Source organism: Bifidobacterium reuteri DSM 23975, from assembly GCF_000741695.1.
In the GTDB taxonomy this organism is placed as follows: domain Bacteria; phylum Actinomycetota; class Actinomycetes; order Actinomycetales; family Bifidobacteriaceae; genus Bifidobacterium; species Bifidobacterium reuteri.
The window spans coordinates 230685-280505 of the sequence record NZ_JGZK01000006.1; the positions used below are offsets into that span (position 1 = coordinate 230685).

The window sequence follows — 49821 nt, forward strand, 5'->3', positions numbered from 1 at the left end:
GGTGATCTCATTGTGATGCCATTTGCGGTTGATAGGCTCCTCATGCAGATACTCAAGGGTGTCGTGCATCCAGCCCATGTTCCATTTGAGCCCGAATCCGATGCCGCCTGCGCTGGTGGGGGCGGTGATGCCCGGCCACGCGGTGGACTCCTCGGCGATCATCATGATGCCGGGGTTGTTCTTGTATGCAGTGGCCGTGGCCTCCTTGAGGAAGTCGATGGCTTCGAGATTTTCGCGTCCGCCATAGATGTTCGGCCTCCACTGACCGGGTTCGCGGCTGTAGTCGAGGTAGAGCATCGAGCTGACGGCATCCACGCGGAGGGCGTCGATGTGCAGTTCCTCCAGCCAGAAGAGGGCGTTGGCCACGAGGAAGTTCCGCACTTCACGGCGGCCGAAGTTGAAGACATAGGTGCCCCAGTCGGGATGCTCGCCGCGCAACGGGTCCGGATCCTCATACAGCGGCGTGCCGTCGAAGCGGCCGAGCGCGAAACCGTCCTTCGGGAAGTGGGCGGGCACCCAGTCCATGATCACGCCGATACCGGCCTGATGGAACTTGTCCACCAGATAGCGGAAATCATCCGGGGAGCCGAGGCGGGAATCCACGGCGTAGTATCCGGTGACCTGGTATCCCCAGGAGCCGGAGAACGGATGCTGGGCGAGGGGCATGAACTCGACATGCGTGTATCCCTCTTGTTTGACGTAGTCTACGAGCTGCTTGGCCAGATCCCGGTATGTCAGTCCTTCCTTCCAGCTGGCGGCATGGACCTCGTAGATGGAGACCGGGCCGCTGGTCGGATCGGAGGCGCGACGCTTGGCCAGCCATGCATCATCGTTCCACTGATAATGCGAGTCGGTCACGATGGATGCCGTGTTCGGCGGAACCTCATGCTGACGCTCCATCGGATCGGCCTTCATCTCCCACTGATGGTTGGCGTTGAGAATCTGGAACTTGTAGCGTTCGCCTGCGCCGATGCCGGGAATGAAGAGCTCCCATACGCCGGAGGAACCCAGCTCACGCATGGCGTGAAGTCGTCCGTTCCAGCCGTTGAAGTCGCCGACCACGCGCACGGCATGCGCATTCGGCGCCCATACGGAGAATGAAGTGCCGACCAGCTGTTCGCCGACGACGCCCCGGGTATCGCCCATCGGGTCGTCATAGCGGAGCACATGGGCGCCCAGCGCCTCCCACAATCGTTCATGGCGACCTTCGCCGAACAGGTAGGTGTCCATGTCGCCGAGCGTGGGCAGATAGCGATAGGGGTCATCGTCGATGACGACCTCGCCGTTCTCCCATTCGGTGCGTATGCGGTAGTCGGGAACTGCCGGATGCTTGGCGTCTCCTGCTGCGGGTAGCGTCACCACGAATACGCCGTTGTGCTCGTGGTGCATGACGTAATCACCGTCCTGGGTGTTGATGGCGACGGTTTTGGCCGAGGGGCGCAGAACACGGATGGTCACGGTGTCGGCATGCTTGCCGATGCCGAGGTGCCCACCGAGAATCTCGTGCGGGTTGTAGAACTCGCCATTGCTCACGGCGTCGAGGTCGCTTTCGGCGACAGGCACGGTGATGGTATCTTCGTTGATCTTGGTTTCAGTATCCATGCCCCAAAGTCTACGTGTGTCAGCGCGTAAAACGCCGTATTAACGCGGCAAATGCGGCGAAATTCTGCTGTTGCTCGCGTGTCGTACATATTGTGAACGCTATCAGCGTCGCAGTCCATGCCAGATGGCACAATTATTCGAGTTTTTGTGTGTGAGCCGTCAGTTCTCGGAGGATTCATGTCTTATAAAGTCGGCGATATGGTCGTTTATCCACGTCATGGTGCAGCAAAAGTGGAGGCCATCACCGAGCGGACGGTCAAAGGTGTGACCCGTGAATACCTGCAGCTGTCCGTATTGTCTTCTGATGGCCTGGTCATCAATGTGCCGGTCGACAATGCGAAAAAGGTCGGTGTGCGCGACATCGTCTCCGCCTCCGAGGTGGCGAAGGTGTTTGAGATCCTGCGTACGCCGATCATCGAGAAAGAGATGAACTGGTCCCGCCGCTACAAGCTGAACGTCGAGAAGATCGCCACCGGTGATGTCAACAAAATCGCCGAAGTGGTGCGTGACCTTGCGCAGCGTGATGTGGACGAGCATGGTTTGTCCGCCGGCGAGAAGCGAATGCTGACCAAGGCTCGAGCCATCCTGACATCCGAAATCGCCCTTTCCGAAAAGATCGACGAACCGGAGGCGCAGCGTCTGCTCGATGTGAATCTGGGTTACGAGCCTGCACAACCCGGCGATGAGAAGCACCATACCGAGGAGCCTGAGGAGGCTGCTGCTGACACGCTCGCTCGGGTGGCTGCGGAAAAGAAGTCCAAGAAGAAGTAATGACAGCAGCGCCTTGGCCCGTTGATGGGGGCCGGGGCGTTCTGCATATATGAGGCGTTTTGCGTAAGCAAGGCGTTCTCTATAGGGCTCTGTCGGCTTCAGCCATGATGCGTGTGGACAACGATGATGACTGAGGCCACGTCGTGGCGATCGGAGAGATCATATGGATGATGGCATGCTGATAGGCCAAGGGTTCGACGCGCATCGCTTCGCAGTTGCCGGCTCCTCGCGTCCGCTGTGGCTGGCGGGGCTGTTCTGGCCTGTGCCTCAAGGTGTCGATCCCGCCCACTATGAAGGCATCGAAGGCGATTCCGATGGCGATGTCGCCGCCCATGCCCTGATTGATGCGTTGCTTTCCGCAAGTGGTCTTGGCGACATAGGCTCACTGTTCGGTGTGGGGGCAGCCGCTCATGGAGCCGGTATGCATGGTCGTGACATGCTTCACGAGACCGTGGCCTTCATGCGCGCACATGGGTATGAACCATGCTCCGCATCGGTGGCCATCATCGGCAATCGTCCGAAGGTCAGTACCCGTCGCATCGAAGCCGAGACAGTGCTGTCCGAAGCTGTCGGTTGCCGTGTCTCTGTGACTGCCACCACCACCGATCATATGGGCTTCACCGGCCGAGGTGAAGGCATTGCCGCCATCGCCAGCGCTCTGGTCAGATGCGCTGGCGATGAGGGATGATGCGACACCGTTTGCTCGCTGAGCGGGCTGTATAAGGGGTCAGTGTGCTTTGAGGGCGTATGCGGCCCTGGCGATGGCCCAGAACAGGGTGGAAAGCGTCACGATGATGAAGCTCGGTGGAGCGGGGAACATTGCCGAAAGCACCAGTCCAAGCCATATCGAGACCAGGCACAGCAGACTGGCGATGACCATCGCCTTGAACGGCGATCCCGCCAGGATGTTGGCCGTGGCCGCTGGTGTGATGACGAGCGCGAAGATCAGCAATGTACCCACGGCGGGCACGGCGATGGTGATGACACCAGCCATGATGGCCATGAACGCCACGTTCATCAGTCCGATCGGCACGCCTTTGGCCTGGGCCACCTGCTCGTCGAGCGAGCTGAACAGCAATGGTCGGTAGATGACAGCCAGCAGTATCAGCAGCAATGCGTCGAACACCATGAAACCGATGATCTGATCCTTGGTGATGGTCAGAATCGAACCGAAAAGGATGGATTGCATCTGCTGCGATGCGGAGCTGGACAGTCGGGCGAAGAACAGGCCGAGGCCGGTCGCGAACGCCAGTACCGTACCGGTGGCGATCTCACGCTCGGAGATGCGTTTGCCGAGTGCGCCGATGACGAGTGCGCCGCCTAAGGCGAACACGCCCATGCCCAACGAAACGGGCAGTCCGAACAGCACGGCGCCTGTGGCGCCCGGCAGACCGATGTGGGCGAGCGCATGGGCTGCGAATGTGGAGTGGCGTGCGATGGTGAAATACCCCATCACTCCTGCCGCCAGGGCGATGAACAGGCCGGCGACGAAGGCATTGGTCATGAATGGAGCCGTGAGCGTGCTCATCCAATCGGGGTCGAATGCGAAATTGATATCACCCATCACTTGCCGTCCTTTCCGGCAGCCGAAGCGTCGACTGCCGTTCGATCATGCAGGGAGCCGTGATCATGATGATGCATTTGCGCCACTTCGGTGGCCGTATGCATGTCCTGCATCTGGGTATCCGGCTCATCCGGTGTCGGGGTCACGAACATATCGCCCTGTGGTGTGGTCACTACCTGCACCTGCGTGCCGTACAGATGCGTGAGCAGGTCGGAGTCAAGCACCTTGCCCATATCCGCGTAATGCGGGTGTCCGTCGAGCAGGTAGACTGCGCCGGTCATGATCGGCAACAGCATGTTGAGATCGTGGGCCACCACCTGGATGGTCATGCCCAGTTCTTTGTTGAGGCGCGCGAGCACATGAACGGCGGCCCGCTGGCTGGCTAGGTCGAGATTGGCCAGCGGCTCGTCAAGCATGAGGAGCTGAGGGTCGCTCACCAGCGCTTGCGCTATGGCCACGCGCTGGCGAAGACCGCCTGACAATTCGGAAAGACGGTATTGCGCCTTGTCTGCGATGCCGGTGAATTCCATGGCCTGTCGGGCTTTGTCGCGTTCCTCCCGTGTCACCAGATGGATGCCGAATCGTGTGCCGGTCAGACCGAGCAGTACCGATTGTTCGGCGGTGAGATTGGAATCGACGTTGGAAACATAGCTTTGCGGTACGTATCCGATGCGTTTGTTTGCTTGGCCTGCCGGCTTGCCTAGTACAGTGACGCTGCCGTGGGACAGGGGAAGCAGCCCCAATTCCGCTTTCATCATGGTGGTTTTGCCGGCGCCGTTGGTGCCCACGATGGCTGTGACCGAACCGTAGGGGATGCTGAAGGTGCCGTGTTGCCAGATGACATGGTCGCCACGTGTGATGGCGGCGTCGTCAAAGACGATGCAGTCGGGGTTCTTGCTCATAGCCACTGATTGTGGCAAATGATGCTGACAATCGTTCTCAATTACTGCTTATTCGGGTCGGGTTGGGCGTCGTCGGCTGATGCATCAGCAGAGTTTGCACCATCCTTCGAGATGCCGCTGCCGCCAGCTGCGTCGGATGACGCCTTGCATTCGCGCAGATACGTCGGGGCGTCATCACCGGAATCATTCGATGATTCGCCGTCTGCGGAGGCTGCGCTGCCGTTTGAATCATCGCTGGATGATGTGCCGTTGGAATCGGATTCGGTGGTGTTGGCGCTCCCGGAGTCGGAGCTCGATGCGTCTTCGGAGGAGCCGCCGTCACCGGAGCCGTTTTCAGTGTCAGATTCGCAGCCATAGCTGGGGTCCACGGCGTCGATAATCGTATTGACGAGTTGGTTGATCCAGTCGTTCAGCGCGTTGACGTCCTCGGGCATCTGCTCGGAGATGTCCACCACCGGTACGTCTGCGCGGCCAGCGGTGCCGGTGATCATGTTCGTGGCGTCGCTGGATTCCTGTGTGTTGTTGACGAGCACGTCGGCTTTTCCGTCCTCGAGGAGCTTCTGGAACGATTGCAGGTCGGCTGGGGCGACTTCGCCGCCTGACGCGGTGGATTGCGTATAGCCTTTCGGTGTGATGTCCTCGAACCCCAGATCGGACATCAGGTAATACGCCACGGGTTCCGTCGCCGCGTAGGCGACCTTCTTCGTATGGTGTTTGGTGAAATCATCCACCCATTGCTCCAAGGATTGCTCCCCTTGCTTCCATGTCGCCAGCCGCTGTTCGAAATCCTTCTTCTTGCTTGGAAGGGCCTTGATATACGCCTCGGTGATCGCCTCGGCCATGCCGGTGCGCGCGTCTTTGGAGAACCATAGATGCGGGTTGTCGCCGTCCGTGGCTCCCACCACCGAAGCCGCGGATACTAGGTTCGAACCTTGTCCCAGAGATTTGGTCGCCCAGGAATCATATCCTGCGCCGTTGGCCACCACTACCTGCGCTTTGGACAACTTGGCCACGTCGGAGGTCTTCGGCTCGAAATCATGCGCATCGACGTTGGTGGAATTCACGATGGAGGTGACCTTCACGTCATCGCCGCCGAGCTCGGCGGCCAGCGAACCCCACTGGTTGATGGACGACACCACGGTGATCGGTCCTGTCGCCTGTTTGTCGATGTCGGTGGATGAATCGCCGGAACCGGGGGCCGCAGACGGTTGCGAACCGCATGCTGCTGCAGCCAACAGCATGACGGCGCTGATGCCTGCTGCCGCGTATCGCGTAAGTCGTGCGAATCGAGTCCCCATAACGCGCCTTCTTTTCGTGCGTGGACGATACATGTATGACTTGTTTCAACGATAGCCTATCGTTTCGATACAGTTCATTTATTCACCGAAATAATCGTGGAAGGGCTTCAGATGACTATGAGGATCGACGGCAAGAAGGTCGCTGGCGAAATCAAGGCCGATCTTTCGAAGCGTGTCGCGCGACTTGCGGCGCAGGGTGTGGTTCCCGGACTCGGCACCGTGCTGGTGGGGGAGGATCCCGGGTCGGTCAAATACGTGGCCGGCAAGCATGCGGATTGTCAGGAAATCGGTATCCGTTCGGTACGGAAGGACCTGCCGGCCGACGCCGATTTCGATCAGATAGCGGCAGCGGTCAGAGAGCTCAACGCAGACCCGGCGTGCAACGGTTTCATTGTTCAGCTTCCACTGCCCAAGGGCATTGATGAGAACGCCATCATCGACATGATCGATCCGGCCAAGGATGCGGACGGCATGCACCCGTACAACCTGGGTGAGCTTGTGCTGCATGTCCGCAGCGAAATCACCACGCCGTTGCCCTGCACGCCGCGAGGCGTCATCGAATTGCTGAAGGCCTATGACATCGACCTCAATGGCAAGGAGATATGCGTGCTGGGGCGAGGCATCACCATCGGGCGTACCATCGGACTGATGCTGACGCGCAATGCGGTGAACGCCACGGTGACGCTGTGCCATACCGGTACCAAGGACGTGGTCGACCACATGAGGCGTGCCGATGTGATTGTGGCGGCCATGGGACAGGCCGGTTTTGTGACTCCCGACAAGATAAAGGAGGGAGCGGTGCTGGTCGACGTCGGCGTCAGTCGCGTCTTCGACGAGGAAGCCGGTCGATACCGCATCAAGGGCGACGTGGACCCTGCATGCTATGAGAAGGCCTCCGCCTACACGCCCAACCCTGGTGGTGTGGGCCCCATGACCCGCGCGATGCTGCTCGCCAACGTGGTGGAAATGGCAGAGCGCTCCCTATAGCTGAGAAATGACCTTGTGCAGGCTGTGATGTTCTGTTGCCGGGAGCGCTCCAGGCCGCTCGGGCCAAGCTTTACGCCCGGCAACAGAACATCCCAACCTCACGGTCAACGCGCCCAATACTGCGACACGCTTGATACTATCGAGGATTTTTGGCTAGAGATGCCTGTACTCTGAACATTTGTATGTCTGTAAAGGCGTGCGAATAACTGAATATCGAGTAACTATCCATCCATTCTATGAGAAACCATTAATTACATGGCAGAGAACAACACTGAAGTCACCAAGGTCGCCATCAACGACATCGGCACCGAAGAGGACTTCATCAAGGCAGTCGATTCCACCATCAAGAACTTCGACGATGGTGATCTGGTCGAAGGTACCGTCGTCAAGATCGATCACGACGAGGTCCTCCTGGATATCGGCTACAAGACCGAGGGTGTGATTCCCTCCCGCGAACTTTCCATCAAGAAGGACGTTGATCCTGACGAAGTCGTCGAGGTCGGCGACCAGATTGAGGCCCTTGTCGTCACCAAGGAAGACAAGGAAGGCCGTCTGATTCTTTCTAAGAAGCGTGCTCAGTACGAGCGTGCCTGGGGCGACATCGAGAAGATCAAGGAAGCTGACGGCGTTGTTGAGGGCACCGTCATCGAAGCCGTCAAGGGCGGCCTCATCGTGGACATCGGTCTGCGTGGCTTCCTGCCGGCCTCCCTGGTCGAGATGCGTCGCGTCCGTGACCTGTCCCCGTACATCGGTCAGAAGATCAAGGCCAAGATCCTCGAGCTCGACAAGAACCGCAACAATGTGGTGCTCTCCCGTCGCCAGTACCTCGAGGAGACCCAGTCCGAAGTTCGCGAGACCTTCCTGTCCCAGCTCAAGAAGGGCCAGATCCGTGAGGGCGTGGTGTCCTCCATCGTCAACTTCGGCGCATTCGTCGATTTGGGCGGTGTTGACGGCCTGATCCACGTTTCCGAGCTGTCTTGGAAGCACATCGACCACCCGTCCGAAGTCGTCAAGGTCGGCGACAAGGTCACCGTCGAGGTGCTCGACGTCGATCTCGATCGTGAGCGTATCTCCCTGTCCCTCAAGGCCACTCAGGAAGACCCGTGGCAGCGCTTCGCACGCACCCACGTTCCTGGCCAGATCGTCAAGGGCAAGGTCACCAAGATCGTCCAGTTCGGTGTCTTCATTTCCGTCGAGGACGGCATCGAGGGCTTGGTGCACATCTCCGAGCTCGCCAACCGTCACGTCGAGAACCCGGAGACCGTGGTCAAGCCGGGCGAGACCGTGTTTGTCAAGGTGATCGACGTCGATCTCGATCGTCGCCGCATCTCCCTGTCCCTCAAGCAGGCCAACGACTCCGTCGACCCGGCTTCCGAGGACTTCGATCCGGCCATCTACGGCATGCCGGCCGAGTACGACGAGCAGGGCAACTACAAGTACCCTGAAGGCTTCGACCCGAACACCAACGAGTGGATCGCCGGTTACGAGAAGCAGCGCGAGGAATGGGAATCCCAGTATGCTGCCGCCCACGAGCTCTGGGAGGAGCACAAGGAGTTCGTGGCCAAGGAACTGGCCAACGCTGCCGAGTCCGCTGCCGCCGACGGTCAGGGCCAGAAGGAAGAGAAGCCGGTCGAGGAGACCTCCAACTACTCTTCCGCCGCTCCGGCCACCGGTACGCTCGCTGATTCCGACCAGCTCGCCGCCCTGCGCGACCAGCTGCTTGGCAAGTGAGTTCGCTTTACAGCAAGGCTGCTAGCGCCTAGCTCATAAGGAAGCCCGACCCATAGTGGTCGGGTTTTCTTGTATGTGCCCGCTCGCACGTCCCACACGTTTGGCTGCAGGAGCCTTCACACTTCTCATGCGCATGGATGTTTCACCGTGCATGGATTCTCCCATCGTGGCCCCGGAATAGTGCATCGCGTATTAGCATAGCGTCTATGAGAATAGGATTGACTGGTGGCATCGCGGCGGGCAAAAGCACCGTGGCCGCGAGGCTGAGCGAACTGGGTGCATTGCTTATCGACTACGATGCGCTGGCCCATGACGTGGTCAGACCAGGGGGAGTGGCATTGCCTCGTATCGAGGTGGAGTTCGGTTCGGCTGTTTTGAACGCGGACGGCACTTTGAACCGTTCCTGGATGGCTGACCATGTGTTCGGCAAGGATGCTCAGCCGGATGCCCGCGCTCGTCTGGACGCCATCGAGCATCCCCTGATTTATGCTGAAGCCTCGCTTGCCGAACAGCTGCACCCAGAGGCGCGAATTATCGTGCATGATGTGCCGTTGCTCGCAGAGGTGATCGACACCATTCCGTTCAGCTTCGACCACATCATCACCGTGGAAGCGCCGGTCTGTCTGCGCCTTGAACGTATGACCGAGGAACGAGGCATGAGCCTAGAACAGGCAGAGGCGCGCATCCGTCACCAGTCCAGTGAGGAAGAGCGACGTGCGATCGCGGACATCGTCATCGACTCCGTCCAGCCGATGGCAAGGATGATGGATCAGGTCAATGAGGTATATCAAGGTTTCCTTGCAGAATTGGATGGAGCGGCTGCATAGCCCCTTGTCGATCTTGACTGTCGGACGGTGTCGAATAGTCGCCGATGCGCATGCTTGCGTATGATATGGCCTCATGGGATTCAATATCGAGCGTGCCGACAGGCCTTTCGTCGTCAAATCACCCTACAAGCCCGCAGGCGATCAGCCCCAAGCCATCGAGGAATTGGCTGAGCGCATTGAAAACGGTGAGAACGACGTCGTGCTCATGGGCGCCACCGGTACCGGCAAGACCGCCACGACCGCATGGCTGATTGAGCGACTGCAACGCCCGACCCTTATCATCGAGCCGAACAAGACGCTCGCCGCCCAGCTATGCGCGGAGTTCCGTGAGCTTATGCCGGACAACGCAGTCAGCTATTTCGTCTCCTACTACGATTATTACCAGCCGGAAGCCTATATTCCCCAGACCGATACCTACATTGAAAAGGACTCCAACATCAATGATGATGTGGAACGCCTGCGTCATCAGGCCACTGCGAACCTGCTGACCCGCCGTGACTGCGTGGTGGTGGCCACGGTTTCCTGCATCTATGGCCTTGGTACGCCCGAGGAATATGCCGGGCGCATGCTGCTGCTCAAGGTCGGGCAGGAGATCAATCGCGATGATCTGCTGCGCAGATTCGTCGCCATGCAATACAAGCGTAACGACATTGCGTTCACGCGTGGCACCTTCCGTGTGCGAGGTGATACCGTCGAGATCATCCCTGTCTATGAGGAGCTGGCGGTCCGCATCGAATTCTTCGGCGATGAGATCGACCGCATCTCCACGCTGCACCCCCTGACCGGCGATGAGATAGCCGAAGAACAGGAAGTGCACATCTTCCCGGCATCCCACTATGTCGCAGGACCGGAACGCATGGAGCGTGCGCTGAAGACCATCCGTGAGGAACTGGATGAGCGTCTGGCCGAACTGCACAAGCAGGGCAAGGAACTGGAGGCGCAGCGTCTCAACATGCGCACTACGTATGACCTGGAAATGCTGACACAGGTGGGCGTCTGTTCGGGAGTAGAAAACTACTCAAGACATTTCGACGGGCGCGCCCCGGGCACGCCGCCGCATACCCTGCTGGATTTCTTCCCCGATGATTTCCTGCTGGTCATCGACGAATCCCATGTCACCGTCCCGCAGATTGGAGCGATGTACGAAGGGGATGCGTCACGTAAACGCACGCTGGTGGAACATGGGTTCCGCTTGCCTTCGGCCATGGACAACCGGCCTCTGAAATGGCCGGAATTCCTCGATCGCGTCGGTCAGACGGTCTATCTGTCGGCGACGCCCGGTGATTATGAGCTCGGGCTTTCCGATGGCGTGGTGGAACAGATCATCCGTCCGACCGGATTGCTGGATCCCAAGATCGATGTGCGCCCAGTGGAAGGACAGATCGACGATCTGCTGGCGGAGATCAAGGACCGCGTGGCGAGGAACGAGCGCGCCCTGGTCACCACCCTGACCAAGAAAATGGCCGAGGACCTGACAGATTACCTATTGGAACGCGGCATCAAAGTGGAGTATCTGCATTCGGACGTCGATACTCTGCGCCGCGTGGAGCTGCTGCGCATGCTGCGCGAAGGCAAGATCGATGTCATCGTCGGCATCAACTTGCTGAGGGAGGGCCTCGACCTGCCCGAGGTCTCGTTGGTGGCGATTCTGGATGCCGACAAGGAAGGGTTCCTGCGTTCCTACCGTTCCCTGATTCAGACCATAGGACGTGCCGCGCGTAACGTATCCGGCACCGTGATCATGTACGCCGACGAGACCACCGACGCCATGCGCAAGGCCATTGACGAAACCGACCGTCGTCGTGCCAAGCAGATCGCCTACAACAAGGCTCACGGCATCGATCCGAAGCCGCTGATCAAGAAGATCAGTGATGTCAACGACATGCTCGCCAAAGAGGATGTGGATACGCAGACGCTGCTTGAAGGCGGGTACCGCAATGCCGGCAAGGCAGGCAATACGCATCTCGGTGTGCCGACCATGAATGCCGAAGAGGCGGATAAGCGGCATGAGGAGATCCTCAAGGCCGGATTGCCGGCCCAGGATCTTGCCGATTTGATTCGCCAGCTTTCCGAACAGATGCACACCGCCGCCGAACAGCTGCAGTTCGAGCTCGCCGCGCGCCTGCGCGATGAGATCCGCGACCTCAAAAAGGAACTGCGTCAGATGACGGAGGCGAATAAGTGAGCCTCCGTAGCAGCGAGCAGCGGTAGCGTCGCGAGCGTCGCACGAGTTGCGGAGGCGAATAAGTGAGCCTCCGTGGCTGAGCCGTGAAGAAAACGCCAGAGGCGTTTTTAGGCGAAGGCGAACGACAGTGAGCTGATGTATGGTCAACCGAAGGTTGGCGTTATTTGCGGGGCGTGAGCGGCGGTAGCGTCGCGAGCGTCGCACGAGTTGCGGAGGCGAATAAGTGAGCCTCCGTGGCAGTTGACCTCCCACATCCTGTTTGTTGATTTCAATTACAAGGTGGAGGATGGAGATACACACATCTCCATCCTCCATTGGACAGTGGTAGTGGAATGGCGGGCCGTCACCATAATGGTTTAGTGTAGTGAATCATGGCAGAAACCCCTCTTGCATTTGAAATCGCCACTTTTGTGGTGCTCGCGCTGTTCTTCATCGTCGACCTGTTCGTCATCGGCAGGCGACCGCATGTGCCTTCCACCAAGGAGTGTGTGCAGCATATCGCATTCTTCGTGGTCATGGCACTGATCTTCGGCGGTTGCATCTGGTATTTCGCCGGATCGAAGCCCGCCATCGAGTTCTATTCGGGATGGCTGACCGAATACTCGCTGTCCATCGACAACCTGTTCGTGTTCGTCATCATCATGTCGAACTTCGCGGTGCCGAAGAAGATTCAGAAATACGTGCTCTCCGTCGGTATCACCATTGCGCTGATCTTCCGTGGACTGTTCATTATCATCGGTGCCGCGCTGATCTCCCGGTTCACATGGGTGTTCTTCATTTTCGGTGCATTCCTTATCTACACTGCAATCAAGCTGGTAGTCGGCGGCGATGAAGATGAGGAGTATCACGAGAACGGACTCATCCGTGCCCTGCGCAAGGTCATCAAGATCACCGATGAATACGACGGAGAGAAGCTCCGTACCACCCGTAATGGCGTCCGTTATTGGACTCCGATGCTGATTGTATTCCTGACCATCGGTACCACCGACGTGATGTTCGCATTCGATTCCATCCCCGCCATCTTCGGTCTTACCAAAGACCCGTTCCTGGTGTTCACGTCGAACGTGTTCGCATTGCTTGGTCTGCAGCAACTCTATTTCCTGCTTGGCGCGTTGCTGGACAAGCTGGTCTACCTGCCCATGGGCCTCTCGATCGTGCTCGGGTTCATCGGCGTCAAGCTGGTGATGGAGGCGCTGCATGGCAACACCTTGCCGTTCATCAACGGGGGAGAGGGCGTGCATTGGGTGCCTGAGGTCCCGACGTGGCTCTCGCTGGCGGTGATTGTGGTGGCAATCGGTGGATCGGCGATTGCGTCCGTGCTCAAGATGAAGGGTATGGAAAAGACCGAAAAGGCCTGAGTTCATGAGGAATTCAATCTGAAGAAACCCAATGGCCACAACAATGTGAGCGCTCACAACACACCGGCGAAAAAATTTGTCTTGCGTCGGTGAGCGCTAGTAGACTGAAACACGGCAAGTGAGGCTTTCCGCCTCGAACCACAAGAAAAGGATAGGCAGGCATTCATGCGTAAAGCCAAGATCGTAGACACCATCGGTCCTTCCACCGAGGATTACGACAACCTCCTCAAGCTCGTCGAAGCCGGTATGGACGTTGCTCGTCTGAATCGTTCCCACGGTACCCCTGAGGATCACCTCAAGGTGTACAACAACGTCCGCAAGGCCGGCGAAGCCACTGGCCGCAACGTAGCTGCGCTCGTTGATCTGCAGGGTCCGAAGATTCGCTGCGGCTGGTTCAAGAAGAACGCTGAGGGCGAGGACAAGGTCCAGCTTCAGCTCGGCCAGGAGTTCATCATCACCACCGATGACATCGAGGGCGACGAGCACATCACCTCCACCACCTTCAAGGGTCTGCCTGGCGATTGCCACCCGGGTGATCCGATCCTGATCGATGACGGCAAGGTCCGTCTGGAGGTCACCAAGGTCGAGGGCAACAACGTGCACACCAAGGTCGTTGTGGCTGGTCCTGTCTCTTCCCACAAGGGCATCAACCTGCCGGGCGTCGCCGTGTCCCTGCCGGCTCTGACCGAGAAGGATGAGGCCGACCTGCGTTGGGCCATCCGTACTGGTGCCGACATCATCGCCATGTCCTTCGTGCGCTTCGCCACCGACATCGACCGCGCTCACGAGATCATGGACGAGGAAGGCCGTCGCATCCCGATCGTTGCCAAGATCGAGAAGCCGCAGGCTCTGGAGAACCTCGAAGACATCGTCAAGACCTTCGATGGTGTCATGGCCGCCCGTGGCGACATGGCCGTCGAGTGCCCTCTTGAAGAGGTCCCGCTGGCCACCAAGCGCATCATCGAACTGGCTCGCCAGTACGCCAAGCCGGTCATCGTGGCCACCGAGGTCCTCGGCTCCATGGTGAACAACCCGGTTCCGACCCGTGCTGAGGCTTCCGACTGCGCCAACGCCGTCCTTGATGGCGCTGACGCCACCATGACCTCCAACGAGACCGCCGTCGGCAAGTACCCGGCTGTCACCGTGGATACCATGTCTCGCATCTCCGGCTACGCCACCGATCACGGCTTCGACCGCATCCCGGAGCTCAAGAACCTCGACATGTCCTCCACCGGCGCTGTCTCCTCCGCCGCTGTCGACCTGGCTGACAAGCTCAACGCCAAGGCCATCGTCGCTTACACCCAGACCGGTTCCACCGTGCACCGCGTCTCCCGTGAGCGTCCGGCCGCTCCGATCTACGGCATCACCAACAACGAGCACACCTACCACTGGCTGGCTCTGTCCTGGGGCACCGAGGCCTTCCTGACCGAGGAGGACTACCACGACAAGTCCCGCAAGGATCTCATGATCTTCACCGACAAGATCCTGAAGGATGCCGGCAAGGTTGTTGACGGCGACAAGATCGTCATCCTGAGCTCCGCCCAGGGCGATCACCAGCCGGGCCGCACCGACTCCATCTACGTCCACACTGTTGGCGCTTGCGACTGATGCGCATACGTCCAACCGCGTGACAGCGTGAGTTGAATGACAGGGACCCCAGACGGAACTTTCCGTCTGGGGTCCCTGCGTTTGTGAGCTGAGCATTGCTCGCATTATTGCTGTATCTGGAATATCGGGGCCGCGTCTGTTGGCGGCTTTCTTGTGGATGACATACCGTCAGTGTCGTATGACGCCGATCATCGGTATGGTACCGATCATGCCGAATCCGTGCGCGTTGCTGCAGACGCGCACGGATGGCGGAAATGGCATCAGTCGTTGATGTGTCCGAAGTCTCCGCTCTTGAGACGGAGGATGGCGATAATCGTCTTCGCGTCGACGATCGTGCCGTTCACCACCATTTCGTATGCCTGCTCCAACGTCACCATTCGCACTTCGGAACGGGGGGTTTCGGGGCCGATGGATTGACGCGAGACCGGCGTGAGCTTGGTGGCGAAATACACGGATGTATGTTCGGTGGAATAACTCGGCGTATTGAGGAAACGTGCGAACTGCGTAAAGCGTTCAGCCTCAAATCCGCCTTCCTCTGCCAGCTTGCGTTTCGCGGTGTCGAGCGGACGTTCGTCGCCTAGCGGGTGTCCTCCTGGAATCTCCAGCGTCCAACGGTGGGTAGCCACTCGGTATTGCTCGACCAGCGGAATCTTGCCGTCATCGGTCAACGCCAACACGGCGACGGTGTCGCCACTGTTGGCATTAATGCAATACCGTTCGAACTCGTTGCCATCATTGGACTCAAAAGAAATACGGTCAATGTTGAAGTAATGCGTCTTGTAGACATCCTTGCGCTCGGTCTCCCGCACTGGAGCTGTGCGCCAAGGGTCAAATTGACGATATGTTTGGTTGCTCATAATCCCTCCTCGCAAAGATGCACATCTATGCACCTCGAAACCATAATTATTGTAAGCCGCGGAGTTTCATATATGTATAGGCAACACACGAGCGGGATGATGGTGACTGCCGGCATTGTTTTGCGCGATGAATATTCCGGAATATGCGTGTCTTGTGCCGTGTCAGTCTCTGACTTATGCTAATCTCTCGAAGAGTGTTTTGACACGCCCTCGTATCCCAATTGGTAGAGGAAGCAGCCTCAAAATCTGCGCAGTGTGGGTTCGAGTCCCACCGAGGGCACCCAAAAGATATGATTGATGTGTACGTGGGTCGAATGTGTGACATGCGTAAGCGCATGGTATATTGAACATCTGCAAACACGAAATATCGCAATGGAAAGAGGTTGGCATGGCTGCAAGGATGAGGTCTGAAGAGCCGAGCATCAACGTTGACGAGGTGCTCACCGATGAAGAGCTGAGGGCCGCCGCTTCTGAAGAAGCTCCTGCAGGACGTAAGGAAAAGCCGGCGGATGCCCCGCGTACCGTGGTCGTGGCCGAGGACGAGGCCGTCAACCGCATGGACTTGGTCGCCATGCTGGAAGACAACGGTTATGAAGTCGTCGGACAGGCCGCCAACGGTGAAGAGGCTGTGGAACTGACCCGCAAGTATCGCCCGGATGTGGTGTGCATGGATGTCAAGATGCCTCGCATGGACGGCATCGCCGCAGCCGGCATCATCTGCGACGAGAACATCGCCCCCGTGGTCATGCTCACTGCCTTCTCCCAGACCGATCTGGTGAAGAAGGCCACCGGCGCCGGTGCCATGGCATATGTCACCAAGCCGTATGAGGAATCCAAGCTGCTGCCTACCTTGGAAGTGGCGATGGGTCGTTTCGCTGAGATCAACGACCTTCTGGACAATGTCGAGCGTAGTGAGCAGAAACTGCGCGAAACCACTGACCAGCTCAAAGAGGCCGAGGAGAAGCTGAAGAAGGCCGAGGACTCCTTGGAGGAGCGCAAGCTCGTCGACCGCGCCAAGGGTCTGCTGATGGATAAGGCGGACTTCTCCGAGCAGGGTGCATTCCGCTGGATTCAGAAGACCTCCATGGATCAGCGCATTCCGAAGAAGCGTCTTGCCATGGCCATCATCGCCAAGTACGGCGAGCCGAAGCCAGCGAGCACGGATGAACGCTGATTTGCAGACGACTGCAAGCGCGGCGACCAACGATACACTACTTGTCGTAGACGGTCATTCGTTGGCGTTCCGCGCTTTTTTTGCGCTTCCGGTAGATAATTTCAGCACCTCGGAAGGTCAGGCCACCAATGCCGTCTGGGGATTCGCGTCCATGCTGGCTCAGGTCATCGATGCGGAAAAGCCGGATCGTCTCGGTGTCGCCTTCGATGTCAAAGGCGGTACATTCCGCAATGAGATGTTGCCCCAATACAAAGGCACGCGTGAAGCCGCACCGGAGGAGCTGCTCACTCAGCTTCCGCTGATTCAACGGATGCTGAAGGCCCTGGGCGTCACGTATATCGAGAAACCAGGGTTCGAGGGGGATGACATCATCGCCACTCTCGCCACCATGGGGGACAAGGCAGGCTTCCATACGCTGGTGCTGTCCGGAGACCGTGACGCTTTCCAGCTTATCGACGACAATGTCACCGTCCTCTATCCCGGGCATCATTTCAAAGAGCTCAAGCACATGACGCCTCAGGCCATTGTGGACAAGTACAAGGTGACGCCCGCACAATACCCTGATCTGGCGGCTTTACGCGGCGAAACGGCTGACAACATCCCCGGCGTGCCTGGCGTAGGCGATGGTTTTGCCGCCAAGTGGATCAACCAGTATGGCTCATTGGATGGCATCTGCGAGCATGCCGAGGAGATAGGCGGTAAGAAAGGCGAGGCACTTCGCTCCAGCATTGATCAGGTCATGCTCAACCGCAAGGTCAATGCGCTGGTCAGGGACGTGGAACTCGATGTGGGACTTGACGACCTGCGCTTCGGCGAAGTGGACACTGCACAGCTCGATGTATTGTTCAAGGAGCTCGAGTTCGGTGTACGCACCAAAAACCGGGTGTTGAAAACCTTCAACGCCAAGTCCTCCACGACCCGGCTTCCTTCTTCGCCTCGTTCATCGGACTCAGCCTCCCAATCGAACGGCAAGGATGACAAGGACGACAAAGCCGCAGGTTCCGGCATGCCGGCCATTCCGGAGCCTGTCGCCATCGGCTCGGCCGACCAGTTCCGTGACTGGGCGGGCCAGCAGCAGAAGCTTATCGCCGTGCCGGATTCCGTAGCATCCTTCATCCCTGAAGTCGATTGCGACCCTGAAGCCAGGCACATTACATATGATGATGCGGCCAATCATGCGTGGACCGTGCATGCTTGGGGCGACGCACGCCCTGGACGGGCGAAACTGCAGGCCTTGTCCATAGCGACGGCTCATTCCGCGGCGATGGTAGCCACACCCATACGCGATGATCTTCGAGAGGCGCTGCAGGAGTTCCTTACCTCTTCGCATGGCAGGATCGTCGTGCACGGCTATAAGGAGCTGCTGCATATGCTGGGCTCGGCAGGATTGGACATGCCCCTGCCCATGATGGACACCAAACTCGCCGGATACCTTATCCAGCCGGATTTCCACGCCGATGATCTGCACCAGGAAGCCGAGCACTTCCTCGATGTCAGCTACAGCCAGGCCGATCAGCCTGCGCAAGGTACATTGGACTTCGATGAGGACCAGGATGTGCCGAATGCCGAAGAACAGCGGCTTCGGGACCTTGCCATCATTCGTGACCTTGCCTCGGCATTCGGTCCGATGCTTGACGAACGGGAGCAATGCTGGCTGTTGCGTGCCATCGAACTGCCGGTTTCCCGTGTGCTGCACGGCATGGAGTCCGCAGGGGCGAAGGTCGACGTCATGCGTCTGGTCGCGATGCGCGATCAGTTCGCGGCGGATGCACGGTTCGCTCAGGAGGAGGCATGGAACCATGCCGGTGCCGAGATCAATCTGCAAAGTCCGAAACAGCTGCAGAAGGTACTGTTCGAGGACATGGGGCTGAAGCCCACAAAACGTACGAAATCAGGCTCATACACGACCAACGCGTCGGCATTGCAGGACCTGTACGTCAAATCCGTGGACAACGAGCGGGCGAATGGGTTCCTCAGGGCGTTGCTGCGTCACCGGGAGACCAACAAGCTCAAGCAGATCGTACAGACACTGTTCGATGCGGTGAACAGGGATGACGAGCGCATCCATACCACATTCGAACAGACCGTCACCGCGACCGGTCGTCTGAGCTCCGTGGATCCGAACCTGCAGAACATCCCGAACCGGAATGCCGAAGGACGTGAGATTCGCAGCGTATTCGTGCCGGGCGAAGGATACGAAGCGTTGATGAGCTGCGATTATTCGCAGGTTGAGTTGCGCGTCATGGCCGACCTTTCAGGAGACGAGGCGCTGATCGAGGCATTCCGTTCCGGCGCTGATTTCCATAAGTATGTGGCCTCGATGGTGTACAAACTGCCGGTCGACCAGATCACCGGCGATCAGCGATCCCATGTGAAGGCCATGAGCTATGGGCTGGCGTACGGTCTGAGCACGTATGGCTTGGCCCAGCAGCTCAAAATAGCCCCACGCGAGGCGGAAGCGTTGAAGAGCCTGTATTTCGATACGTTCGGCAAAGTGCACGACTATCTGGAATCCCTGGTCTCCTCGGCACGCGAGAAAGGCTACACGGAAACGCTGTTCGGACGCAGACGCTACTTCCCGGCATTGCGTTCGACCAACAGGGTGGCGCGAGACGCAGCCGAACGTGCCGCGTTGAACGCGCCCATCCAAGGTTCCGCCGCGGATATCATGAAGATTGCCATGGTGCGTGCCGATCAGGCGCTGCGTGAGGCGAATGTCAAAAGCCGTATCATCCTGCAGATCCATGACGAACTTGTAGTGGAGATCGCGCCGGGTGAAGGGGAGCAGGTCACCGAACTGGTGAAGGATGCCATGCAGCACGCGGTCGATCTCGCCGTGCCATTGGATGTGTCGTGCGGCATGGGCTCCGATTGGCAGCTTGCCGCGCACTGATTCGTTCTCCGCAAAGCCGGACCGCGTACGATCATACCGGCGTGCGTCATACATACGTTATGCACGCCGGTACAATAAGGCGTATGGCGAATCTCAAGCAGGTCATCGACGTTCTGGAAACCTTATACCCTTTGCGATATGCCGAGCAATGGGATGAGCCCGGCCTCATCGTCGGCGACATGACCCACGAGGTACGGCGCATCGTATTTGCCGCCGACCCGACATCAGCCATCGTCGATAAGGCCATAGATGCCGGTGCCGACCTGCTGGTCACCCATCATCCGTTGTTCTTCCGCTCTGTGCATGAGGTAGGCGGTCTCGGATTCCGTGGAGACATCGTACGCAAGCTCTATACCCATGGCTGCGGCTTGTGGGTCGGACATACCAATGCGGATTCCGCTTGGCGCGGCGTCGGCCATGCTGCGGCCGATTATCTGGGGTTGACCGATCAGCGCCCGCTGGTGCCGATCGAGGATGCCTCTGCCTGCCATCCTGTGGGATTGGGTAGGATCGGCGCGTTGCAGGAGCCGCTGCCGTTGGGTGATTTCGCCCAGCGTGTATTCGATGCGGTGACCGAGCATGGCATGAAAACCCGCCTTGGTGTTCAGGTGTGCGGGGATTTGGATGCTCTGGTGCACACGGTCGCCGTACTCCCCGGATCAGGTGATTCGTTGTTCGATGAGGTGCGCGCGGCAGGCGTTGACGTCTACGTGACCAGTGACTTGCGGCATCATCCCACCACTGACGCCATCGAACAGGCGCGCTATGAAGCCGATATGCGCGCACGCGGCATCGGACTGGGACAAGGGAACGCCCAGGTCAGGCCATACCTCATCAACACGCCGCATGCCGCAATCGAATCCATCTGGTTCAACTATGCGATGGAGGACGTGCCGAAGGCCATAGCCCAGGCCACCGGGGAGGAAGTCGGCGTTCAATGGCTTCATGACACCACCGATCCATGGACGCTGTCCATAACATCGCCGAGAGCATAAGCCACTAGAGTAGGGTAGGCCGAGCGATTGCTTTCGATGAGCCGGCCGTTGCAAGGAGACATGATGTTCAACCATGACAAGAACGAGCAGCTGCGGCACAGGCTTGACCGCAGTCTCGACAAGAGCTCCGACGGCATCGACATGGATGTCCCAGCCGAGGTGGTGAGCAGCACCACCGTTTATACAGGCCGCATCTTCCATGTGGACGATATGACGATCGCCCTGACCGACAAGAAGGGCGGCAAGCACGAGATCAGCCGTCAGGTCCTCAGGCATGCGCCATGCGTGGTCATGCTCGTGCATGACATGTCCACCGACCGGTATCTGGTCGAACGCGAATATCGGGCCGGTTCGGACATGTTCGCCTATGGACTTCCCGCCGGTTTGATGGATGAAGGCGAGGACATCCTCGACGCCGCGTTGAGGGAGCTCGCCGAAGAGACCGGGGTCGTGCCGGATCGACATACCATGGGCGTGGACTACGTCGGCGACTTCTATTCCTCCGAAGGCATGACCGACGAGCTGGCCCATATCATGGTGCTGCACCTTGGTCCGTTCACGCGTGAGGCGCGGCATTTCGACCCGGACGAGCATGTGGAATCGGCGTGGATCCCCTGGAGCGACCTCGCCGCCACACGCATAACGGCGTCGAATTCGATGATCGCCATTCAGCACGAGGCGTTGCGACGGCTCATCGCCAGAAACTCGGACAAGGATAAACCCACCTTGTTCTCCTGACGTTCAACTTCAAACGATTTTCCATCACAGAAAAGTGGGATACTTGAATTATGCAGATCAGACCTGGATCAATGTACCCGTTGGGGGCCAGTTACGACGGCGCTGGGGTGAATTTCGCGCTGTTCTCGCAAGTCGCACAGAAAGTGGAACTGTGCCTGTTTGATGACGACGACAAAGAGACTCGCGTCGAAATGACCGAGCAGAATTCCTACGTATGGCATAACTACATTCCCGGATTGCAGCCCGGACAGCGCTATGGCTATCGTGTCTATGGACCGTACGACCCGGTGCATGGCCTGCGTTGCAATCCGAACAAACTGCTGCTCGATCCGTACGCCAAGGCCATCGAAGGCAACATCGATGGCGATGAAAGCCTGTTCTCCTACTGGTTCAACCGTCCTGACGACAACTCGGCGATGAACGACATGGACTCGGCGGCGCACACCATGAAATCCGCCGTCATCAACCCCTATTTCGATTGGGGCAACGACCAGCACCCGTACATTCCATACCACGATTCGGTGATCTACGAGGCGCATGTGCGCGGCATGACCAACCTCAACAAGGAAGTGCCGCCGGACATCCGCGGCACGTATGCGGGTCTTGCCTACCCGACCGTCATCGAATACCTGAAGAAGCTTGGCGTCACCGCCATCGAGCTCATGCCGATCCACCAGTTCGTCAACGATTCCTTCCTTCAGGAGAAGGGCCTGTCGAACTACTGGGGCTACAACACCATCGGCTTCTTCGCGCCGCATAACGCCTACTCGTCCTCCGGTGAACGTGGCGAGCAGGTCAACGAATTCAAGTCCATGGTCAAGGCCTACCACCGCGCCGGCATGGAGGTCATCCTCGATGTGGTGTACAACCACACCGCCGAAGGCAACCACATGGGCCCGACCCTGAGCTTCAAGGGCATAGACAACCAGTCGTATTACCGTCTGGTGGATGGCGATCAGATGCACTACTTCGACACCACCGGTACCGGCAACTCGCTGCTCATGCGCTCGCCGCACGCGTTGCAGCTCATCACCGACTCGCTGCGTTACTGGGTCACGGAAATGCACGTGGACGGCTTCCGATTCGATCTGGCCGCGACCCTGGCACGTCAGTTCCAAGAGGTCGACAAGCTGTCCGCATTCTTCGACATCGTCGAGCAGGATCCGATCATCTCGCGCGTGAAGCTCATTGCCGAGCCGTGGGATCTGGGCTCCGGCGGCTATCAGGTCGGCGGCTTCCCGTCCAGCTGGTCCGAATGGAATGGCCGCTTCCGCGACACCGTTCGTGACTTCTGGCGCTCGCAGCCATCCACACTGCCTGAGTTCGCGTCACGACTCATGGGCAGCTCCGACCTGTATCAGGTCAACGGCCGCCGCCCGGTGGCATCCGTGAACTTCATTACCGCGCATGATGGCTTCACCATGAACGATCTGGTGAGCTACAACGAGAAGCACAATGCGGCCAACGGCGAAGGCAACCGGGATGGCGAGTCCAACAACCGCTCCTGGAACTGCGGCGTGGAAGGTCCTACCAACATCCCAGACGTCAACGACCTGCGCCAACGCCAGATGCGCAACATGTTCTCGACACTGCTGCTCAGTCAGGGTATCCCCATGATCTGTGGCGGCGACGAGGTGGAGCGCACCCAGCAGGGCAACAACAACGCGTACTGCCAGGACAACGAGATCTCGTGGAAGAACTGGGATCTCAATGCGGACCAGAAGAACATGCTCCGGTTCGTGTCCAAGCTGGTCCACTTGCGTCTTGACCATCCGGTGCTGCATCGTCGTCGTTTCTTCACCGGACGTGAGCCGGGTGATGATTCGAACAAGATTCCTCAGGTCGAATGGTTCGATCACACCGGATCAATCATGGATATGGAGGATTGGCAGAACACGCACGCCTTCTCCATGATGATCTTCCTGAACGGCGCGGATATCCCCGAAGTGGACTGGTACGGCAATCGGATGGTCGACAACGACTTCATTCTGATTTTCAACGCCCACTACGAGCCGATTATGTTCACACTGCCCGATGAGCGTTACGGCCGCAAGTGGCAGTTGATTGTGGATACGCACAATCCGGACGGCCCCGAGCTCAGTTACGAGGCTGGCTTCGTGATCACCGCCCAGGCGCGCAGCTTCATGATGCTCATGAGCGCCAAGAAGCCGAAGCGCCCGTTCGAGTCCGAAGAGGACTGATTCTTCGGATGCCGATGTTGAGGGGCGATATGGACATCACTCGGTGATTCGTCCTCCGGGTTGCGGCGCGTAACTGCGTATTGCCTCAGTATTCGGTTACATCCCGTACGAGGGCTCTTCGTCGGGTCACCGGCGTCCAGCTTCCCGAGGAATCATCATCGTTGAAGATCAGCTGTGTTACAGTGCCGTCGATGATTTCTGTGCATTCCCTTTGCAGGGTTATTTCGCTAATCAAGGCTCCGACGCTTGGTATCAGCAGGAGCACTGGAACGATGCTGAACAATCCGCAAAAGAGGACCCACGACCATCTACCCCAGAAACTGCGGTCGTTTCCGTTGTTGCGGACGGGTTGATGATCGGTGTCGTATGATGATTCGGGAATTCCGTTAGTGTCTGATGCCATGATTCCTGCCTTCCGTGGGTTTCTGCGATACCGCGTGCAGATGGCCGCTGACGTTGCGGAGCGTTCCGATTTCGAGCATGCCAAAGGATTTCGGATACCGTTAGAGGAAAAGTGCAAGGGGCAACTTCATCTCACACTATTTGCGGAATGTGGCAGAGACGCTGCGTCGCATGTCAGTACAGCTGGTCGTGCGATCCGGTACGGGTCAGCACAAGTTGCAGTTCGTCGCGTTCGATGCGGTAGATGAGCAGCCAGTCTCCCTCGATGTGGATTTCCCGATATCCTTTCCAGTTGTTGACCAGCGCGTGATCGCGATATTTGGTCGACAGCAGATTGTGATCTTCGGCCATCAGTGCCTCTACGGCGCGTCGCAGCTTGTCCGGGTCGTAGTGCTTCTTGAGCAGTCCTTTGAAGTCCTTTTTGAACTGCGTGGTGCGGAAGACGGATTTAAGCATCCATCAAATCCTTCATCAGATTGTCCACAGACGGAAACGCGGCACCCTCCCGGGCATCGGCCTGACGGCGGGCCTCCACGTTCAGCGGGTTCTCCCTCGTGGCGCGGAACGGCATGCCGTTGTCGGTCAGCGATTGACGCAGGAACATGTTCAATGCGGTTGACAGGTCCAGTCCCATCGACTCGTACAGTTCCTTCGCCTGTTGCTTGACTTGCGGGTCCGTGCGGAAAGTGATCGTCGCGGTATCGGCCATCGCAACCCCCTCACCACAAAATGCTAATGTATGAACATTGTAACACAATAGGAGGTGCGTGTTCAGTCGCTTAACCGATTCCCCTGGCAAGACGGCGGATAAAGGGATGCTGGGGAATACCCCCCGGCGACTTGGAGCCTCGCCCTTGCGGGACGAAGCGTCACTGTTATGACAGAACCGGCTCTGACATGCAAGAGCCAGGATTCATGATGGCTATACTAATGGCGAATGCCCTGGAACGTCACCCCTGCTCACGCCAACTACACAGCTGTCTATACGAGGAAAGCGTCGGCGAGGGAAACGACGATGATGTCGGACACGGTCATCGGTGTAATGGTCTGGCGTAGGATTAGCGCAACGATGATGACACTCATGACCGGGTCGTCGTCAATGATGGTCGTAACCGAAATGCTGCAATGTCATGTGATAGATGCCAACATGGCATTGATCTCACAGTCTCTGCGTCACCGTGAAATGTTCCAACACCACAAGGGTGTCATCGTCGAGAGGAAAACTCGGGTCTCTGAACTCGGCACGGTATTCGTCAGAGTCCCAGAACATCTCGTGGGTGCGCCGCCATTCTGCCGCGGTCGTATCGCCTTCGCCTTCGTCAATCGCATGCTGGTCAGTGACGTCGGCCAGCCGTATGACGGCCACATCGGTGGTGGCCAGCACGGCCACCCCATGGTCGTCAGAGTTCACCAGTACGGACCGGTTTCCGGTTCTCGGCAGTGGATCGGCGCATTCGACATAGTCGAGGAGCAGTGCTGCAGTGGCGATCTTCGTGCCGTCGAGAATGAGTCCCACCAGCCGGTCGCGTTCTGGTCCGGGCATCATGAATTCGGCCTTTGGCAGGTTCGCGAGGTCCGATGCTGAATGGACCGGGCGCAATTTACGCAATGTGGGCACACGGGACTGGCTGCGAATCCAGTCGGCTGCTTTCGGGTCGATAACGCGGGCGACCCATAGCAGGTTTTCCCACTGGAAGTCGAGATACTCTCGTTCAGTGTCAGCATCCGTTCGAATAAGCGGTTCCTGATGGCTGCATCGGTTGCGCATATCCAGTAGTTGAACGATGTGTGTCTCGAATTCCTTGCGTCGACGCGATTTATAGTATGGCATACCGCCGTTGGCGCGGTCACGCAGTGCCTTCCATACGGTCGGCTCCAGTTTGCGCACCAGAAGGAACCGCCATGAATCCAGTGATAGTCCCGCAATCACGCGGTCCGGGGTGATGCTATGACCAGCGTAGCGGATACGTCGTTTGACGCGTTCGACGGCTTTGCAAAACTCGTAGTCGAAACCGAAATGATCGGTTTGGTCGAACCAGTCCTCCCGACCGCAGTCGGATGCGAGTCGCGTGGAAATGAAGTTGCGCAGCATGACCTCGACATGCGCGATGTCCTCAAGGTACGCTTTGGACATGTGTGTATTCCACACATACAGCGCGACCGGGTCCAACGCCGATTCCTCGTATCGGCGCATTCGCTCCGCGGAGAACCAGCTACATAGATCGACGGCTGTGACTTGCATATTATCGGTCATAGTGGCTATACTATTCCGTGCAAGGCCCCGTGAAAGTCACTCATGCGAAACATCATGAAACTCCGGGGTCAACGTATATCCGCGAGCGGTATTCGCGGTTCCTTTGATTTCCAATCGCCATGAAGCGCGAGGTCTGCGGTCTTGGTACCCAGTGTTATCAGGGGTTAAGGGTAAAAACGTGGGTCTTATCCGGGTGTGTTATTGGCGTGTTATCGGCGACCTGTTCGAGGGAATATGACAAAGCCCTGCTTCCAAGCGGGAGTAGGGCTCTCTGTCGGGCTAGCCGGATTTGAACCTGCGACATCCTGTTAGGATTGTGGGTTCTTGGCTCGGGCCGGTCTTGGCTCACCTTGAAACCGTTGGAATTATGCCGTTCTTGAGTTTTGAATTTCTTTGTTCAGACCACCCGGATTGGTAAATCGTGACGGTCATTGTTAGCAAAATGTTAGCGTCCCAGACCATCGAAACAGCTTAAACACTCGGCGCGTCGAAACACTGCTCCAGATGCGCTGTTAGCATCACTGCCCTTCATGATGACGATCTTCTCCGAACAGGTGATTGAAGAGAACTTGACCCGCTCTCCCCATTCACCCTAATTGGAGCTGAATGCGGAATAATCGACCCGTCTCCAACGACTGTCGTTCAAGTGTGGCGGATATCGCCATGAACTGGACAGCCGAAGTCAGCGCTCAGTCCAGCGCAGCCGAGCGTAGGCGAATGCGCAGATGAGCAGCAGGGCGGCCGCGATGAACACGGCGCGCAGGGAGCCGTCAAGCGAGGGTGTGAAGGTGGCGACCACACCGAACACGGCCACGCCGATCGCGCCACCGACCTGACGGAACGTGTTGAACACCGCGCTGGCGATACCCGCCTGCTTCTGCTCCACGCTCACCAGCACCAGTCCGGACAGTGCCGGCGTGACCAGTGCGCCGCCAAGGCCGACGACGCTCAGGGCGACGGCGATCACCCATGCGGGCATTGGAGCCGGCACCAGCACCGCGGCAAGGAACCCGACGGCCATGGCAATCAGTCCAATGGACACGGTGAACCGGGTGCCCATCGAGTTGATGACCTGTCCGCTGAACACGTTGGTGACCACCATGACCACCGCGGAGGGAATGAACACCAGCCCGGCGGCGAACGGGCTCATGCCCTGCTCGCTTTGCAGGAACAGAGTGGAGATGAAGACCATGCCGAACCAGTTGAAGATCATGATGAAGCCCACGATCAGCGAGATGCGCATGCCGTCGTTGCGGAACAGGTTCAGCGGCACCATCGGATGCCCGACCTTGGCTTGTGCGATCACGAACAGCACGAGTGCGGCGACGCCGACAGACAGCAGCGCGAGCGTCACCGGCGAGGAGATGCCCAGGGAACCGATTTCGATGACGCCGGCCACCAGCGAGGTGAGACCAATCAGCGCGAGCGTCTGGCCGAGCCAGTCGAACGAGATGGCACGGGTGGGCGATGGCGCAACCTTCGGTGCAAGAGCGAGCACAATCAGGCAGAACGGCACGTTGACCGCGAAAATCAGGCTCCAGTGGATTGGTGTGAGCAAACCGCCGAACAGTGGGCCGAACGCGGATGCCGAAGCCGAGCCGGCGCCCCACAGGCCGAGGGCGAACGCACGGCGGCGCGGATCGGGATTGGCCTCGTTAATCAAGGCCATCGACGCCGGCAGGATCAGGCTGGGCACGCCCATCAGGCAACGGCCGACGATGAGCACCAGCATGGTCCACGCGAAGGTGCTCAGCAGGGATGCCGCTCCGAACAATGCCGTGCCGAAGAAGAACATGCGCTTGGCGCCGAACTTGTCAGACAGACTGCCGGCGAGCAGCAGCAGCGAGGCGAACAGCAGCGTGTACCCGTCGATCATCCACTGCTGCAACGCCATATTGCCGCCAAGGTCGGCGGTGATGGTCGGCAGTGCCACGTTGACAATCATGGTGTCCATACCGGTCAGGAAGAACGCCAGCGAAGTGGCGAAAGTGGTCAGCCCGGCGCTGTAGCGGGCCGAGCGACGCGATGCGCGACGGGTTTCACGCTCGAGGCTTTCGTCTTCGCGCACGAGGCCGAGGGCTGCGGATTCGTTGATTGATGTCATACTCACCTATATCCCATTGGTTTACATGTTTCCGTTTGGTTATTGCAGTAGCTATGGTATTCTTCAAGACATCAGTAAAACAGCGGTTTATAAATGTTTGTGGTTTACATCCTATAAACCTTTGGTTTATGGAGGTCGCAATGTACGACAGAAGACTGGACGCGGTGATCGCCGCCGCGCAGACCGGCAGCTTCGCCAAGACCGGCCATCGCCTGCATATTTCCACGCCGGCGGTGGCCAAACAGGTCAATACGTTCGAAAGGGAGTACGGCCTGACGCTGTTCGACCGATCGCGCAGCGGCGTGCAACTCACCAAAGCCGGCCGAGAGTTCGTCGAGGACGCGCGGATGATTGTGCGCCAATGCGAGGAGATCCTGCGCCGTGCGCAACAACGCGGCACCGACGGCATCGCCACCGTTCGTCTTGGCGTTTCCATCCTGCGCCCCGGCCGCCGTATCCTCGACCTATGGCAACGCGACGCCGGCAAGCACGCCGACATCCGCCTGGAACTGGTGTCGATGCCCGACGACTCCGAAGCCATCAACGACATCATCACCCATCTCGGCGAAAACATCGACCTGATCTCCACGGCGTTCGACACCGGCTATTGGAACGACATATGCAGCACCGTCGCCCTCGATTCCGAGCCACTGTGCGTGGCCGTGCCACGCAACCACACGCTGGCGAGACGCGCACGACTCACATTGAAAGACCTCGAAGGCACGCGCATCCGCATCCTCAAGCACCATCGCGGCGCCAACGACACGGCTCGGGACTTGTTGGAACAATGCCCTTCCATCGATTTGATCGACATCGACCACTACTACCTTGACACGTTCAACGACTGCGCCGAATCCGGCGACCTGCTCATCTCCAAACCGATGTGGGCCGGCATTCACCCACAGCTCGTCAACGTAGCCGTGGACTGGCCCGAACCGGTCATCATGCACTACGGGCTGCTCTATCCGCTCGATGCCACCCCGGCAATTCGCACGTTTATCTCCCGCATCGCCGCACTATCCGGCCTTACTGGCGAACCCCGTGCACTACCTCATTCATGATCCTTGGGCCTTTGTCTTCCGTCTCCTGGCTTGCGGGATTGGTGATATCCGCCGTCTACTCGATAGACCGTGGCTCGTGTTCGAGCACGAGTTTCATCTTGCTGTTGTCCATCAGCCACGAGTACAGGTTCCGGTCCAGAATCATCGCCAGATCGAAACAGGCCCGCACCGCGTCCGCCAGTGTGATGCGCCGGTTCTCGCCCGGCAGCGGGACGCCGTTGACGAGCGGCTCGTGGTGGGCGACCCGGTTGCGCAGGGCATGCACGGTCTTGACAATGTTCAGCGCGTAGTTTCTTGTCCACTTGGCGTTCGCGTCCGCTGCGTGCCGACGGCCGCCAGGGAAGGACTTGACGATGCCTTTGCGCCAGAGGTCGTTCTCGTAATCGGCGCTGCCCTCGTCCGGCCAACGAGCATGGATTGCGCCGCCGTTCTCCAGCAGATTGCGCCAGAACCCGAACGTCAACGCCGCGACGAGATGGCCATGCGTGTGCCATTTCTTCTGCTGGATGGTGAGATGGCCCCATGCCTCACGGATCTGACGCTGAGTACGGTCGTCGAAACGCAGCCCCGCCATGTACCAGTCCTCGGTGCCGGCCTGCTCCAAGGCGATGAGGGACAGCTGCCGATCCATGCGGTTGCGCAAGGCGACTTCAAGGATGGCGATGTCGCCCATGCACGCGCTGGCCATGTCATGATCCCACAGGTACAGTCGCAAAGCCGGGCATGAACGTCTCCGTGCTTCGGAGTCATAGGATGAGAGCCGTTCGTTGGTGATGCACGAGCGTAACGCCCTCTCCTGTGGACTGCCCTTCCGGGGAGTCTGTGAGAGGAAATCGGCTGCTGGGTTTGACTGTCGGCTCATAACCCGTTATCATATTCCATGAAATCCCCCAAAGGGCCTCTCCGGACGGTCTTCGACTGAGCCGTGATGCACTGGGGGTTCTCTTTTATCCGGATGATTTGCCCGGATCCTGTTATCGATGTTATCGAAAGGCTTCCTTCCCGTAGAAGGCCATCTGCTCGTCTCCCCACCATGCAAGAAACCGCTAGGCTGTCTCGCCGTTATGCCCGCTGCTGCCGAACGCCCCATCGGTGGAAGCCAAACGCCATTGGTTTCCTCGGACAACGCTGCGGCAACGAAACCGTAACCGATGGAGGGAATGGCCGGGCCTCCGAAATTCCGGTATTCATACCATGAATGATCCCGCGCATTGATCAACCGCAGTTCCTCCACGGCCAACGGCACATCGAACTCATCGGCCTCAATGGGAATCATTTTGCCCGACATGGACGCCGGATAGCCGTACTCTCCGTTGGTCCGCTCGTAATCATCAACCCATGATTGGTCAACCCGGTCACGAGTCCACGGCGATGGCCATGAGCTTGACCTCCATTGACCGTTAATCAGATACGCGAATATACGTCGATTGTGGCGGACATGCCCTTAATCATATCTAAAACCATTGGAATTACAGGGATTGTGGGCTATCTCATGATGATAAAAATGTTGGTGGATTCGCCCAATCCGTTAACACCGGGATTTTGCTAACGCGCGGTCTCGAAGCAAAAGAAAGAATACGACATTAATTGGCACATACAAGGATTCTTGGGGTCGTGTCGTTTAGGCATGACCCCGAGAATCAGCAGCGTCAGATGCCGCTCTTGCTGAGTTTGCCGCTGAATGCTTGGTTCACGAGGGTGTAGACGGCTTGGGCGACGCCGATGACGCCGAGCAGGACGCTGACGCCGAGGCTGGTCAGGCCCACGTAGTCGGCGGGGATGTACTTCTTAAACGCCTGCACGAGTGCGGGCGCGACGTGAATGCCCGGTAATCTCGGATGGGTCTTTCCAGTTCCACTGTCACTTTGAATACACCAAAATGCGAAAAGTCGCGTATTCAGACTGATCGTGATCGGAATGGTTGGACGAGGTGGCCGATGCAGTGGGCTGCGTTAGGATGCGGGAGCTCGCACCCGGAAGAGCCGGAACCTCATTCATCGGATAAAAACGGATAAACCGGGTCGATGCAGATAAGTAAAAAGCCCTGCTTCCAAGCGGGAGTAGGGCTTTCGGTCGGGCTAGCCGGATTTGAACCGGCGACATCCTGCTCCCAAAGCAGGCGCGCTACCAAACTGCGCTATAGCCCGTATGCTGCAAAACCATCATCCGGTCTTACGGCACAAAGTAATATTGTATCTTATGGTTGGACCGGGACACGGTCTAGAATGAATCTCTGGGCAGGTATTTTTCACCTGATGATGTCATGATGGTTGGCATCCGGTCATGAGTACGTGCCGCATTGTGATTCGTCAGGATGGTTTATTGCGGTAGCGGGAGGCGTGGAGGAGATCATGGGGAGGCATCAGCGGTCAGAGACCTCCGGGCTCATTTCATTCGTGATTTGCGCCATTGTGGGTGCCGTGTCCATGAACCTCTATATGGAATACGCTCCGGCCATCTGGCAGCTGACCCAGCGCCGCTTCATGGTGTGCTCAGGTGTCGTGGCGGCATGTGGCGTCATCTCCTTCATCGTGGGATACGCCCGCAAATCGAGCTCGCTGAACCTGCAGCATGGCTGGTTCGTGCCCATCCGCCGTATCATCGAGATCGTTTCGCTTTCAGTCGTGTACGGTGCCACCATTTTCCTCTCATCGTTCGCGCTTATCGGCGCCGCGAACGACATGATGGGCAACGCCATATTCGCCGGCTATATCTCCAGCGTTTGCGCGGGGTTCGCCGGTGTCGTGGGATACATGACCTTCGTGCAGGCGGAGATGATGAACGCCAAGACCATCGCCAGCCTGCTGCCGTTCTTCGTGATATCCGGCGTGATCACCGCTGGAGTCACCACAGACGACCCGTACTGGTACCACAACAACTTCTCCCAGTTGGGCGACCGTACCACGTTCGCGGCGCGCATGTTCAATTCCACGCTCATGTTGGCGGGTACATGCATCATCATCGTCAGCTATTTCGCTATCTCCGAGCTGGTGACCACCGAGCGTCTGCAACGCCTGTGGCATGACCGCACCAAAGCCGACCCCAATCGCGGATACATGATTCCGCATTTCATGGTTCGCATCGGCGTTCTGGCGGCATTGCTCACCATTTCGGGACTTGCGTTCATCGGCATCGGCGCATTCAGATACACGCCCCACAATCTGATGCATAACATCTGTGCAAAGGGCCTGCCGTTCGTCATGCTGCTGTTGTTCGTATTGCTGCCATGGCTGGCTCCGCGCATCTCCAAAGCGGTGATGGTGGCCTCCGATCTGGCCGCCTTGGTCTGCGCAGGGTTCTGGGCCAACATGATGATGGGACATAATACGTTGACGAACGTGGAGGCCTTGGCAGGACTCATGTTCCTTGGATGGTTCATCGTATTCTCCCGTCAGATTGCAGCCATCGAAGCCGATCGCGTGGAGGCGCAGCTGCTGCATGCACAGATGGTCGAAGGCGGTATGGAGCAGGGGATTGACGAGAAGGAGCCGACCATCGAATCCCGCATCGCCGCGGACCGTTGATATCCGACCGCTACGGCCGCAGCATGCCTGCTGTACGGTGATTCCTGCAATCGCCTGACGGCGGAACGGCATGTCGTGCCGCATAATGGATGTTGGAATTAATGACCATCGCCATCAAGGAGGAACCATGGCTGTGGAAAACGCCAAAGTACTGATCATCGTGAACAACTGGGGCATCGAGGAGACCGAGCTGACACGTCCGCTGCGCGACCTCAAAGCCGCAGGCGCTCAGGTGACGCTTGCGGCGACCACGCTCGACCCGTGCGAGACCGTGCAGCATGACCGCTATGAAGGCGAGACCCTCACGCCTGATGCGCTTCTTTCCGATGTGCAGGCAACGGACTATGACCTGTTGGTGGTGCCGGGCGGCACGTGCAACGTCGACCGCATCCGCGTGAACAAGGACGCCATCGCCTTGGCCCAGGAGTTTGCGCATGAAGGAAAGCCTATCGCCGCGATCTGCCACGGCGCATGGCTGCTGGTCAACGCCGAACTGATCGCCGGCAAGACCGCATCCCCCTGCCGCTACATCGCTGCCGACATCGAGAACGCCGGCGGACATTACGTGGACAAGCAGCTGACCATTGATGATGAGAACGGCTGGCGCCTGATCACCTCCCGTAAGCCCGACGACCTCGACTACTTCGTCGACGCCATCAAGGACGCGCTCGCCTGATTGGCGCTACAACACACGGCTGTGATTCCGACACCATGTTGGACACAGCTGTTCTTGCATGCTTCAGGCTTGATACATTGGCTGATATGACAGAACACATGAATCTTTGGCCTGCGCCTTTTGCCGCCCAGCCGTTGAATGCGACGGTGACCATCCCAGGTAGCAAATCATTGTCGAACCGTTACCTGATTCTCGCGGCGTTGGGCTCGATGCCGGTGCGTCTCATTGGTCTTCTTCGCTCTCGTGACACCGACTTGATGATGAAGGCGCTAGAATCGCTGGGCGTGCGTTGTGAAGTCGACACCGACGTCGAGACCACGGTGACGGTGATTCCGCCGTCGCATGGCCGATTCCACGGCAATGTCGATCTGTTTTGCGGACTTGCCGGTACGGTGATGCGCTTCGTGCCGGGATTGGCCTTGTTCGCTGATGGACCTGTGCATTTCGATGGCGATGAGCAGGCGTATGCCCGCCCGATGAAGCCGGTATTGGACGGATTGGAGCAGCTGGGCGCCACCGTGGAGTACCACGGCGAGATCGGCAAACTGCCGTTCACAATCACGCCGCCCGCGACGTTGCCGCGAAATCCTGCTCAGGTCAGCATTGATTCCTCCGGTTCCTCCCAGTTCATTTCCGGTTTGCTGTTGATCGGCTCACGATTGCCGGGAGGTCTGATACTGCGGCATACGGGGGAGAAGACTCCGAGTCTGCCGCATATTCGCATGACTGTGGCCGATGTGGTCGCGGCAGGCGGGACGATTGATGCTAATGAAGCTGCACGCACGTGGACTGTGGAATCTCGTTCATTGCAATTGCCGGATACGGTGACGGTCGAGCCTGATCTGTCCAATGCTGCGCCTTTCCTTGGCGCTGCATTGATCGCCGGTGGCGTTGTGCGCGTGCCGCATTGGCCGGAGACCACCACGCAGCCGGGAGGTTTGCTGCCCGGGTATCTGGAGCAGATGGGCGCCACGGTATCATTCCCGGTGATTGACGGTATTCGATACTGTGAAGTGGCCTCTGACGGCACGGTTCATGGTCTGGGTACGTTCGATCTGACAGCGGCAGGGGAAATCGCGCCGTCATTGGCCGCGATACTGGTGTTCGCGGATGCCCCGACCGATATGGTGGGCATCGGTCATCTGCGCGGCCATGAGACGAATCGGCTGGAAGCGCTCGTCAATGAGATCAGCCGCGTCGGAGGAGAGGCCGAGGAATTACCTGATGGGCTGCGCATCGAACCCGTGCCTGTGGGTGCATTGCATGGTGCCGTCATGGAGACCTATGCCGATCACCGCATGGCCACATTTGCGGCGATGCTGGGATTGCGTATTCCGGACGTCCAGATCATCGATGTGGCCACCACCCGCAAGACCCTGCCCGACTTCGTGGGAATGTGGAGCGGTATGCTGGCGTGATTGGTGTTGCCTATATATCGCTGTTCTGGGCATATGCGTATCAGTTGGGGGCCGTTTTCGGCTTTTTCGTGATACGGATATGCCCAGAATCCGTTTTAGAATACGCATAAAACGAATGGAGGGCTTTGACGTGTAACACGTCAAAGCCCTCCATCATTCCAGCCGTTATGACTGGCTCAGCCGTACCGGCGAATCAACAATTCACTTGGCGAACTGGTTGCCGTAGGTGTCTTCGCCGGCCTCGGCGATGGCGGCGGACTTGCGGGCGATGGCCAGCTCCTCGTTGGTCGGGATCACAGCGATGATCACGGAGGAGTCCGGGGTGGAGATGACGCGCGGCTGCTTGGAGCGGGTGGCGTTCTTCTCCTCATCCAGCTTGACACCGAACGGAGCGAGCTTGTCGCACACCATCTTGCGCACGATGTCATCGTTCTCGCCAACACCAGCGGTGAAGGTGATCACATCGCAGCCACCCATCTGGTAGGTGTAGTTGCCGATGTAGCTCACGATGCGGTGCACGTAGACATCGAGTGCCAGCTTGGCGTCCTCGTTGCCCTCGGACACCAGACGGTGCACTTCGCGCAGGTCGCCGAAACCGGTCATGCCCATCATGCCGGAACGCTTGTTGAACAGGGCATCCAGCTCATCCACGTTCATGTGAGCGTTGCGGATCAGGTGGAAGACCACGGCCGGATCGATGTCACCGGTACGGCCACCCATAACCAGACCCTCAAGCGGGGTCAGGCCCATGGAGGTCTCGACCGGCTTGCCGGAGATTTCGGCGGAGGCGGAGGCGCCGTTGCCGATGTGCAGCACAATCTGCTTGAGGCCCTCAGCCGGCTTGCCGATGACTTCCGGCACCACGGAGGAGATGTACTCGTGGGAAGTGCCGTGAGCGCCGTAACGGCGGATGTGGTACTGCTCGGCGATGTCCTTGTTCAGCGCGTAGGTGCTGGCGGCCTTCGGCAGCTGGAAGAAGAAGGAGGAGTCGAACACGAAGATCTGCGGCACATCCGGCAGGAGGGAGCGCATGACTTCGGCACCCTTGGCTTCCGGGCCGTTGTGCAGCGGGGCGAGCACGGCCAGATCCTTGACCTGATTGATGGTCTTGTCGGTGACCAGTGCCGGCTTCGGGAAGATGGAGCCGCCCTGCACCACACGGTGGCCGACTGCCACGATGCCGGCTTCGGACAGATCCGGGCCATACTCCTTGAAGAAGCCGAGCACGCGCTTCAGACCCTGCTCGTGGTCGTGAATCGGCTCTTCGAGTTCATGCTTCTCGCCGTTGTACTCGTGCTTGTAGTGGCCGTCAATCGGTTCGCCGATCTTCTCGACGAGACCGGAAGCGATACCTTCGCCGGACTCGAGATCAACCAGCTGGTACTTGATCGAGCTGGAACCGGAATTGATGACAAGGACGGTTTTCGCCATTGTGGGCATCCTCCATTGTGATTCGTTTGTTCCCGTGAGCACACGGGTTACCGTTGTTTAGAATACTCGTTGCTTGCTACAAACTACTGCGCTTCGATGGCGGTCAGGGCGATGGTGTTGATGATGTCCTGAACCAGGGCGCCGCGGGACAGATCGTTGACCGGCTTGTTCAATCCCTGAAGCACCGGGCCGATGGCCAGCGCGCCGGAGGAGCGTTGCACCGCCTTGTAGCCGATGTTGCCTGCGCACAGATCCGGGAACACGAACACGTTGACGTGTCCGGCGACGTCATTGCCCTTGGCCTTGGTTGCGGCCACAGTGGGGGACCATGCGGCATCGAACTGGATGGACCCGACCACCGGCAGATCGGGGGCCTTCTCCTTGAGCAGCCTCGTCGCTTCCTCCACCACATCGACATCCGGGCCTTTGCCGGAGCCGAGCGTCGAATAGGACAGCATGCCGACCTTCGGGTCGATGCCGAACGCGCGGGCGGTCTCGGCGGACTGCAAAGCGATTTCGGAGAGCTGCTCGGCATCCGGATTGAGGTTGATGGCGCAGTCGGCGAATACGGCCACATGGTTCTTGAAGCACATGAGGAATGCGCCGGAGACCAGTTTCTGGCCTGGTTTGGTCTTGATGACCTGCAAGGCGGGACGCACGGTATTGGCGGTGGAGTTGATCGATCCGGAAACCAGACCGTCCGCGTAACCCATCACGACAAGCATGGTGCCGAAGTAGCTGGCATCGGCCAGCTGCTGACGCGCCTGTTCCTCGGTCATGCCCTTCTTGGCACGCAGCTCGCAGAGTTTGGCCACCATGGGATTGAGGATGTTCTCATCGTCCATAGCCTGGAAGCGGGCGCGGTCGAGGTAATCGAGGCCCAGCTCCTTGCCGCGTGCCAGGATTGCATCCTTGTCGCCGACGATGATGAGGTTGACGATCTCGCGTTCAAGCAGGTAGTTCGCCGCCTTGATGATGCGGTCTTCTTCGCCTTCGGGCAGCACGATGGTCTTCTTGTTGGTCTTGGCTTTGCCCAGCAGACCGAATTGGAAGGCATACGGTGTGATGGGGGCTTCGGCATCCACATCCAGCGCGGCCAGGACCTCTTCGGTAGGCACATACTTGCGGAAAGTCTCCAAAGCGAGGTTCTTGTTGGACTCGTCGGTGAAGGATACCTGCGGCAGGGTCCAGACCGGCAGCCCGTACTTGGCGAGTGCCTCCTTGACGGATACGGCGTGACGCGGCTCGCATCCGGTGACGAAGATGCCGAGCACCTTGTTGCCGGCGGCTTCCATGCCCTCGATGGACAGCTTGACCGTTTCATCGAGCTCGTGTGGCCAACGATCGATGGTGGCGATTGTCAGGAATACGCCGGCCTGCAGGTCCGCGGCGACATTGGCGTTGAACTCATAGGTGGTCGGATCGTTGACATGGGACTTGTCGGTGCCTACGATCAGCGCGGCATCCGCGCGGGAGACGTCCAGTGCGTCATTGAACGCGCCGACGATGTCGCCACGGGCGGTCTCCTTGTCTGCACGAACCTTGTGAATATCCAGACCAGTGGAGAGCGCCACGCCGAGTCCCGCGTTCGAGGCGGAAAGCAGCACGGGCGTGAAATCGTCATGGTTGGATACCGCCGGGCGGAATACCATCGTCTTGTATTTTGAAGTCAATGCATTGAGCACGCCATAGGCCACTACGTTGCGTCCATTGGCACCTTCCGGGCTGGCGATGTAAACACGGGTTGCGGTCACGATGTTCGTCTCCTTTGATACTCACATGATTGGAACCACATATTATTGTACTGGTGATTGCCGCTGTTCGGCGTGATTTCGTTTTTGTGGCGGTGCCGTAGGCTTGCTTGTTCCGGCGCGCGCATGCGAGATGGGCACACGGGGAGTGTGGCACACGGGGAGTGTGGAGTACAGGGGAGCGGTCTTGGAGGCGATTGGTCGATGTATGGCGTCGATGTATGGCGTTCATGCGGTACAAGGTAACAGAAAAGCCCGGAACCGAAGTCCCGGGCTTTTCTGTTATGCCGTTAGGCTAGCACTGCCGAAACAGTGTCTCACTCGTTGTCGCCAGCGGTTGCGGCGGTAGCGGTGACGGCACCCTTCTCGGAGGTGTTCAGGCCGGAGTACACCCAGTCGGTGTAGTCCGGGTGATCGTAGCCGTTGTCGACAGCGAACTGGAAGGCCTCGTCACGGAACTTCTCGAGCTCGTCGATCTTGGCGGCGTACTTGTCGGCGTCGATCATGCGCAGAGCCTCAGCGGTCAGCTCGTAACGATCGATCTCGTTCACACGAACCATGTCGTACGGGGTGGTGGTGGAGCCTTCCTCCTCGTAGCCGTGGACGTTGAAGTTGTCGTGGTTCGGGCGATCGTAAATCAGGCCGCGCACGTCGTGAGCGTAGGAGTGGTACGCGAACAGCACCGGCTTGTCGGCGGTGAAGATGTCGGCGAACTCCTCGTCGGACAGGGCCTCGTCGTTCTCCTTGGCGGACTGCAGAGCGAGCAGGTCAACCACGTTGACGACCTTGAACTTGATGCCGAGTTCCTTCAGCTTGTCGGAAGCGGCCATGATCTCCTGGGTTGGGACATCGCCAGCGGCGGCAAGCACGATCTCAGCCTCGTCGTTGGACTTCGCGGTGGAAGCCCAATCCCAAGCGGCGGCACCCTTCTCGAGCTCGGCACGAGCTTCGTCGAGGGACAGCCAAGTGGCGGCCGGCTGCTTGCCGGCGATGATGGCGTTGATCTTGTTGGTGGACTTGTAGCACTTCTCGGCGATGGCCAGCAGCATGTTCGCATCGGTGGCGAAGTAGATGCCGATGACGTGGTCGTTGTGGAAGCACTTGTTCAGCAGCAGGGAGGTGACACCCGGATCCTGATGGGAGAAGCCGTTGTGGTCCTGACGCCACACGTGGGAGGAGACCAGCAGGTTCATGGAGGCGATCGGCTTGCGCCACGGAATCTCGCGGACGGTAGCCTCAAGCCACTTGGCGTGCTGGTTCAGCATGGAGTCGATCACGTGCACGAAGGACTCGTAGGAGCTCCAGATGCCGTGACGACCGGTCAGCAGGTAGCCCTCGAGGAAGCCTTCCATCTGGTGCTCGGAGAGCTGCTCGACGACCTGGCCGGAGACGTGCATGTGCTCGTCGACCTCGTCGGAGATGTAGCCGGCATCCCACTGCTTGTTGGTGACTTCGTAGGAAGCCTGCAGACGGTTGGAAGCGGTCTCATCCGGTCCGAAGATACGGAAGTCGTGCGGGTTGTTCTTGATGATGTCGCGGGTGTAGACACCGAGACGACGGGTGGCTTCGAGCTGACCCCAGCCGTGGCCGTACTTCTCGACTTCCTTGACGGCGTAGTCCTCGATGTTCGGCAGCTTCAGGTCGTCGCGGATAACACCACCGTTGGCGTTCGGGTTGGCACCGATACGCAGCTCACCCTTCGGCATGAAGGCCAGGACGTCGTCCTTGACGGCGCCGTTGGCGTCGAAGAGCTCTTCCGGCTTGTAGGACTCGAGCCAGTTCTTGAGGACCTCGAAGTGGGCCTCGGTGTCGCGGGCGGAAGCCAGCGGCACCTGGTGGGAACGCCAGGAGCCTTCGGTCTTCTTGCCGTCGATGTACTTCGGGCAGGTCCAGCCCTTCGGGGTGCGGAAGATCAGCATCGGGTAGAACGGACGATGCACGTTGTCGGTCTGAGCGGTGGCCTTGATGTCGCAAATCTCATCCCAGATGGTCTCCCACAGCTCGGCGAAGCGGCGGTGGATGGACATGTGGTCCTCATCGTCGAAGCCGGCGACGAACTCGTACGGCTCGTAGCCCATGCCGTGGAAGAACTCGTGCAGCTCTTCGTCGGAGATGCGGGACAGGATGGTCGGGTTGGCGATCTTGTAGCCGTTGAGGTGCAGGATCGGCAGCACGATACCATCGGTGCGCGGGTTCACGAGCTTGTTGGATTGCCAACCGGTGGCCAGAGGACCGGTCTCAGCTTCGCCGTCGCCGACGATGGCCGGGACGAACAGGCTCGGGTTGTCCATGATGGCGCCGTAAGCGTGGGACAGAGCGTAGCCCAGCTCGCCACCTTCGTGGATGGAGCCCGGGGTCTCCGGAGCGAAGTGGGACGGGATGCCGCCCGGGTAGGAGAACTGACGGAAGAACTTCTGCAGACCAGCCTCATCCTTGGTGATCTTCGGGAAGGTCTCGGTGTAGGTGCCGTCCAGGTAGGACTGGGAGGTGCCGGCAGGGCCGCCGTGGCCCGGGCCCATGATGATCACGGTGTTCTGGCCGTGGTCAGCGATGAAGCGGTTGATGTGGCCGATGAGGAAGTTCAGGCCCGGAGTGGTGCCCCAGTGGCCCACCAGACGGTGCTTCACGTCTTCGCGAGTGAAAGGCTCCTTCATCAGCGGGTTGGAACGCAGATAAATCTGGCCGATGGACAGGTAGTTGGCAGCGCGCCAGTACTTGTCAACGCCTTCGAGGGCTTCCTCGGAAACCGGAGCGTTGAGCTTCTTCCAAGGGGTGCCAATAACAGGACTCGTCATGTGTACTCCTGTACTCCTGCACGTATCCGTGCGATTGATTATTTCTGTTCGGTCGCGGGCCCCAGTTCCTTGCGGCACAAGGGTTTCCGCTTCCAATCACTCGTTATGGTACGAGGACAACACGACTTTTGAACGATTTCTTGCGGGTGTGTTCGAAATTGTTATGAAAATAGCACCATTTGTGTGCTTTTCACGATTGATTGTCACTATGTCTTTTAACGGTTCCAGTGCCGAAAATGGCGTAAAACCGCGCCAAATCTGCTTTTGCGGCATTATCCGCACGTTCGATTTAACAAAGTTAATATCGGCGTGTTGTTTCTTGCACCTATGTAGTTTGTTCGTATTTCGCACATAGTTTTATGCGTGTCGGGCTTGTCTGCTTGACCGGTGATAATCGGTGTGTTGCAACCCACGTAAAATCCCAATGAACGTTAGGGGAATATCAATGGCAAACGGTCCTGTGCTCGTCGTCGACTTCGGCGCCCAGTATGCCCAGCTCATCGCCCGCCGTGTGCGTGAGGCCGGAGTCTATTCCGAGCTGGTCCCTCATTCCATGCCGGTCGATGAGATCCTGGCCAAGGATCCCAGGGCAATCATTCTTTCCGGCGGTCCGGCCTCCGTGTTCGAGCCCGGTGCGCCGACCATAGATACTAAGGTGTTCGAGTCCGGCGTTCCCGTGCTCGGCATCTGCTATGGCTTCCAGGTCATGGCCTACGAGCTTGGCGGCAAGGTGGACAAGGCCGCTCTGGGCGAGTACGGCAAGACCGAGGCCGTCGTGGATGAGGCCGAGGGTATCCTCGCCGGTTCCCCGGCCGAACAGACCACTTGGATGAGCCACGGTGTGGCCGTCGAGCAGGCCCCGGCAGGCTTCGAGGTGATCGCCCACACCGAGGGCGCCCCCGTGGCTGCCATGGCGGACGAATCCCGCAAGCTGTACGGTGTGCAGTGGCATCCCGAGGTCAAGCATTCGCCGCTCGGCCAGCAGCTCATTGAGAACTTCCTGCACCGCTGCGCCGCGCTACCCGACGATTGGAACGCTTCGAGCATCATCGACGATCAGGTGAAGAAGATTCGCGAAAAGGTCGGCGACGCCGAGGTGATTTGCGGCCTGTCTGGCGGCGTGGACTCCGCTGTGGCCGCCGCTCTCGTGCACAAGGCCATCGGCGACCAGCTCACCTGCGTGTTCGTCGACCACGGCCTGCTCAGGAAGGGCGAGGTCGAGCAGGTCAAGCATGACTTCGTCGAGGCCACCGGCATCCGCCTGATTACCGTGGACGCAGCCGACGACTTCCTCACCGCTCTGAAGGGCGTCTCCGAGCCGGAACGCAAGCGCAAGATCATCGGCGAGAAGTTCATCCGTACCTTTGAGAAGGCCCAGCAGCAGGTGCTTGAGGAGGCTGGCGCCCGAGGCAAGGAAGTCAAGTTCCTCGTGCAGGGCACCCTCTACCCGGACGTCGTCGAATCCGGCGGCGGTGACGGCGCGGCGAACATCAAGAGCCACCACAACGTCGGCGGTCTGCCCAAGGACATCAAGTTCCAGCTCATCGAGCCATTGCGTACCCTCTTTAAGGACGAGGTGCGCGCCATCGGCACCGAGCTCGGCCTGCCGGACGAGATCGTCTGGCGCCAGCCGTTCCCAGGCCCGGGCCTCGGCATCCGCATCATCGGCGAGATCACCAAGGAGCGTCTGGACCTCCTGCGCGAAGCCGACGCCATCGCCCGCGAGGAGCTCACCAAGGCAGGTCTCGACCGTGACATCTGGCAGTGCCCGGTTGTGCTGCTCGCCGACGTCCACTCCGTCGGCGTGCAGGGCGACGAACGTACCTATGGTTCTCCGATTGTTCTCCGCCCGGTGAGCTCCGAGGATGCCATGACCGCCGACTGGGCTCGCGTCCCCTACGACGTGCTCGCCACCATCTCCACGCGCATCACCAATGAATGCCGCCAGATCAACCGCGTGGTGCTGGATTGCACTTCCAAGCCCCCGGCAACCATCGAATGGGAGTGACATTCAGCGATGGAGCGTTAGCTGCGTTGCTCCTCGGTCGCGGTATCCGTCTGGGTATAGCGGCTTCTTCGTGAAGTATCGGGGATGGATATGCGCGAATCTATAGGCTCCGGCCGATGCGATTGATGTCGCAGGCCGGAGCCTTATTCATACTCTCGTGGCTTTCCGTGACAACGATTCTCTCTCCCCCCAGTCTGCTTCGCTGACAGCCCGTCCTGCAATCACGAACATGGTCGGGGTGTGTGGCTTCAGGACTTTTCCGGTATAATTTTGCCGTTCATGACGCTGTGAAGGAAAGAGAAGCCGACCTCCATGCACCAGGGATTCGACAACGAGAAATACATCGCTCTTCAGGCCGACAATATCAAGAAACGCATCGCACAGTTCGGCGGCAAGCTGTATCTGGAATTCGGCGGCAAGCTGTTCGACGATTACCATGCGTCGCGCGTGCTGCCCGGTTTCGAGCCGGATGTGAAATTCCGGATGCTCCAAAGCCTTACGGACGAGGTCGAGATTGTCATCGCCGTCAATGCCAATCATATCGAGAAGGCCAAGATGCGCGGTGACTTGGGCATCACGTATGACGAAGATGTGCTCCGTCTTATCGACGTGTTCCGTTCGCATGGCATGCTGGTCGGCTCCGTGGTGCTGACCCAGTACGCTGGCCAGCCCGCAGCTGACGCCTACCGTCACCGTCTCGCACAGCTGGGAGTCATCTGCTATCTGCATTATCCGATTGCTGGGTACCCGCACGATATCGAGCATATCGTGTCGGCCGAAGGCTACGGCAAGAACGATTACGTGGAGACCAGCCGTCCGCTGGTCGTGGTGACGGCCCCCGGTCCCGGTTCCGGCAAACTCGCCACATGCCTGTCCCAGCTGTACCACGAGCATCAGCGCGGCATCGACGCCGGATACGCCAAATACGAGACGTTCCCCGTATGGAACCTGCCGCTGAATCATTCGGTCAACATCGCCTACGAGGCCGCCACCGTCGATCTGGACGACGCCAACATCATCGATCCGTTCCACCTTGAGGCCCACGGCGAGACCACCGTCAACTACAACCGCGACGTCGAGGCGTTCCCCGTGCTCAAGGCCATGATGGAGCGAATCATGGGGGAGAGCCCATACCAGAGTCCCACCGACATGGGCGTCAACATGGTCGGATACGCCATCGTGGACGATGATGTGTGCCGAGATGCGGCCCGCATGGAAATCGTGCGACGTTTCTTCGATGCGGCAGTGCGGTTCAAGCGTACCGGTGCCGGGGAGGAACAGGTGGAACGCTTGCGCTCGATTATGAACAAGGCTGGCGTGACCCCTGATCTGTCGCCTGCCCGCAAGGTGGCGCTCGCCAAGGAGTCCGACACCGGGGCGCCTGCCGGGGCGATGGTGCTGCCGGATGGCCGTGTGGTGACCGGGAAAACCGGCGAATTGCTTGGTGCGGCAAGTGCTTTGCTGATGAATGCGCTCAAGGCGATTACCGGGGTGGATGACGATGTCCTCGTCATCGATGATGCGGCGATCGAGCCGATTTGCCGGTTGAAGACCGAACACCTGCATAGCACGAACCGGCGTCTGCATTCCGACGAGACGCTGATCGCGCTGTCCATCACCAGCGCCACCAGCACGGTGGGCGCGCAGGTCATCGCCGGTCTTGAACAGCTCCGGGGCTGTGACGCCTTCTTCTCGGTCATCATCTCCGCGGCGGATGAGGCCCTCTACCGCAAACTCGGCATCAATGTATGCTGTGAGCCCAAATACGAACGGGTAAGCCTGTATCACAAGTAAGGAAACGTCTCGATAGTCATATGCGTCCGTGCTGTCTGCCAGGACTGTTTCGGCGATAGTTGTCGGCTCGGTGAACAACAGGCGACGCCGGCGTGTATCGCGGTCTTCAAGAGCAGCTATGCTGGAATGTGCATCAGCGAGACCACACGTTGGGAGTAATGGTGAGCGCAATCCTTGAGGGGAAGCCTGATAAGAACCTGATTCTCGTTACGGGAAGAATCCATCCGAAACTGGCCGAAGATGTTGCACAACAGCTTGGCATCGATTTGCTGGAGACCACGGCATACGATTTCGCGAACGGCGAGATGTATGTGCGGTACACCGAATCGGTGCGAGGCGCTGACGTCTTCGTGCTGCAAAGCCACTATCAGCCGATCAACAAGGCGATTATGGAGCAGCTCATCATGATCGATGCGCTGAAACGAGCTTCGGCACGATCCATTACCGCCGTGTGCCCGTTGCTGGGATACTCCCGTCAGGACAAGAAGCATCGCGGTCGTGAGCCCATCTCCTGCCGTCTGGTCTTCGACCTGCTCAAGACCGCAGGCGCCGACCGTATCATGTCGGTGGACCTTCACGCCGCGCAGTCCCAAGGCTTCTTCGATGGTCCGGTCGATCATCTCATCGCCATGCCGGTGCTGGTCGATTACATCCGCGACCGATTCCGTGGACAGCTCGACAATGTGACCGTCGTGTCCCCGGATGCGGGTCGTATCCGCGTGGCCGAGCAGTGGGCTCAACGACTTGGCGGCGGTCCTCTGGCGTTCGTGCACAAGACGCGCGACATCACCCGCCCGAACCGCGCGGTCGCCAACCGAGTCGTCGGTGACGTGAAGGGCAAGGACTGTGTTCTGGTCGACGATCTGATCGACACGGCCGGCACCATCGTGGGGGCGTGTCACGTGCTGCAGGAGGCTGGAGCGAAGTCGGTGACTGTGGTGGCCACGCATGGCGTGCTTTCCGGTCCGGCGGTCGAACGACTGAAGGATTGTGGCGCACGTGAAGTGGTGTTGACCGACACGGTTCCGATTCCCGAGGAGAAGCGCTGGGATGGATTGACGGTACTGTCCATCGCTCCGCTGCTTGCCAGCGCAATCCGAGCGGTGTTCGAGGATGGTTCGGTCGCCGAACTGTTCGACACCTATCCGGAACATCACGGTCAGGGCTTCCTCTTCGCCTGAGGGTGAAACAGAAGTCGCCGGTTGCGGAGGCGAGGCTGTTGGCTGCGGTTCACGCAGCGCAGTCGGCTCTCGTTTCCGCGACGCGTCGGCATCAGGCGTGTCGCGGCGGATAGTCCGCTATGACACGTGTTTGAGGGCGCGACATGACGTGCCCTTTCGACAAATGCCGAACATATGGTATAAATGAACACTTGTGGGTCATAAACCCACGATTCCCCCATGGTGTAATGGCAGCACACGGGTCTTTGGAACCCTTTGTCTTGGTTCGAGTCCAGGTGGGGGAGCGATTGACGGCCGCTCGACATTCGGGTGGCCGTTCATTGTTTTTCCGTCTATTGTTTTAGATTGTTTGCAATAGCATCAGTTATTCCGACTCGAAGGGAATACGTCACTTATGGCATTATCCGCAGCCATCATCCTCGCCGCGGGCGAGGGCACCCGCATGCGTTCCAACAAGCCGAAGGTATTGCATACCTTCGCCGGCAAGACCTTCCTCAACCGTGTGATGGACTCGGTGTCCGCGCTGAATCCGGACACACTCGCCGTGGTCGTCCACTTCCAAGCCGAGCGCGTGGCCGAGGCGGCACGTTCATACGATGGGAACGTGACCATTGTCCATCAGGACGACATCCCCGGCACCGGTCGTGCAGTGCAATGCGCCATGGCTCAACTTGCCGCAGAGGGGGAGCTCGATGGTCCTGTGCTGATCGCCGCGTCGGACATGCCGTTGCTGGACAGCGACACGCTGCGCAAGCTGGTGGAGTTCCACATTGCTTCCGGTGATGGTGCCACCGTGCTCACCACGATTCTTGACGACCCCACTGGTTATGGCCGCATCATCCGTGACCGCGAAGGCAACGTGCTGCGCATCGTCGAGCAGAAAGACGCCAACCGCAGCGAACTCGCGGTGCAGGAAGTGAACACCTCGGTATACGTATTCGAGGCTTCGGTGCTCAGCGAGGCCATCGCCGGGCTCAAATCGAACAACGCCCAAGGCGAGTTCTACCTGACCGATGCATTGGAAACCGCCAAGGCCGCCGGCAAGGTCGGCGCATTCGCGGCTCCCGATCCGCTCACCGTGGAGGGGGTGAACGATCGCGTACAGCTTGCCGCCCTTGCCAAGACCTACAACCGTCGCGTCTGCGAACGGTGGATGCATGAGGGCGTGACCATTCTCGACCCGGAAACCACGTGGATCGAGGATGACGTCAAGATCGGGCGCGATGCCACCATTCTGCCTGGTTCCTTCCTGCAGGGACACACGGTGATCGGCGAGGACGTTGTCGTCGGCCCGTACACCACATTGATTGACGCCACGGTCGATGACGGCGCGGTGGTGGAGCGCTCGCGCGTGCAGGAATCCCACATCGGCGCGCGCACCAACATCGGTCCGTGGACGTATCTGCGTCAGGGCAACGAATTCGGCGAGGACGCCAAGGCCGGCGCCTTCGTGGAGATGAAGAAGGCGCACATCGGCAACGGCACCAAGGTGCCGCATCTGAGCTATGTGGGCGATGCCCAGCTCGGCGACCACACCAACATCGGCGGCGGCACCATCACCGCCAACTACGACGGCGTGCATAAGAACCGCACCACCATTGGTTCCGGCTGCCATGTGGGCGCCGGCAACCTGTTCGTCGCTCCGGTGCAGGTGGGTGACAATGTGACCACCGGAGCCGGCTCCGTGGTGCGCCATCCAGTGCCCGACGACACGATGGTGTATTCCGAGAACACGCAGCATAACGTCGAGGGCTGGAAGCCCGCCTGGGAGCGCTGATCAATGCCGGCATTGCAGGATTCCATCAACGCTGTACGTGTCGCCGCAGAAGCCGCTGACCGACTCAAGGCCACCGATATCGTGGCCTTTGACGTGGCAGATCTATTGGGCATCACCGATATCATGATGATTGCCGGCGCCTCCAACGAGCGTCAGGTATTGGCCGTGGCCGAGGAGATCGAGAAGGATCTGTATCTCAAATGCGACGGTCGCCAGCCTCGCTCACGCGAGGGACTGACCGAAGGCCAATGGGTGCTGCTCGACTACGGTGACTTCGTCATCCACGTCATGCACGATGAGGCTCGCGAATTCTATGGTCTGGAACGGCTGTGGAAGGATTGCGAGTCCATCGACCTCCAGCTCGAGCATCCCGAAACCGCTGCACATCATGAGGATGATTCGCGGATAGATGCTTATGCTTCTCTGGGCGACGAATGACGAGACTGTCGCCCAGAGACCTACAATGATGTTGTGGCGGCAGTTGACGATGGTCATGCCGCCACATGCATACGCTGCATATGACTTGTGATATTGGCACGTGTACAGGTAAGGACTGTTCCATGGCACTTCAGCATGTTCGCTCTATTTTTCTGGTCCGACATGGACGCACGTCCTATAACGCGGAACACAGGCTTCAGGGGCAGGTGGATATTCCGCTGGATGCCGTAGGGCAGTGGCAGGCTCGTCAGACTGCTGCGGCGCTGAAGGACCTGTATGTGGATCGTCGGCCGGAAACCGATCGTTGCATCATCGTATGCTCCGATCTCTCCCGTGCACATGACACTGCACAGGCTTTTGCTGATGCGCTGGACGGAGCGGAAGTGCATGATGATCCGCGTGTGCGCGAACGCAGCTTCGGCGACTGGGATGGACATGCCGTATCTGAATTGGCAGAACGTTATCCCAAGGATTTCCGTTCATGGATGGAACATCGCGGCGGGGAGCTGAAATATGGCGCCGAGCCCAAGGAGCATGTGGGGGAGCGTGGCGTCGAAGCGCTGAACGACTGGTCCACGCGTGCTGGCCTCGATACCGATCTGTTCGTCTTCTCCCATGGGGCGTGGATCGCGCAGACGCTTCAGACGTTGCTCGGACTGAGCCGTGTGGATGGCACGTTCGCTTCAGTGGTGTCCATGCGCAATGCCCACTGGGTGCGTCTGGTGCCGATGGACGTGACCGACGAGAACGGGGAGACCGTGCGCTGGCGTCTCATGGATTACAATCATGGTCCCGCCATCGCCGACACGGATGCATGGGAGCGTGAACGGTGAGACGGAGCCGCAAATTACAGGCATGTAATGGCGCGACACACCGAATGTTGCCTTAAACGCAAACTCGTCGTAATGTATACGAGGTCCAAAACGGAAAACACATTGGACACGGGGCTATAGCGCAGCTGGTAGCGCATCTCCATGGCATGGAGAGGGTCGGGGGTTCGAATCCCCCTAGCTCCACGAAGAGGTTGCTGGCTGTGGGCTGGCGGCTTCGAGATTCGCGGGGTTTCCGCGGGTCGCGCAATTTTGGGGCTATAGCGCAGCTGGTAGCGCATCTCCATGGCATGGAGAGGGTCAGGGGTTCGAATCCCCTTAGCTCCACGGGCATTTAGACGGAGAATGGCGATAATAAAGGGCGGTATTGCTGTTTTCGTGGGTGGTGGTTCGTCGTCGAGCCGTTGAGTGTGTAAGTGTGAGGGGCGTTTCCGCGTATTCTGTTTTCCGACCAAAGAAATGAACCACGGAAAACGCCTGAACAAGAGCTTATTCACCAGATTACTGAACGTCAAAGGCATGGTCGTCGAGGACGCGCGGATCATGGATTCGCCGTTGCGTCCCGAGCCCGTGCTCGAGGTGCGGGTGCGCCCGCGCGCGGGCATGCTCAGATGCTCGAGATGCGGGCGGAAGCGCCCGGGCGTATGACCGTGGCGGCGGGGTGCGCCGGTGGCGTCATCAGATTT

38 protein-coding genes and 5 tRNA genes (1 of these 43 cut by a window edge) are annotated in these 49821 nt (G+C 58.9%); 27 read left to right on the plus strand and 16 right to left on the minus strand.

Annotated elements, in window-relative coordinates; genetic code table 11:
* Positions 1–1602, minus strand: the 5' portion of a protein-coding gene (glgB, locus tag BREU_RS07620) for a 1,4-alpha-glucan branching protein GlgB (protein ID WP_044088534.1). It extends 651 nt beyond the left edge of the window; 1602 of the gene's 2253 nt are visible here — the first part of the coding sequence; the start codon lies at positions 1600–1602; its stop codon lies beyond the left edge, outside the window.
* Positions 1603–1779: 177 nt separating this feature from the next.
* Here glgB and BREU_RS07625 point away from each other — a divergent pair, with 177 nt between their 5' ends.
* Complete coding sequence (locus BREU_RS07625) at positions 1780–2373, plus strand: CarD family transcriptional regulator (RefSeq protein WP_044088533.1); 594 nt, start codon at positions 1780–1782, stop codon at positions 2371–2373.
* Positions 2374–2548: 175 nt separating this feature from the next.
* Positions 2549–3061, plus strand: a complete 513-nt coding sequence (gene ispF / locus BREU_RS07630; RefSeq protein WP_044088703.1) for a 2-C-methyl-D-erythritol 2,4-cyclodiphosphate synthase — start codon at positions 2549–2551, stop codon at positions 3059–3061.
* Positions 3062–3100: 39 nt separating this feature from the next.
* Here ispF and BREU_RS07635 read toward each other — a convergent pair whose 3' ends face one another.
* Genes BREU_RS07635 through BREU_RS07645 form a run of 3 tightly spaced genes read right to left on the minus strand, consistent with a single transcriptional unit; the run spans position 3101 to position 6137 of the window.
* A complete protein-coding gene (locus tag BREU_RS07635; protein WP_044088531.1) occupies positions 3101–3937 on the minus strand; it encodes a metal ABC transporter permease in 837 nt (278 codons plus the stop codon).
* Positions 3937–4839, minus strand: coding sequence for an ABC transporter ATP-binding protein (locus tag BREU_RS07640; protein WP_044088530.1), 903 nt, complete (start codon positions 4837–4839; stop codon positions 3937–3939). The genes BREU_RS07635 and BREU_RS07640 overlap by 1 nt, the downstream gene beginning before the upstream one ends.
* A gap of 41 nt (positions 4840–4880) precedes the next feature.
* On the minus strand, positions 4881–6137 hold the full coding sequence (locus BREU_RS07645; RefSeq protein ID WP_044088529.1) for a metal ABC transporter solute-binding protein, Zn/Mn family: 1257 nt from the start codon (positions 6135–6137) through the stop codon (positions 4881–4883).
* Positions 6138–6248: 111 nt separating this feature from the next.
* Between BREU_RS07645 and BREU_RS07650 the strand changes: the two genes are divergently transcribed.
* The 6 genes from BREU_RS07650 to pyk all read left to right on the plus strand — a co-directional run bounded on the left by BREU_RS07650 (position 6249) and on the right by pyk (position 14833).
* Complete coding sequence (locus tag BREU_RS07650; RefSeq protein WP_044088527.1) at positions 6249–7124, plus strand: bifunctional methylenetetrahydrofolate dehydrogenase/methenyltetrahydrofolate cyclohydrolase; 876 nt, start codon at positions 6249–6251, stop codon at positions 7122–7124.
* A 255-nt stretch (positions 7125–7379) separates the two neighbouring features.
* Complete coding sequence (gene rpsA, locus BREU_RS07655; protein WP_033890373.1) at positions 7380–8855, plus strand: 30S ribosomal protein S1; 1476 nt, start codon at positions 7380–7382, stop codon at positions 8853–8855.
* A gap of 206 nt (positions 8856–9061) precedes the next feature.
* Positions 9062–9682, plus strand: coding sequence for a dephospho-CoA kinase (gene coaE / locus BREU_RS07660; protein WP_044088526.1), 621 nt, complete (start codon positions 9062–9064; stop codon positions 9680–9682).
* Positions 9683–9755: 73 nt separating this feature from the next.
* Positions 9756–11867, plus strand: coding sequence for an excinuclease ABC subunit UvrB (uvrB, locus tag BREU_RS07665; protein WP_044088525.1), 2112 nt, complete (start codon positions 9756–9758; stop codon positions 11865–11867).
* Positions 11868–12238: 371 nt separating this feature from the next.
* Positions 12239–13225 carry a TerC family protein gene (locus BREU_RS07670; protein WP_044088524.1) on the plus strand — a complete coding sequence of 329 codons (987 nt, stop codon included), beginning with the start codon at positions 12239–12241 and terminating at the stop codon, positions 13223–13225.
* Positions 13226–13390: 165 nt separating this feature from the next.
* Positions 13391–14833, plus strand: a complete 1443-nt coding sequence (gene pyk / locus BREU_RS07675; RefSeq protein ID WP_044088523.1) for a pyruvate kinase — start codon at positions 13391–13393, stop codon at positions 14831–14833.
* 260 nt (positions 14834–15093) lie between these two features.
* Here the strand turns inward: pyk and BREU_RS07680 are convergent, their stop codons facing one another.
* Complete coding sequence (locus BREU_RS07680) at positions 15094–15690, minus strand: NUDIX domain-containing protein (RefSeq protein ID WP_044088521.1); 597 nt, start codon at positions 15688–15690, stop codon at positions 15094–15096.
* A 206-nt stretch (positions 15691–15896) separates the two neighbouring features.
* Here BREU_RS07680 and BREU_RS07685 point away from each other — a divergent pair.
* The 6 genes from BREU_RS07685 (at position 15897) to glgX (ending at position 23691) form a co-directional block, all read left to right on the plus strand.
* Positions 15897–15970: transfer RNA gene (locus tag BREU_RS07685), tRNA-Leu, on the plus strand.
* Between the two features lie 108 nt (positions 15971–16078).
* Entirely contained in the window at positions 16079–16864 is a 786-nt protein-coding gene (locus BREU_RS07690; protein ID WP_044088520.1) for an ANTAR domain-containing response regulator, read from the plus strand.
* Positions 16854–19757, plus strand: a complete 2904-nt coding sequence (gene polA / locus BREU_RS07695; RefSeq protein ID WP_044088519.1) for a DNA polymerase I — start codon at positions 16854–16856, stop codon at positions 19755–19757. The genes BREU_RS07690 and polA overlap by 11 nt, the downstream gene beginning before the upstream one ends.
* An 83-nt stretch (positions 19758–19840) precedes the next feature.
* On the plus strand, positions 19841–20752 hold the full coding sequence (locus BREU_RS07700) for a Nif3-like dinuclear metal center hexameric protein (protein ID WP_044088518.1): 912 nt from the start codon (positions 19841–19843) through the stop codon (positions 20750–20752).
* Between the two features lie 63 nt (positions 20753–20815).
* A complete protein-coding gene (locus tag BREU_RS07705; protein ID WP_044088517.1) occupies positions 20816–21490 on the plus strand; it encodes an NUDIX hydrolase in 675 nt (224 codons plus the stop codon).
* Between the two features lie 71 nt (positions 21491–21561).
* Complete coding sequence (gene glgX / locus BREU_RS07710; RefSeq protein WP_044088516.1) at positions 21562–23691, plus strand: glycogen debranching protein GlgX; 2130 nt, start codon at positions 21562–21564, stop codon at positions 23689–23691.
* An 85-nt stretch (positions 23692–23776) separates the two neighbouring features.
* Here glgX and BREU_RS11945 read toward each other — a convergent pair whose 3' ends face one another.
* From BREU_RS11945 to BREU_RS07735, 5 genes are all read right to left on the minus strand, one after another.
* A complete protein-coding gene (locus tag BREU_RS11945; RefSeq protein WP_140462464.1) occupies positions 23777–24094 on the minus strand; it encodes a hypothetical protein in 318 nt (105 codons plus the stop codon).
* A gap of 173 nt (positions 24095–24267) precedes the next feature.
* Complete coding sequence (locus tag BREU_RS07715) at positions 24268–24549, minus strand: type II toxin-antitoxin system RelE/ParE family toxin (RefSeq protein WP_044088514.1); 282 nt, start codon at positions 24547–24549, stop codon at positions 24268–24270.
* Entirely contained in the window at positions 24542–24802 is a 261-nt protein-coding gene (locus BREU_RS07720; RefSeq protein WP_044088513.1) for a type II toxin-antitoxin system RelB/DinJ family antitoxin, read from the minus strand. Before BREU_RS07720 ends, BREU_RS07715 begins: the two co-directional genes overlap by 8 nt.
* Before the next feature lie 450 nt (positions 24803–25252).
* Positions 25253–26347 carry an ASCH domain-containing protein gene (locus BREU_RS12390; protein ID WP_238567028.1) on the minus strand — a complete coding sequence of 365 codons (1095 nt, stop codon included), beginning with the start codon at positions 26345–26347 and terminating at the stop codon, positions 25253–25255.
* Positions 26348–27029: 682 nt separating this feature from the next.
* Entirely contained in the window at positions 27030–28451 is a 1422-nt protein-coding gene (locus tag BREU_RS07735; RefSeq protein ID WP_052382074.1) for an MFS transporter, read from the minus strand.
* Between the two features lie 140 nt (positions 28452–28591).
* Between BREU_RS07735 and BREU_RS07740 the strand changes: the two genes are divergently transcribed.
* The gene (locus BREU_RS07740; RefSeq protein WP_044088512.1) at positions 28592–29512 is read left to right on the plus strand and encodes a LysR family transcriptional regulator; all 921 of its coding nucleotides are present in this window, start codon (positions 28592–28594) and stop codon (positions 29510–29512) included.
* A 55-nt stretch (positions 29513–29567) separates the two neighbouring features.
* Here BREU_RS07740 and BREU_RS07745 read toward each other — a convergent pair whose 3' ends face one another.
* From BREU_RS07745 to BREU_RS07750, 3 genes are all read right to left on the minus strand, one after another.
* Positions 29568–30200, minus strand: a complete 633-nt coding sequence (locus BREU_RS07745; RefSeq protein ID WP_238567029.1) for a DNA-binding protein — start codon at positions 30198–30200, stop codon at positions 29568–29570.
* Between the two features lie 961 nt (positions 30201–31161).
* Positions 31162–31314 carry a hypothetical protein gene (locus BREU_RS12100; protein WP_162178917.1) on the minus strand — a complete coding sequence of 51 codons (153 nt, stop codon included), beginning with the start codon at positions 31312–31314 and terminating at the stop codon, positions 31162–31164.
* 271 nt (positions 31315–31585) lie between these two features.
* Positions 31586–31659, minus strand: a tRNA-Pro gene (locus BREU_RS07750).
* A 204-nt stretch (positions 31660–31863) separates the two neighbouring features.
* Here BREU_RS07750 and BREU_RS07755 point away from each other — a divergent pair.
* The 3 genes from BREU_RS07755 (at position 31864) to aroA (ending at position 35130) form a co-directional block, all read left to right on the plus strand.
* Positions 31864–33036 (plus strand): hypothetical protein, encoded by a 1173-nt coding sequence (locus BREU_RS07755; RefSeq protein ID WP_044088511.1) that lies wholly within the window; start codon positions 31864–31866, stop codon positions 33034–33036.
* Between the two features lie 127 nt (positions 33037–33163).
* On the plus strand, positions 33164–33712 hold the full coding sequence (locus tag BREU_RS07760) for a type 1 glutamine amidotransferase domain-containing protein (protein WP_044088510.1): 549 nt from the start codon (positions 33164–33166) through the stop codon (positions 33710–33712).
* Between the two features lie 86 nt (positions 33713–33798).
* Entirely contained in the window at positions 33799–35130 is a 1332-nt protein-coding gene (gene aroA / locus BREU_RS07765) for a 3-phosphoshikimate 1-carboxyvinyltransferase (RefSeq protein WP_044088509.1), read from the plus strand.
* 201 nt (positions 35131–35331) lie between these two features.
* Here aroA and BREU_RS07770 read toward each other — a convergent pair whose 3' ends face one another.
* From BREU_RS07770 to BREU_RS07780, 3 genes are all read right to left on the minus strand, one after another.
* Positions 35332–36561, minus strand: coding sequence for an acetate/propionate family kinase (locus tag BREU_RS07770; RefSeq protein WP_044088507.1), 1230 nt, complete (start codon positions 36559–36561; stop codon positions 35332–35334).
* A gap of 83 nt (positions 36562–36644) precedes the next feature.
* The gene (gene pta / locus BREU_RS07775) at positions 36645–38315 is read right to left on the minus strand and encodes a phosphate acetyltransferase (RefSeq protein ID WP_044088506.1); all 1671 of its coding nucleotides are present in this window, start codon (positions 38313–38315) and stop codon (positions 36645–36647) included.
* A 314-nt stretch (positions 38316–38629) separates the two neighbouring features.
* The gene (locus BREU_RS07780) at positions 38630–41107 is read right to left on the minus strand and encodes a phosphoketolase (RefSeq protein ID WP_044088505.1); all 2478 of its coding nucleotides are present in this window, start codon (positions 41105–41107) and stop codon (positions 38630–38632) included.
* A gap of 445 nt (positions 41108–41552) precedes the next feature.
* On the opposite strand from BREU_RS07780, the gene guaA reads away from it, so the two are divergent.
* The 9 genes from guaA (at position 41553) to BREU_RS07825 (ending at position 49462) form a co-directional block, all read left to right on the plus strand.
* The gene (gene guaA / locus BREU_RS07785; protein ID WP_044088504.1) at positions 41553–43115 is read left to right on the plus strand and encodes a glutamine-hydrolyzing GMP synthase; all 1563 of its coding nucleotides are present in this window, start codon (positions 41553–41555) and stop codon (positions 43113–43115) included.
* Positions 43116–43427: 312 nt separating this feature from the next.
* The gene (locus tag BREU_RS07790; RefSeq protein ID WP_044088503.1) at positions 43428–44909 is read left to right on the plus strand and encodes a DUF1846 domain-containing protein; all 1482 of its coding nucleotides are present in this window, start codon (positions 43428–43430) and stop codon (positions 44907–44909) included.
* A 158-nt stretch (positions 44910–45067) separates the two neighbouring features.
* Entirely contained in the window at positions 45068–46090 is a 1023-nt protein-coding gene (locus BREU_RS07795) for a ribose-phosphate diphosphokinase (protein WP_044088502.1), read from the plus strand.
* 213 nt (positions 46091–46303) lie between these two features.
* A tRNA-Gln gene (locus BREU_RS07800) sits at positions 46304–46374 on the plus strand.
* Between the two features lie 110 nt (positions 46375–46484).
* Positions 46485–47867 carry a bifunctional UDP-N-acetylglucosamine diphosphorylase/glucosamine-1-phosphate N-acetyltransferase GlmU gene (gene glmU / locus BREU_RS07805; RefSeq protein WP_044088501.1) on the plus strand — a complete coding sequence of 461 codons (1383 nt, stop codon included), beginning with the start codon at positions 46485–46487 and terminating at the stop codon, positions 47865–47867.
* A gap of 3 nt (positions 47868–47870) precedes the next feature.
* Positions 47871–48305 (plus strand): ribosome silencing factor, encoded by a 435-nt coding sequence (gene rsfS, locus BREU_RS07810; protein ID WP_044088500.1) that lies wholly within the window; start codon positions 47871–47873, stop codon positions 48303–48305.
* A 122-nt stretch (positions 48306–48427) separates the two neighbouring features.
* Positions 48428–49138, plus strand: coding sequence for a histidine phosphatase family protein (locus BREU_RS07815; protein ID WP_044088498.1), 711 nt, complete (start codon positions 48428–48430; stop codon positions 49136–49138).
* A gap of 110 nt (positions 49139–49248) precedes the next feature.
* A tRNA-Ala gene (locus BREU_RS07820) sits at positions 49249–49321 on the plus strand.
* 68 nt (positions 49322–49389) lie between these two features.
* Positions 49390–49462, plus strand: a tRNA-Ala gene (locus BREU_RS07825).
* Positions 49463–49821 lie beyond the last annotated feature (359 nt).

Excerpts from the sequence above, each read along its gene's own strand:
- BREU_RS11945 (WP_140462464.1), bottom strand. The coding sequence starts at position 24,094 with ATGGCATCAGACACTAACGGAATTCCCGAATCATCATACGACACCGAT.
- BREU_RS07760 (WP_044088510.1), top strand. The coding sequence starts at position 33,164 with ATGGCTGTGGAAAACGCCAAAGTACTGATCATCGTGAACAACTGGGGC.
- pyk (WP_044088523.1), top strand. The coding sequence starts at position 13,391 with ATGCGTAAAGCCAAGATCGTAGACACCATCGGTCCTTCCACCGAGGAT.
- BREU_RS07740 (WP_044088512.1), top strand. The coding sequence starts at position 28,592 with ATGTACGACAGAAGACTGGACGCGGTGATCGCCGCCGCGCAGACCGGC.
- coaE (WP_044088526.1), top strand. The coding sequence starts at position 9,062 with ATGAGAATAGGATTGACTGGTGGCATCGCGGCGGGCAAAAGCACCGTG.
- BREU_RS07645 (WP_044088529.1), bottom strand. The coding sequence starts at position 6,137 with ATGGGGACTCGATTCGCACGACTTACGCGATACGCGGCAGCAGGCATC.
- BREU_RS07815 (WP_044088498.1), top strand. The coding sequence starts at position 48,428 with ATGGCACTTCAGCATGTTCGCTCTATTTTTCTGGTCCGACATGGACGC.
- rsfS (WP_044088500.1), top strand. The coding sequence starts at position 47,871 with ATGCCGGCATTGCAGGATTCCATCAACGCTGTACGTGTCGCCGCAGAA.
- BREU_RS07745 (WP_238567029.1), bottom strand. The coding sequence starts at position 30,200 with ATGGCCAGCGCGTGCATGGGCGACATCGCCATCCTTGAAGTCGCCTTG.
- BREU_RS07635 (WP_044088531.1), bottom strand. The coding sequence starts at position 3,937 with ATGGGTGATATCAATTTCGCATTCGACCCCGATTGGATGAGCACGCTC.
- uvrB (WP_044088525.1), top strand. The coding sequence starts at position 9,756 with ATGGGATTCAATATCGAGCGTGCCGACAGGCCTTTCGTCGTCAAATCA.
- BREU_RS07700 (WP_044088518.1), top strand. The coding sequence starts at position 19,841 with ATGGCGAATCTCAAGCAGGTCATCGACGTTCTGGAAACCTTATACCCT.
- BREU_RS12390 (WP_238567028.1), bottom strand. The coding sequence starts at position 26,347 with ATGACCGATAATATGCAAGTCACAGCCGTCGATCTATGTAGCTGGTTC.
- BREU_RS07670 (WP_044088524.1), top strand. The coding sequence starts at position 12,239 with ATGGCAGAAACCCCTCTTGCATTTGAAATCGCCACTTTTGTGGTGCTC.
- guaA (WP_044088504.1), top strand. The coding sequence starts at position 41,553 with ATGGCAAACGGTCCTGTGCTCGTCGTCGACTTCGGCGCCCAGTATGCC.
- polA (WP_044088519.1), top strand. The coding sequence starts at position 16,854 with ATGAACGCTGATTTGCAGACGACTGCAAGCGCGGCGACCAACGATACA.
- rpsA (WP_033890373.1), top strand. The coding sequence starts at position 7,380 with ATGGCAGAGAACAACACTGAAGTCACCAAGGTCGCCATCAACGACATC.
- BREU_RS07715 (WP_044088514.1), bottom strand. The coding sequence starts at position 24,549 with ATGCTTAAATCCGTCTTCCGCACCACGCAGTTCAAAAAGGACTTCAAA.
- BREU_RS07720 (WP_044088513.1), bottom strand. The coding sequence starts at position 24,802 with ATGGCCGATACCGCGACGATCACTTTCCGCACGGACCCGCAAGTCAAG.
- glgX (WP_044088516.1), top strand. The coding sequence starts at position 21,562 with ATGTACCCGTTGGGGGCCAGTTACGACGGCGCTGGGGTGAATTTCGCG.
- BREU_RS07625 (WP_044088533.1), top strand. The coding sequence starts at position 1,780 with ATGTCTTATAAAGTCGGCGATATGGTCGTTTATCCACGTCATGGTGCA.
- BREU_RS07755 (WP_044088511.1), top strand. The coding sequence starts at position 31,864 with ATGGGGAGGCATCAGCGGTCAGAGACCTCCGGGCTCATTTCATTCGTG.
- BREU_RS07690 (WP_044088520.1), top strand. The coding sequence starts at position 16,079 with ATGGCTGCAAGGATGAGGTCTGAAGAGCCGAGCATCAACGTTGACGAG.
- BREU_RS07735 (WP_052382074.1), bottom strand. The coding sequence starts at position 28,451 with ATGACATCAATCAACGAATCCGCAGCCCTCGGCCTCGTGCGCGAAGAC.
- BREU_RS07790 (WP_044088503.1), top strand. The coding sequence starts at position 43,428 with ATGCACCAGGGATTCGACAACGAGAAATACATCGCTCTTCAGGCCGAC.
- BREU_RS07795 (WP_044088502.1), top strand. The coding sequence starts at position 45,068 with ATGGTGAGCGCAATCCTTGAGGGGAAGCCTGATAAGAACCTGATTCTC.
- BREU_RS07780 (WP_044088505.1), bottom strand. The coding sequence starts at position 41,107 with ATGACGAGTCCTGTTATTGGCACCCCTTGGAAGAAGCTCAACGCTCCG.
- BREU_RS07680 (WP_044088521.1), bottom strand. The coding sequence starts at position 15,690 with ATGAGCAACCAAACATATCGTCAATTTGACCCTTGGCGCACAGCTCCA.
- BREU_RS07650 (WP_044088527.1), top strand. The coding sequence starts at position 6,249 with ATGACTATGAGGATCGACGGCAAGAAGGTCGCTGGCGAAATCAAGGCC.
- BREU_RS07640 (WP_044088530.1), bottom strand. The coding sequence starts at position 4,839 with ATGAGCAAGAACCCCGACTGCATCGTCTTTGACGACGCCGCCATCACA.
- BREU_RS07770 (WP_044088507.1), bottom strand. The coding sequence starts at position 36,561 with ATGGCGAAAACCGTCCTTGTCATCAATTCCGGTTCCAGCTCGATCAAG.
- aroA (WP_044088509.1), top strand. The coding sequence starts at position 33,799 with ATGACAGAACACATGAATCTTTGGCCTGCGCCTTTTGCCGCCCAGCCG.
- BREU_RS07705 (WP_044088517.1), top strand. The coding sequence starts at position 20,816 with ATGTTCAACCATGACAAGAACGAGCAGCTGCGGCACAGGCTTGACCGC.
- ispF (WP_044088703.1), top strand. The coding sequence starts at position 2,549 with ATGCTGATAGGCCAAGGGTTCGACGCGCATCGCTTCGCAGTTGCCGGC.
- glmU (WP_044088501.1), top strand. The coding sequence starts at position 46,485 with ATGGCATTATCCGCAGCCATCATCCTCGCCGCGGGCGAGGGCACCCGC.